This is a genomic window from Spirosoma harenae (genome assembly GCF_054776975.1).
The window spans coordinates 1-57,671 of record NZ_BAAHBD010000004.1 but is presented as its reverse complement, the minus strand read 5'-3'; the positions used below and the strand labels follow the sequence as shown (position 1 = coordinate 57,671).

Annotated in this window: 43 protein-coding genes (1 of these 43 running past the window's edge); 28 read left to right on the top strand and 15 right to left on the bottom strand. The window is 46.2% G+C overall.

Annotated features, from left to right (window positions below; all coding sequences use genetic code 11):
* From ACYVE4_RS02570 to ACYVE4_RS02475, 20 genes are all read left to right on the top strand, one after another.
* On the top strand, window positions 1–1,908 hold the 3' portion of the coding sequence (locus ACYVE4_RS02570) for a DUF1549 domain-containing protein (RefSeq protein ID WP_460995341.1). 450 nt of this gene lie to the left of the window's left edge; only the last 1,908 of its 2,358 coding nucleotides appear in the window; its start codon lies beyond the left edge, outside the window; its stop codon occupies window positions 1,906–1,908.
* Between the two features lie 17 nt (window positions 1,909–1,925).
* Entirely contained in the window at window positions 1,926–3,353 is a 1,428-nt protein-coding gene (locus ACYVE4_RS02565; protein WP_460995340.1) for a DUF1501 domain-containing protein, read from the top strand.
* An 84-nt stretch (window positions 3,354–3,437) separates the two neighbouring features.
* Window positions 3,438–5,783: a PSD1 and planctomycete cytochrome C domain-containing protein gene (locus ACYVE4_RS02560; RefSeq protein ID WP_460995339.1), complete on the top strand. Its 2,346-nt coding sequence runs from the start codon at window positions 3,438–3,440 to the stop codon at window positions 5,781–5,783.
* Between the two features lie 90 nt (window positions 5,784–5,873).
* A complete protein-coding gene (locus ACYVE4_RS02555) occupies window positions 5,874–7,328 on the top strand; it encodes a DUF1501 domain-containing protein (RefSeq protein ID WP_460995338.1) in 1,455 nt (484 codons plus the stop codon).
* A gap of 54 nt (window positions 7,329–7,382) precedes the next feature.
* Window positions 7,383–9,572, top strand: a complete 2,190-nt coding sequence (locus tag ACYVE4_RS02550; RefSeq protein ID WP_460995337.1) for a c-type cytochrome domain-containing protein — start codon at window positions 7,383–7,385, stop codon at window positions 9,570–9,572.
* A 190-nt stretch (window positions 9,573–9,762) separates the two neighbouring features.
* Window positions 9,763–12,972, top strand: coding sequence for a SusC/RagA family TonB-linked outer membrane protein (locus ACYVE4_RS02545; protein ID WP_460995336.1), 3,210 nt, complete (start codon window positions 9,763–9,765; stop codon window positions 12,970–12,972).
* A 50-nt stretch (window positions 12,973–13,022) separates the two neighbouring features.
* Window positions 13,023–14,534, top strand: a complete 1,512-nt coding sequence (locus tag ACYVE4_RS02540; RefSeq protein ID WP_460995335.1) for a RagB/SusD family nutrient uptake outer membrane protein — start codon at window positions 13,023–13,025, stop codon at window positions 14,532–14,534.
* Window positions 14,535–14,756: 222 nt separating this feature from the next.
* A complete protein-coding gene (locus tag ACYVE4_RS02535) occupies window positions 14,757–14,945 on the top strand; it encodes a hypothetical protein (protein ID WP_460995334.1) in 189 nt (62 codons plus the stop codon).
* Between the two features lie 114 nt (window positions 14,946–15,059).
* Window positions 15,060–17,738, top strand: a complete 2,679-nt coding sequence (locus ACYVE4_RS02530) for a c-type cytochrome (protein WP_460995458.1) — start codon at window positions 15,060–15,062, stop codon at window positions 17,736–17,738.
* An 89-nt stretch (window positions 17,739–17,827) separates the two neighbouring features.
* Complete coding sequence (locus ACYVE4_RS02525) at window positions 17,828–18,604, top strand: 3-keto-disaccharide hydrolase (protein WP_460995333.1); 777 nt, start codon at window positions 17,828–17,830, stop codon at window positions 18,602–18,604.
* An 81-nt stretch (window positions 18,605–18,685) separates the two neighbouring features.
* The gene (locus ACYVE4_RS02520; RefSeq protein ID WP_460995332.1) at window positions 18,686–19,759 is read left to right on the top strand and encodes an aldose 1-epimerase family protein; all 1,074 of its coding nucleotides are present in this window, start codon (window positions 18,686–18,688) and stop codon (window positions 19,757–19,759) included.
* Window positions 19,760–19,780: 21 nt separating this feature from the next.
* Window positions 19,781–21,016, top strand: a complete 1,236-nt coding sequence (locus tag ACYVE4_RS02515) for a class I mannose-6-phosphate isomerase (protein WP_460995331.1) — start codon at window positions 19,781–19,783, stop codon at window positions 21,014–21,016.
* A 139-nt stretch (window positions 21,017–21,155) separates the two neighbouring features.
* Window positions 21,156–22,187: a sugar phosphate isomerase/epimerase family protein gene (locus tag ACYVE4_RS02510; RefSeq protein WP_460995330.1), complete on the top strand. Its 1,032-nt coding sequence runs from the start codon at window positions 21,156–21,158 to the stop codon at window positions 22,185–22,187.
* Between the two features lie 82 nt (window positions 22,188–22,269).
* Window positions 22,270–23,442 carry a Gfo/Idh/MocA family protein gene (locus ACYVE4_RS02505; protein ID WP_460995329.1) on the top strand — a complete coding sequence of 391 codons (1,173 nt, stop codon included), beginning with the start codon at window positions 22,270–22,272 and terminating at the stop codon, window positions 23,440–23,442.
* A 224-nt stretch (window positions 23,443–23,666) separates the two neighbouring features.
* The gene (locus ACYVE4_RS02500; RefSeq protein WP_460995328.1) at window positions 23,667–25,175 is read left to right on the top strand and encodes a sugar ABC transporter ATP-binding protein; all 1,509 of its coding nucleotides are present in this window, start codon (window positions 23,667–23,669) and stop codon (window positions 25,173–25,175) included.
* A 21-nt stretch (window positions 25,176–25,196) separates the two neighbouring features.
* On the top strand, window positions 25,197–26,183 hold the full coding sequence (locus ACYVE4_RS02495; protein ID WP_460995327.1) for an ABC transporter permease: 987 nt from the start codon (window positions 25,197–25,199) through the stop codon (window positions 26,181–26,183).
* 20 nt (window positions 26,184–26,203) lie between these two features.
* Window positions 26,204–27,157 carry a sugar ABC transporter substrate-binding protein gene (locus tag ACYVE4_RS02490; RefSeq protein ID WP_460995326.1) on the top strand — a complete coding sequence of 318 codons (954 nt, stop codon included), beginning with the start codon at window positions 26,204–26,206 and terminating at the stop codon, window positions 27,155–27,157.
* A 434-nt stretch (window positions 27,158–27,591) separates the two neighbouring features.
* Window positions 27,592–28,428 carry a ThuA domain-containing protein gene (locus tag ACYVE4_RS02485; protein WP_460995457.1) on the top strand — a complete coding sequence of 279 codons (837 nt, stop codon included), beginning with the start codon at window positions 27,592–27,594 and terminating at the stop codon, window positions 28,426–28,428.
* 27 nt (window positions 28,429–28,455) lie between these two features.
* On the top strand, window positions 28,456–29,319 hold the full coding sequence (locus tag ACYVE4_RS02480) for a sugar phosphate isomerase/epimerase family protein (protein ID WP_460995325.1): 864 nt from the start codon (window positions 28,456–28,458) through the stop codon (window positions 29,317–29,319).
* A 242-nt stretch (window positions 29,320–29,561) separates the two neighbouring features.
* A complete protein-coding gene (locus tag ACYVE4_RS02475; protein ID WP_460995324.1) occupies window positions 29,562–32,729 on the top strand; it encodes a PVC-type heme-binding CxxCH protein in 3,168 nt (1,055 codons plus the stop codon).
* Window positions 32,730–32,873: 144 nt separating this feature from the next.
* Here the strand turns inward: ACYVE4_RS02475 and ACYVE4_RS02470 are convergent, their stop codons facing one another.
* Both ACYVE4_RS02470 and ACYVE4_RS02465 read right to left on the bottom strand, forming a co-directional pair.
* Entirely contained in the window at window positions 32,874–33,197 is a 324-nt protein-coding gene (locus tag ACYVE4_RS02470) for a hypothetical protein (RefSeq protein WP_460995323.1), read from the bottom strand.
* Between the two features lie 126 nt (window positions 33,198–33,323).
* Window positions 33,324–35,516, bottom strand: a complete 2,193-nt coding sequence (locus ACYVE4_RS02465; RefSeq protein WP_460995322.1) for an alpha-galactosidase — start codon at window positions 35,514–35,516, stop codon at window positions 33,324–33,326.
* A gap of 1,296 nt (window positions 35,517–36,812) precedes the next feature.
* On the opposite strand from ACYVE4_RS02465, the gene ACYVE4_RS02460 reads away from it, so the two are divergent.
* Entirely contained in the window at window positions 36,813–37,034 is a 222-nt protein-coding gene (locus ACYVE4_RS02460) for a DUF2795 domain-containing protein (protein ID WP_009284883.1), read from the top strand.
* 128 nt (window positions 37,035–37,162) lie between these two features.
* Here ACYVE4_RS02460 and ACYVE4_RS02455 read toward each other — a convergent pair whose 3' ends face one another.
* Window positions 37,163–37,630, bottom strand: a complete 468-nt coding sequence (locus ACYVE4_RS02455; protein ID WP_460995321.1) for a sterol desaturase family protein — start codon at window positions 37,628–37,630, stop codon at window positions 37,163–37,165.
* Between the two features lie 177 nt (window positions 37,631–37,807).
* On the opposite strand from ACYVE4_RS02455, the gene ACYVE4_RS02450 reads away from it, so the two are divergent.
* The 3 genes from ACYVE4_RS02450 (at window position 37,808) to ACYVE4_RS02440 (ending at window position 41,238) form a co-directional block, all read left to right on the top strand.
* Window positions 37,808–38,461, top strand: coding sequence for an AlbA family DNA-binding domain-containing protein (locus ACYVE4_RS02450; RefSeq protein WP_460995320.1), 654 nt, complete (start codon window positions 37,808–37,810; stop codon window positions 38,459–38,461).
* A gap of 68 nt (window positions 38,462–38,529) precedes the next feature.
* On the top strand, window positions 38,530–40,593 hold the full coding sequence (locus tag ACYVE4_RS02445) for an OPT family oligopeptide transporter (RefSeq protein WP_460995319.1): 2,064 nt from the start codon (window positions 38,530–38,532) through the stop codon (window positions 40,591–40,593).
* A gap of 78 nt (window positions 40,594–40,671) precedes the next feature.
* Window positions 40,672–41,238, top strand: a complete 567-nt coding sequence (locus ACYVE4_RS02440) for a hypothetical protein (RefSeq protein WP_460995318.1) — start codon at window positions 40,672–40,674, stop codon at window positions 41,236–41,238.
* 13 nt (window positions 41,239–41,251) lie between these two features.
* Here the strand turns inward: ACYVE4_RS02440 and ACYVE4_RS02435 are convergent, their stop codons facing one another.
* The 4 genes from ACYVE4_RS02435 to ACYVE4_RS02420 all read right to left on the bottom strand — a co-directional run bounded on the left by ACYVE4_RS02435 (window position 41,252) and on the right by ACYVE4_RS02420 (window position 44,155).
* Window positions 41,252–42,316, bottom strand: a complete 1,065-nt coding sequence (locus ACYVE4_RS02435; RefSeq protein WP_460995456.1) for a DmpA family aminopeptidase — start codon at window positions 42,314–42,316, stop codon at window positions 41,252–41,254.
* Window positions 42,317–42,434: 118 nt separating this feature from the next.
* A complete protein-coding gene (locus ACYVE4_RS02430; protein ID WP_460995317.1) occupies window positions 42,435–42,905 on the bottom strand; it encodes a hypothetical protein in 471 nt (156 codons plus the stop codon).
* A 19-nt stretch (window positions 42,906–42,924) separates the two neighbouring features.
* The gene (locus ACYVE4_RS02425; protein ID WP_460995316.1) at window positions 42,925–43,227 is read right to left on the bottom strand and encodes a chaperone modulator CbpM; all 303 of its coding nucleotides are present in this window, start codon (window positions 43,225–43,227) and stop codon (window positions 42,925–42,927) included.
* Window positions 43,228–43,246: 19 nt separating this feature from the next.
* Complete coding sequence (locus tag ACYVE4_RS02420) at window positions 43,247–44,155, bottom strand: DnaJ C-terminal domain-containing protein (protein ID WP_460995315.1); 909 nt, start codon at window positions 44,153–44,155, stop codon at window positions 43,247–43,249.
* Between the two features lie 195 nt (window positions 44,156–44,350).
* Between ACYVE4_RS02420 and ACYVE4_RS02415 the strand changes: the two genes are divergently transcribed.
* A complete protein-coding gene (locus ACYVE4_RS02415; RefSeq protein ID WP_460995314.1) occupies window positions 44,351–44,587 on the top strand; it encodes a hypothetical protein in 237 nt (78 codons plus the stop codon).
* A 22-nt stretch (window positions 44,588–44,609) separates the two neighbouring features.
* Here ACYVE4_RS02415 and ACYVE4_RS02410 read toward each other — a convergent pair whose 3' ends face one another.
* The 7 genes from ACYVE4_RS02410 to ACYVE4_RS02380 form a co-directional block, all read right to left on the bottom strand.
* Complete coding sequence (locus ACYVE4_RS02410; protein ID WP_460995313.1) at window positions 44,610–45,707, bottom strand: sensor histidine kinase; 1,098 nt, start codon at window positions 45,705–45,707, stop codon at window positions 44,610–44,612.
* 183 nt (window positions 45,708–45,890) lie between these two features.
* Window positions 45,891–47,039, bottom strand: coding sequence for an FAD-dependent monooxygenase (locus ACYVE4_RS02405; protein WP_460995312.1), 1,149 nt, complete (start codon window positions 47,037–47,039; stop codon window positions 45,891–45,893).
* Between the two features lie 101 nt (window positions 47,040–47,140).
* A complete protein-coding gene (locus ACYVE4_RS02400) occupies window positions 47,141–48,484 on the bottom strand; it encodes a sensor histidine kinase (RefSeq protein WP_460995311.1) in 1,344 nt (447 codons plus the stop codon).
* 139 nt (window positions 48,485–48,623) lie between these two features.
* A complete protein-coding gene (locus ACYVE4_RS02395; protein ID WP_460995310.1) occupies window positions 48,624–50,153 on the bottom strand; it encodes a right-handed parallel beta-helix repeat-containing protein in 1,530 nt (509 codons plus the stop codon).
* A 134-nt stretch (window positions 50,154–50,287) separates the two neighbouring features.
* Window positions 50,288–50,839, bottom strand: a complete 552-nt coding sequence (locus ACYVE4_RS02390; RefSeq protein ID WP_460995309.1) for a cupin domain-containing protein — start codon at window positions 50,837–50,839, stop codon at window positions 50,288–50,290.
* Window positions 50,840–50,919: 80 nt separating this feature from the next.
* Window positions 50,920–51,900, bottom strand: coding sequence for a c-type cytochrome (locus tag ACYVE4_RS02385; protein ID WP_460995308.1), 981 nt, complete (start codon window positions 51,898–51,900; stop codon window positions 50,920–50,922).
* 170 nt (window positions 51,901–52,070) lie between these two features.
* Window positions 52,071–52,484, bottom strand: coding sequence for a hypothetical protein (locus ACYVE4_RS02380; protein ID WP_460995307.1), 414 nt, complete (start codon window positions 52,482–52,484; stop codon window positions 52,071–52,073).
* A 462-nt stretch (window positions 52,485–52,946) separates the two neighbouring features.
* On the opposite strand from ACYVE4_RS02380, the gene ACYVE4_RS02375 reads away from it, so the two are divergent.
* A complete protein-coding gene (locus tag ACYVE4_RS02375) occupies window positions 52,947–53,753 on the top strand; it encodes a LytR/AlgR family response regulator transcription factor (RefSeq protein ID WP_460995306.1) in 807 nt (268 codons plus the stop codon).
* A 60-nt stretch (window positions 53,754–53,813) separates the two neighbouring features.
* Complete coding sequence (locus ACYVE4_RS02370) at window positions 53,814–54,305, top strand: DUF6265 family protein (RefSeq protein WP_460995305.1); 492 nt, start codon at window positions 53,814–53,816, stop codon at window positions 54,303–54,305.
* Window positions 54,306–54,530: 225 nt separating this feature from the next.
* Here the strand turns inward: ACYVE4_RS02370 and ettA are convergent, their stop codons facing one another.
* Entirely contained in the window at window positions 54,531–56,198 is a 1,668-nt protein-coding gene (gene ettA, locus ACYVE4_RS02365; RefSeq protein WP_460995304.1) for an energy-dependent translational throttle protein EttA, read from the bottom strand.
* A 73-nt stretch (window positions 56,199–56,271) separates the two neighbouring features.
* On the opposite strand from ettA, the gene ACYVE4_RS02360 reads away from it, so the two are divergent.
* The gene (locus ACYVE4_RS02360) at window positions 56,272–57,552 is read left to right on the top strand and encodes a DUF349 domain-containing protein (protein ID WP_460995303.1); all 1,281 of its coding nucleotides are present in this window, start codon (window positions 56,272–56,274) and stop codon (window positions 57,550–57,552) included.
* Window positions 57,553–57,671: the final 119 nt, after the last annotated feature.

Here is a 57,671-nt window from a genome sequence, read left to right as displayed (position 1 = left end):
GCGCCAGTTGGCAGTGAAACGAATTTTGCCTTTGCCAGCGTCAGTCCTAATCAACCGCTTACGGAGAAACAAATTCAGGATTTGAACCTGGAAGTGCGGTCGATTCTGGCGCACAATTGCTATAGCTGCCATAGTGCTTCCAAAACCAAAGGCGAACTGCGACTGGATAAGAAAGAGTTCGTGATGAAAGGCGGTGAACATGGCGAAATTCTGAAACCGGGTCATCCGGAAGATAGCGAAATGATCCGTCGCATCATGCTGCCTGCCGACGATAAGGAAGCGATGCCAACAAAAGGGAAACGACTCACCGAAAAAGAAGTCGCCTTACTTTCGTTCTGGATAAAATCTGGCGCTCCCTGGCCCGATGGCCCCGAAAAGAGCCTCTATCGAGTAGCGGCTCTGGAACCAAGACTACCCGTTTTACCCCCCGCAACAGCCGAACTGACTAATCCCGTTGACCGACTTGTTAACGCCTATTTTCAGAAGAATAAGATCAACTGGAAAGCCGTCGTCGACGATCGAACCTACATTCGTCGGGTGTATCTGGACATTATTGGCCTGTTGCCAACTCCACAACAAATTGAAACCTTTACGGCTGACCAGAATCCAACTAAGCGAGAAACGCTGGTCAAAAGCCTGTTAGCTCGCGACAACGATTACGCTCAACACTGGCTTACGTTCTGGAACGATGCCCTACGGAATGATTATTCAGGAACGGGTTATATTACCGGCGGTCGATACGACATTACGAAGTGGCTGTATGGGTCGTTGAAAAAGAACAAACCCTACAATTGGTTTGTCCGCGAGCTGATTAGCCCTACGAAAGAATCGGAAGGATTTATTAAAGGCATCAAATGGCGCGGCACGATTAACTCCAGCCAGCGAACCGAAATGCAGGCGGCTCAGAACGTTGCCCAGGTCATGCTCGGCCTGAACCTGAAATGTGCCTCCTGCCACGACAGTTTTATTAGCGACTGGAAGCTTGATGAAGCTTACGCCTTCGCCAATGTTTTTTCGGATAGTACGCTGGAAATCAATCGTTGCGATAAACCAACGGGAAAAATGGCTGGTCGACGGATTCTGTATAAAGAACTCGGTCAAATCAGTGTCGATGCGCCTACCGAAAAACGCCTTCGCGAACTGGCTGATTTTCTGGTCCAGCCGAAAGATGGTCGGTTATATCGTACGTTGGTCAACCGGATTTGGGCGCAGATGATGGGTCGTGGTATTGTCGAACCTGTCGATGCAATGGATAACGAGCCCTGGAGTCAAGATTTGCTAGACTGGCTGGCCTATGATTTCGTGCAGAACGGCTACGATATCAAGAAGTTGATTTATACCATCGCTACCTCCAAAACGTATCAGCTTCCTTCTGAAGGAATTAAAGATGCGGGTTTAATTACTGCCCCAACCTACGTTTTCAAAGGCATGGTTCGTCGACGACTGACGGCGGAGCAATTTGCCGATGCGGTGAGTCTGGCGTTTAATCCGATTTATCAGGATACGTCGCTGGTGAAAATGCTCCCCCCTACGATTCAAAAGGAGATTCCGTTCTCGCGAGCATCGCTCGTAAAAAACGATCCGTTCTTGACTGCTTTAGGTCGCCCGAATCGCGAAACGGTCAGCACTAGTCGGACTTCGCAAGCGAATTTGTTACAGGCACTGGAATTGACGAACGGCGCCAAGTTTAATCAGGCGTTGAAGTACGGTGCCGAAATCTGGAAGTCAAAATATCCGTCGTCGGATGTATTAGTGAAAGAATTGTATCGAAAATCGTTAGGGCGCGATCCGCAACCGAAGGAGTTGGCAGTGGCCGAGAAAATAGTGGGTAAAACACCAAGTGTAGAAGGAATTCAGGACTTAGTTTGGGCAATGGCGCTTCACCCTGAATTTCAATTGATTTATTAGAAAAACATCGTAACGCTATGAATACCAAATGGAATCGGCGGGAATTCCTCCAGAAGACCAGTGCAGCCACGTTAGCCGCTTTGGCCGCTGGTGCGCCAATGCCTAGTCTACTATCAAGCTGTACTGGCAAGTCGGGCCAGCGTGGTACTGCCGACACCGTCATTCTGCTCTGGATGGCGGGTGGTATGGCCCACACCGAAACCTTTGACCCCAAGCGATATACGCCTTTCGAGAAAGACATGGAAGGAAATCGGGTGCTCAGTACGTTCAAATCCATGCCAACCAAGCTTGATGGCATCCATTTTTCGGAAGGGCTTCAATCTATTGGTAACGTACTGGATCGTGGTACACTAATCCGTTCCTACGTAGCAGCCGACATGGGCCATATTTTGCACTCGCGCCATCAATATCATTGGCATACGTGCTATGAACCACCTCAAACCGTTGCGGCTCCGCATCTCGGTTCGTGGATTGCGAAGGAATTAGGTCCAAAAAATCCGGTAATTCCCGCGTTCATTGATATTGGCCAGCGATTTACGGTTGGCGAAGCGGAAGAATTGAAAGCCTTCCACACGGCTGGTTTTTTAGGCAATGAATTCGGCCCATTCTTCATTCCTGACCCGAGTCAAGGATTAGAAAGCGTTCGTCCACCCGTTGGAATGGATGCCCGTCGATTCGAGCGTCGAAATCAGTTGTATAATGAACTGATTAGTAACAGCCCAGTCGGTGAATTTGGGAGTGATTACCAGAAAGAATCCCTCCGCCGATCAATGGAGCAAGCGTACCGGCTTCTGAATTCGCCCGAAGCGAAAGCGTTTGACCTAAGCACCGAGCCTAAACATATTTACGAACGCTACAATACTGGACGTTTCGGCTTGGGTTGTCTACTCGCCCGCCGATTAACGGAGCAGGGCGCTAGGTTTATTAGTGTAACGACTGAATATGAACCCTTTAAAGGCTGGGATACGCACGAAAATGGGCATACGCGGTTGGCCGACATGAAGTGTCAGATTGACGGTCCAATAGCGCAGTTGGTTTTGGATTTAGAAAAATCCGGTCATTTAGATCGCACCATGATTATTCTGGCTAGTGAGTTTAGCCGGGATATGATGGTCGAAGGTCGACCCGACCAAAAAGTGCAGGAGCAGGTGAAACAACCCGATATTCTATCGGATCTGAAGTTTTACGGTATGCACCGTCACTTTACGGACGGCTGTTCAGTATTGATGTTTGGTGGTGGTATTAAAAAAGGATTTGTCTACGGCAAAACCGCCGACGAGCGTCCCTGTAAAACCATTGAAAATCCGATACGTATCGACGGTATTCACCAGACCATCTACCATGCGCTGGGTATCGCTCCTGACACACAGTATGAAGTCGAGAAACGGCCCTTTTACACTACACCCGATGGGAAAGGCAAAGCCGTAATGGATTTATTAGCGTAACAGAATCAATGATTAATACGACTGTTGGCCTTTCTAAAAGAACAAGCGTTTTGGCTAATACAGTTGAAACCGATTACTAATTCGATGAGACAGCTATCGTATTTTCTACTCGCTACCGTTTTTGGTGCGGCTTGCTTCATACAGGCCTGTACAAATTCGTCGGCGAATCAGGCTGATAACGAAGAGCTTCCTGATAAGATTAGCTACAACTTCGATATACGGCCTATTTTATCCGACAAATGCTCCGCCTGCCACGGCCCCGACGCCAATAAACGGGAGGCCGGTCTACGGCTTGATGACCCCGAAAGCGCGTTCAAAGCCTTGAAAGAACATCCCGGAGCCCACGCATTAGTCGCCGGAAAACCAGAACTTTCAGAAGTGTTTCTACGGATTTCAACGGAGGATACGTCGATGCTGATGCCGCCGGTTAACTCAGGGTTGAAATTGAACGAACGCGAAATCAAGCTGATTGAAAAGTGGATTAAGCAGGGGGCAAAGTATGAAAAGCACTGGGCCTTCGTAGCACCTAAAAAGTCTGAACTACCCGAAGTTGATCATGAAGATTGGCCGAAAAACGAGATCGATTATTTCATCCTTCAAAAGCAGGAACAGAAAGGCTTAGCGCCGAACGAAGAAGCCGATAAAGAACGACTGCTAAAACGGTTGAGTCTGGACCTGACGGGCCTGCCGCCGAGCATGACGCTCATGGAGCAGTTTATGGCTGATAAAAGTGATAATGCCTACGAAAAAGTTGTCGACCAACTGCTCAAGAATCCGGCTTATGGCGAAAAGATGGCCGTTCACTGGCTCGATCTGGCCCGCTACGCCGATTCGCATGGGTACCAAGATGATGGCTACCGAACCCAATGGCCCTGGCGAGATTGGGTGATTCATGCCTTCAACAAAAACATGCATTACAACGATTTCGTGACCTGGCAGTTGGCGGGCGATTTCCTGAAAAGTCCAAATGGCTGGGGAGGACCAGGAACGGCCTCGAAAGAGCAACTGCTGGCAACGGGTTTCAACCGAAATCACAAAATCACGGAGGAAGGCGGGGTTATCCCAGAAGAATACCGAATCGGCTACGTAACAGACCGAACCGATTTATTTGGTAAAGGTCTACTAGGCGTTACGATGGAATGTGCACATTGCCACGACCATAAATACGATCCCTTCTCGCAGAAAGAATATTACCGACTCTTCGCTTTTTTCAATAATGTAAAAGAAGTCGGTATGGAGTCAGTAATTGGTGGTCCTGATACGTATGCCAAAAAGCCATTAATGGAAATCTGCGACGAAGACGTGAAGAGTCTCCTCTCATTCGTGAATAAGCTGGATACAAACAAGTTAATTGTTTCAGTAATGACCGATCTGGACACGACCCGGAAGACGTTTCTACTGAAGCGGGGTGCCTACGACGCTCCCGGCGATGAAGTACAGCCCGGTACTCCCAATGCCATTCTACCCTTCAACGCAAGTTATCCGAAGAACCGATTGGGTTTAACCAAATGGTTATTCGACCCCAAAAATCCGCTGACGGCTCGCGTTTATGTGAATCAACTCTGGCAGGAGTTTTTTGGAAAAGGGCTCGTAAAAACAGCAGGCGACTTCGGTATGCAAGGCGAACTACCGTCGCATCCTGAATTGCTGGATTGGCTAGCCGTCGATTTTATGGCTCACAATTGGGACATTAAGCGGTTGGTGAAGCAAATGGTTACGTCGGCTACCTATCGTCAGTCAGCGGTTATTAGTCCCGAAAAATTGCAGGCCGATCCTGATAATAAATACCTCGCCCGTGGGCCACGCTACCGCATCGACGCCGAATTCGTACGGGATTTAGTCCTGAGTAGCAGTGGCTTGCTGAACCGACAAATCGGTGGCCCAAGCGTGAAACCATATCAGCCTCCCGGTTTATGGGAAGGTGCTACATCAGGCAGGGGATTGCTATCGATGTATGTACAAGACCACGGCTCGAAATTATATCGGCGTGGTATGTACACACTTATCAAACGAACTGTACCTCCCCCATCGATGGCGATTTTCGATGCCAGTAACCGCGATTTATGTGAGGTTAGGCGGTTGAAAACGAATACCCCTCTCCAGGCGCTGATTATGCTTAACGACCCCACTGTACTGGAAGCATCGCGGGTGCTGGCAGCTGATTTGTTACAGGAAAAATCCAGTATTGACGATAAAATTGGTAAGGCTTTCCGGCTGATTGTGAGTCGAAAACCAAAGGAAAAAGAAGTATCGCTTTTAACGACGTACTACGAAAAAGAGCTAAAAAAACTAGACAAATCGCATGCTGAAAAAGCGTTGGCAGTTGGCGAATATCCCATTCCAAAACAAGTGGATAAGATTCAACTGGCGGCTCTGATGCGAATTGTCTCGACTATTTATAATCTGGAAGAAACCATCACAAAGTCCTGAAACACCCCTAAATCCCCTGAAGGGAACTTCATTTACAAGTGAGTTAAGTCCCCTTCAGGGGATTTAGGGGTAACTAAACATCGACGACTTATGGAAAAAGAAATCTTAGAACATGGACTGAATTTCAACCGACGACGGTTCCTGTCTCGGCTAAGTCTGGGATTGGGTAGCGCAGCGTTAGGTTCGCTGTTGATTCCCGATCTTTTCGGCGGAAACAGTGCTGATGAGGAAGGTTTCAAACCAGGAATGCCACATTTCGCCCCCAAAGCCAAACGCGTCATCTACCTATTCCAAAATGGTGCTCCTTCGCAACAGGAACTGTTTGATTATAAACCCAAGCTACGCGAGTTATGGGGTCAGGAAATGCCGTCATCTATCCGGGGAACCCAGCGCCTGACGGGTATGACGGCCTTCCAGAAGCAATTCCCATTAGTCGGCTCCTTCGTTGATTTCAAGCAATACGGCGAATCGAGAGCATGGGTTAGCGATTTGATGCCTTATACGGCTAAAGTTGTGGACGATTTGTGCATTGTAAAATCGATGTACACCGAAGCCATTAATCACGATCCGGCTTTAACGTTTATCCAAACAGGTTCACAGCAGGGCAATCGACCCAGTATGGGTTCGTGGCTAAGCTATGGATTGGGCAACGAAAACAAAAACCTGCCAAACTTTACGGTATTACTTTCTCGTGGAGTCGGCAACGGGCAGGGCGTTTATTCTAAATTGTGGTCAAATGGTTTTTTAGATTCGATTCATCAGGGCGTTCAGTTCAGTAAAGGTGAAGACCCTGTTTTGTATCTCCGCGATCCCGAAGGCATGGACCGATTAGCACGTCGCGAAATGCTCGATAATCTGTCCGAATTGAACGAAATGGGTTATCAGGAGTTCGGCGATCCGGAAATCATGGCCAAAGTGAAGCAGTATGAAATGGCCTATCGGATGCAAACCGCCGTTCCTGAGGTTATGGATTTGTCGAAAGAACCCGACGACATTATCAAGTTATACGGTCCCGATTGTCTGGTGCCCGGTACGTTTGCTGCCAACTGTCTGCTGGCTCGAAAGCTATCGGAAAATGGCGTCCGGTTTGTGCAACTGTATCACCAGGGTTGGGATCAACACGGAAACCTTCCTTTTGAAATTGCCAAACAGGCAAAAGACGTTGATCAGGCGTCGGCAGCTTTAGTTACGGATCTGAAGCAACGTGGTTTACTAGACGAAACACTGGTTATTTGGGGTGGCGAATTTGGCCGGACTAGCTATACACAGGGGAAATTGACCAAAGAAAACTACGGTCGCGATCACCATCCGCGATGCTTTACTATCTGGATGGCAGGTGGAGGCATCAAACCCGGAATTGTCTACGGCGAAACCGACGAAATGGGCTACAACGTAGCCAGTAATCCCGTTCATGTCCACGATTTCCAGGCGACGGTGTTGCATCAATTGGGACTCAATCACGAAAAATTGATTTTCAAACACCTTGGCCGTCGGTATCGTCTGACCGACGTATCGGGTAAGGTGGTGCATGATATTATTGCCTGACAAAAAACAATACCAAACAAATAGCGTCCATTTTAGTCTCTGCATTTTACGTCAATGCAAAAAAAGTTAGTCAGTTTAGCGGAGCAAGCCTTGTTTGCATCGGCGGTGTTCATTCTGTTTCTGCTGGTATTTGAGAAAAAAATAGCGATCCCCGTTTGGTTGCAACCTTTCGGGCGAATGCACCCATTGATACTGCATTTTCCGATTGTTCTGCTGTTATTGGCTGTTGTTATGGAAGCATTTCGCTTTACCAAAGCCATTGCCACAAAACAGGATGCTGGCCCCGAATTCTACCGTGTTTTCTCAAGAAATCTGCTGCTTGTCGGCTCTTTGTTGGCTGCGATTACAGTAATCATGGGCCTCTTTCTAGCGCGAGAAGATGGTTATAGTGGCGTACTAGTACAGTGGCATAAATGGACAGGCGTGGCCGCTTTCTTCATCGCTCTTTTCTTGTATTGGGGACAAACCAAGCGCTGGTATTCGTCTACGATTGCTCAAACGGGGGCGGTAGTTATGGGCATAGCCCTTATTGGCGCGGGCCATTACGGTGCTACGATTACACATGGTTCCGATTTCCTGCTGGGTCCGCTCACTAAAAACCAGGAATCACAACCTGTCGATATTCAGCAGGCACTTGTTTTCAACGACGTTATCAAACCCATTTTCGAGCAGAAATGTACCAGTTGTCATAATCCTGACAAGCTAAAAGGCGAACTATCACTCACCAACCCGGAAGCAATTAAGAAGGGCGGAAAAAGTGGTGAACTGTTTGTAGCCGGCAATCCTAGCATCAGCTTATTACTTAGACGTATACATCTACCGTTAGAAGAAAAAAAGCACATGCCACCGTCGGGGAAGGCGCAACTTACACCAACCGAAATAAGATTGCTAGCACTCTGGGTTAAAGGAAAAGCTGAATTCAATAAGAAAGTGGTTGAACTGCCAGCTAATGATTCGTTGCGTCTGTTAGCCACAACCCTGTTTAAACCGAAAGAGCCGACAGAACCAACATTCGCTTTTGATGCGGCCGACGAAGAAACCGTTAAAAACCTTAACAACGACTACCGGACAGTCGCACCGCTGGCAAAGGATTCACCCGCATTAGCTGTCAATGTGTATAATAAGGCTACCTATTCGCCTGAAAAAATTCAGGAATTAAGTCCTGTTAAAAGTCAGGTTATTTACCTCAATCTGAATAAAATGCCCGTCAAGGATGCAGATTTGAAGTACATCAGTCAATTCGAAAATTTACAAAAGCTGGATATCAACTTTACTGATATTACAGGAAAAGAGCTAGATCAGCTAACGCCATTGACACATCTGGAACGTCTGGCTTTATCCGGCACGGCGGTGAAATACACGGATTTACAGAAGCAGATTGGTGCGTTTAAGAATCTGAAAACCGTAGCACTTTGGGAAACAGGCTTAACCGAGGCTGAAATTAGTCAACTCCAGAAAGCGTATCCGAAGATTCAATTTATTGCCGGATTCGATGGCGACAAGGCTGAACCCATTCGACTCAATCCACCACAGCTCAAAAACTCGCCAATCTTTGCCCAATCGACAGCTATTCAATTGAAACACCCCATCAAAGGTGTTGAGATCCGTTATACCCTTGATGGAACTGACCCCGACAGCATCCATTCGCCTATTATGGATGGTAAAGTGATCACGACTACTAGCAAGACCATTAAGGCAAAAGCCTATAAATCAGGCTGGTTGAGCAGCCCTATCGCTACGTTCGATTATTATAAAAGTGTATATAAACCCGACAGTTCCGATCTATTAATGCCTCTTACCTCAGTTCATCGGGCCGAAGGAGTGAAGTCATTTTTTGATCACAAACTCGGTGCGTTGAATGCAAACAGCCCAGCCTGGGCCAATAACTGGCTGGGCGTCAGGAAAAATGACATGGTGGTGATGTCAGAATTTAAAAAGCCCATCCATGTGACATCAGTTGATCTGCGGACGATGATTGAACCTGAGACGGGCATCTTTCCTCCGTCAACCATTGAAGTATGGGGTGGCAACAGCCGGGATCAGTTAAAACTTCTCGGCACAGTACATCCTACTATGCCTGCTGAAAAAAGTGATCCGATTTTAAAAGCCATCGGATGCCGTTTCAAACCACAAGCAATTTCTTATCTAAAGATCGTTGCAAAACCAGTTGAGCAACTCCCTGAATGGCATGGTAATAAGGGAAAGCCAGCCTTATTACTCGTCGACGAGATATTTATTAACTAATAGAAGCTTTTCATTTATAAAAAGTAGCACTCCGAAAAATTAATATTGAAAATTCCAAGAAAATTACTCAAATAATACTAAAACTAGGAAGGTATAGGAAAGTTGACGGTACAAAGCTGGTAATATTTGGCTAAGCTTTTGGCTTTTATAAAGCCACATAAAATGCCGTCCTATCTATAAATCCTAAATCATGAAAAGACTTTATCAGTTAGCAGCGCTGAGTATGATGACAGGCGTATCTCCTGCTTTTGCCCAGGAGCTGAAGCCAATCGTGCAGAAGCAGAGTACTAATAGCCAATTACTGGCTATGAACGTTACCAGACCAGAGCGGATGTTGGCGAATGTCGAAACAGCCGACATATCTGTTTCAGGTAAAGTAACGGACGAAAAAGGTTCCGGCCTGCCGGGAGTAAGCGTAGTCGTTAAAGGATCGACATCAGGTACAACAACCGATGCATCAGGGAGTTTCCGTATCACCGTACCAAATGCCAATTCAACCCTGGTTTTCAGCTTTGTCGGCTATGCCAGAAAAGAAGTTGTTGTCGGCGGCCAAACCAATGTATCCGTAGCCCTAACCCCCGACGATCAAACCCTGAACGAAGTCGTCGTCGTTGGTTATGGTAGCCAGTTGAAAAAAGAAGTAACGGGAGCCGTACAAACCGTAAGTGCACAAGAAATCAAGGATTTGCCGGTTTCTCAAATCGGTCAGAAATTGCAGGGGCGATTAGCGGGGGTTCAGATCAACCAGACAACGGGTAAGCCCGGTCAGGGGATCAACATTCGTATTCGTGGTCAGGTATCTGTTTCGGCGGGTAGCGATCCCCTCTACGTTATTGATGGTTTCCCAATTACCGGTAACATTGCCCAGCTTAACCCTGATGAAATTGAAGATCTTTCTATCCTGAAAGATGCGGCTTCAACATCTCTGTACGGTTCGCGGGCAGCCAACGGGGTTGTTCTGATTACCACCAAGAAAGGGAAACCCGGTCAGACGAACATTAGCTTCAGTGCCTATGCTGGTATTCAGCAGGTACCGATGAAAGGCCGGGTAAAAATGCTGGATGCGGTTCAATTTGCTCAATTCAAAAAGGAGTTTTACGAGGATATGAACCAACCAGTACCGGTTGAGTTTCAGAACCCAGCTCAGTATGAGGGCAAAAACAACGACTGGTATGACGCCCTGATTCGCCAGGCGCCTATCCAGAGTTATAACCTGAGTGTTTCCAACAACACCGGAAAGGCCAATACGTCGCTGGTAGCCGGTATTTTCAATCAGGATGGAGTCGTATTGAACAACAAATACAAACGTTACTCCCTTCGTTTGAACTCGAACTATAATATATCAGATCGGGTAACAGTCGGTTTTAACGTTGCTCCTTCATATGTGTATGACAATACGCCAAGAACCGATGGTGACCGGGGTACGGGTATTTTGTTTAACGCGCTGCATACCTGGCCCGTTATGCCTATTTATGATGCGAATGGCGATCTGACCAAATTCAATACGTTCCCAGGTAGCACGGGTAACATTTTCCAGTATCCAAACTGGGTGCGAGCTGCTAATGAACTGGTTAACGAGACCAAAAACACAAACCTGCTGGCGAATGCTTATGTGCAATACAAGCCGCTTGAAGGACTTACCCTCCGGTCGACGATGAATATTGAGTATCAAAACTCGAAATTCTTCTTCTTCAACCCATCCACGGCTACCAGTGCCATCAACGTACCGATTCCGACAACAGCCGTTTCGATTCGACAAGGTTTGGAAAACACGTCCTGGCTGAACGAAAACTTAGCTACTTATACCCGGAGCTTCAACGATCATAATTTTGAATTGTTAGCCGGTTTCACCAATCAGTTTTACCGTCAGGAATTTAGTCGGATTCAGGCAGATACCTATGCCGATGACCGGCTTCCAACGATTCAGGGTGCGCTCAACATCAACCGGGGTGGTACGAACAACGGTGTGAACCAATGGACACTGACCTCTTATCTGTCTCGTTTGACCTATAACTACAAAGGCAAATACCTGTTCACAGCCGCTATTCGATCGGATGGTTCGTCTCGATTCGGTGCTAACAACCAGTTCGGTACGTTCCCATCGGCTTCGGTAGGTTGGGTCGTTACGGATGAGAACTTCATGAAGACCGTTATGCCGGTTTCGTTTGCAAAAATTCGGGCTAGCTATGGCGTAATCGGTAACAACAACATCGGTAACTATACGTCTTACGCTTTGGTGAATAATACAACCAATGCTGTATTTGGTAGTACCGTAGCAACGGGTGCCGTTGTCACCTCGCTGGCTAACCCAAATCTGGGCTGGGAAACCACAAGACAGTTTGACTTAGGCCTTGATTTAGGTTTGTTTAACGACCGTATCCAGTTCATCTACGATTTCTATACAAAGCGTACTACGAACCTGCTTTACGCGGTACAGATTCCACAGGAATCAGGCTTCACCAACTTCAATGACAACATCGGTGAAATTAAGTTCTGGGGCCATGAGTTCTCGCTGACGACCAAAAACACGACCGGTAAACTGAAATGGACAACCAATGCGAACATCTCGTTCAACCGTAACCAGGTAGTTGCCCTGGCTCCCGGTATCGACCGTGTGTATGGTACGTTCCACATTACGCAGGTTGGCAAGCCGTTCGGTCAGTTCTACGGAATGGTTAAGGAAGGATATTATATGAGTGCTGAAGAACTCAAAAACTCACCCATTATTCCAGGCCGCTCTGCGATTGGTACCATCAAACTGAAAGATGTGAATGGCGACGGCGTTATTACGTATGGTGGTGATGCGGATGACCGGACCATTATTGGTAGTCCATTTCCGAAGTTCACTTACGGAATCACCAATGACCTGAAATACGGCAAATTCGATTTCTCGATTTCAGGCTCCGGTTCTTATGGCAACCAACTTTGGGTTCGTCACTTGTATAGCACAGCGAATCTAGATGCCGTGTTCAACATGGTTGAAGGCGTAAAAGACCGCTTCCGCGTTAAGAATACGACGGTCAATGGCGTTGGTGTTGCCACAACGGTTATCACTCCAGGAGCGGGACAATTTGGTGCAACAAACAACGGAGGTAACTTCACTGGTATCGAGCGCGACTGGAACAGTACGCAATTCCTGGCTGATGCATCGTTCTTCACGATTAAAAACATAACCCTGGGTTATAGCATCGGAGCGATCAACAAATTCTTCAAATCAGCTCGGGTCTATGCTTCGGCACAGCAAGTATATGTCTTTACGAAATACTGGGGTGGTCCAAACCCGGAAACCAGCGCCCAGGGCGATGGCAACGGCGATGGTGGCAACCTGAGCCAGGGCGTCGATTTCTCGAACTATCCAGTTCCACGTACGTACACCGTTGGCGTCAATTTCAACTTCTAAGCCAAACAGGTAAACTAAACTCATTTTCAACATTCTTATTTTCTAAAAGGATGAAAACAAAATATATAGCTGCCTGTCTTTTGAGCATTGCTCTGGCAAGTTGCAGTAAAGATTTTCTAACCGTAGTACCCGAAACGGCGTTGAGTTCGGCAACGTTTTTCAAAACGGAATCTGATTTCCAGCAGGCTGTCAATGGCGCTTACGTACCCTTCCGGCAGATGTACAACGAACGGGCCTGGGTTCTGGAGGAAATGCACTCCGACAATACCTATTACGCCCGAAATACGTTGTATGGAGCGGTTGACCCAACCGAAAACGTGGCTGATTTCGCCGTTCCAACGGCAAATGGTGTTACGGCCAACGATAACGTGCTGGTACAGTATCGCTTAAACTATGTGATTATCGCGAGAGCTAATCAGATTCTGGCGCTTATTGATGGAATCACGTTTGCCAATGCCGACAATAAGAATAACCTAAAAGGCCAGGCGCAATTTTTGCGAGCATTTGCCTACTTTGATCTGGTGCGTCTGTTTGGAAAAGTCCCATTGCATTTGACACCGGTAACAGGAAGAGAAGATGCTCCTGCTCCATTGGCAACGACAGAACAACTCTACGCGCAGATTGAAAAAGATGCGACTGATGCGAGTAAATTGTTGCCTAACAAAGCAAAACAGGAAGCTGGCCGGGCTACGTCGGGAGCGGCTAAAACGCTGCTTGCGAATCTGTATCTGACCCAGAAAAAATGGGCGCAGGTCGAAACGCTGATGAAAGATGTAGTTACCAACGATGGTTATATGCTGATGCCTGATTATAACAACGCTTTCTCGTTCACTAGTACGAACAAGAACAATCAGGAATCGGTATTCGAAATTCAGTATATGGAAGGTTCGGCCGGGTACAACGGTAACCAGATTTACCGCTTCATCCCGTCGCCAATTACCGCTGCTGAGATTCTGCCAATTACGGGTACATCGAATGCACAGCCTACGTCACAGGAAAGTAATAACATCCCAACACCGGATCTTATTGCGGCCTACGAAACAGGTGATAAACGGAAAGATATTTCTATTGGAACCGTTACATTAAGTGGCAGCCTGCGCGAAAACAAAACGTATCCGTATATCAAAAAATACGCTCGGACCCACTCGCAGCATAACAATACGGGTCAAAACTGGCCTGTTTATCGCTACGCTGAAGTCTTGCTGTTCCTGGCCGAATCATTGAACGAACAGGGAAAAACGGCAGAAGCGGCTACGTACCTGAATCAGGTTCGGACTCGTGCAGGTTTGGCAGCTACTACAGCAACATCGCAGGCTGATATGCGAGAAGCGATCTTCAAAGAGCGTCGGGTTGAACTGGCTTTCGAAAATAAGCGCTGGTTTGATCTAACCCGAACGGGTCGTGTGAAGGAAATTATTGGTGCGTATGGTGCTAAAGTGAAAGCGAATCCGGCTGCCTATTACTTCCCAGCAGGTGCCGTTCCACCACCAAACGCCTTTACAGTACTTGATGACTACTATGGTCTACCAGCTGTTGAAGCCGCTCTGACACCTAATTTCTAACGTCACTTTCAGGCCTATCAGGTTTTCGATAGGCCTGACTAAATCAAATTGGTTTGAATAAGAGAAGTAAAGGGGGAGCGTTTCGCTCTCCCTATTTACTTACCAGTTTCATCGTTATGAAAAATAGTACACTGATTTTGCTTATCAATGTTTGATTCAGCCAAACGTTATAGAATAGATTTAGAAACGATAGCCTACGGTAACGTAGCCACCAACAGAAAGATGATCTGCAAACAGCTGTTTGCATTCGATCAACTAGGTAGTAAACAGATGCTTAAGACGGATGATAACCAACAGACTACCCGCGCTAATCCGCCGTATGGGCATTATTCCAAGAAAGAAATTTCACGTCTCCCCTCGGGTTTGATGAGTCATATACACATTCTGAGTATTCAACCGCTTAATCAGTAGAATATGTCAGCCTTTCATCTCTTATTTACCGAATACAACCGAAAAACAGATACGGGCTAGTACGATCTAGACACGCATCGGTAATCTATTTTAAACCTTATCTATGAAATGACTATGTTTTCTAAATTCAACAAGGCTAAACTTGGACTAGCAGTCTCGGCGCTTATTCTGCTTGGTGCTTCCTGGGTTAGCTTACGTTACCCGGAAACCAACAAACAGGGCGCCGAGAACCCTAAAGTCGACAAACTAAAGTTACAACCCGGCTTTAAAGCCGAACACCTTTACAGCCCATCCGAAAACAAACAGGGTTCATGGGTGTCAATGACCTTCGATGATAAAGGTCGCATGATTGCATCGGACCAATACGGAGGTCTTTTTCGATTGACGATTCCAGCAGTCGGTGCTGCGTCAACTACACCAAAGGTTGAAAAGCTCGTCATTGCTAAAGATACCAGCGTAGGGATGGGCTATGCGCAAGGGTTGTTATATGCGTTCAACAGCCTATACGTAATGGTAAATAACCGCCCGAATAAGCAATTTGCGAAAGGTAGCGGCCTGTACCGACTACAGGATACCGATGGCGACGACCAGTTCGATAAGGTAACCATGATGAAAGAATTTAAAGGTGAAGGTGAACACGGTCCACACAGCGTCGTATTATCTCCAGATAAGAAGTCGCTTTACGTGATCTGTGGTAACCATACCGACGTACCTCAGATGGATGCGTATCGCCTTCCTTCGAACTGGAAAGAAGATAACCTGTTCCCACTCATTAAAGACCCCCGTGGGCATGCTAACGACCGATATGCTCCCGGCGGCTGGGTGGCTAATGTAGATCCTGATGGCAAAAAATGGGAACTCATCGGGGCAGGTTTCCGCAATGCCTTCGATATAGCATTTAATGAAGCCGGTGATATGTTCACCTATGATTCGGATATGGAATGGGATTTCGGCTTACCCTGGTACCGTCCTACTCGTATCTGTCATGTTACCAGCGGTGCAGAATTTGGCTGGCGGACGGGCGATAGCAAATGGCTTCCCGGAAATCCAGATAATCTACCGGCCATTGTAAATATCGGTCAGGGCTCACCAACCAACGTGCTTTACGGCATGAATGCGAAATTCCCACAACGGTATCGTCAATCACTTTTCGCATTTGACTGGAGTTTTGGAATTATCTACGCTATTCACCTCAAACCAAAAGGAGCTTCGTACGAAGGTGAGCGGGAAGAGTTTATTTCTGGCTCTCCCCTACCCGTAACGGACGGAGCTATCGGTCCTGATGGAGCGCTCTATTTCCTGGCCGGCGGCCGTCGTCTGGAATCGGATTTATATCGGGTTTATTACGCCGGTACTGAACCTACAACATCGCAGGTTCCTGCGGTAACAGCCGAGCACAATCTCCGAACCAATCTGGAGAAATTCCATGGCGCTCCGGATGCCAGCGCCCTAGCAGCTGCCTGGCCAAACCTCAATCACACAGATCGTTTTATTCGCTATGCCGCTCGTATTGCGGTCGAACATCAGCCGGTAGCTCAATGGCATGAAAAAGCGCTGGCTGAAACCGATCCCGTTCGTGCTACACAGGCCATTGTCGCTCTGGCTCGTCAGGGCAGCGCCGATCTGAAAAGTAAGGCTCTCAATTCGCTCTTAAAAATCAATTACGACAAGTTATCTGAGTCGCAGCAGTTTGATTTACTACGTGCTTATGAGTTGGTTTTCTTACGGATGGGCGCGCCGGATGCCGCCGATAAAGATAAAATTATCGCATCCCTGAATCCGAAATTCCCAGCAAAATCAGCGCTTCTTAATCGCGGCCTGAGCAAAGTACTCATCTACTTGGAGGCACCGGGTATTGTCAACAAAACGTTGGCGCAGATGGATCAGAAGGAAGAACCGGGCATGAAAAATCTGGATCTTGATCCAACAACAGCCTCTAGTGACTTGATCTTGCGGAACCCACAGTACGGTATGGATATCGCTAAAATGCTGGCGAAAGTACCACCCCTTCAGCAGACCTATTACGCTGTGATGTTGAGTCGCGAAGATGCTGGCTGGACACCCGAAATGCGAACAAAGTATTTCTCCTGGTTCGGCAATGCGATTAAAGCCTATGAAGGAGGTCGCAGCTACGTTGGCTTCATCGACAGAGCCCGTAAACTTGCGCTCGCTCACGTTCCGAAAGAGCAATTCGACCAGTATAACAAATTATCGGGAGCCGATCTGCTAACCAGCTCAGGTAACGACATCGTTAAGACGGATTATACACCAAAAGGACCCGGTCGCCGATGGACGTTGGAGAACGCGGTGGCTGTAGTTGATAGCGGCAAAGGCATGCCCAACTTCGAAACGGGTAAGAAAATTTATTCAGCCGTTTTGTGCAGCAGTTGCCATAGTATGCAGGGTTCAGGCGGTGATATTGGTCCTGATCTGACCCAACTCGGTACTCGTTTCTCGAATAAGGATATTCTGGATGCGATTATCAACCCCAGCAAAGCCGTTTCGGATCAATACGCATCGACTATTTTCTACTTGAAAAACGGTCAGTCGGTCGTTGGTCGATTAATTACTGAGGACAACGCCAATTATTCGATTTCGCAGAACCCATTTGCTCAGAACGAGCTTCGGAAAGTGCCGAAGAAAGATGTAACGTCGAAACGGTATTCTTACGAATCGATTATGTATCCCGGCCTGATAAATGCCCTGAATGCGGATGAACTCAGAGACTTAATGGCGTTCCTCAAATCGGGTGGCAATCAGAATAACGAAGTATACAAATCGGGCGGAAAATAAGGTTATGAAATAGCCCTTAGGTAACTATTTAGCGTAAGTGCCTGAATAGCTATCTGAGGGCAAAACTTAAAATGAAGATGCTGACACACATGAAGAGTCAATTTCTGCCCAAAGCGCTCGTTGTAGCAGCCGTATTGACAGGGCTTGCCGGCACAACCAGTCTGGCCCAATCTAAAGCTAAAAAAGACAAAGAAGGCTACGTTGCTATTTTTGACGGCAAAACGCTGAACGGCTGGGATGGCGACCCAAATTATTGGCGTGTAGAAGATGGCTGTCTAACAGGCGAAATCACACCAGATAAATTGTTAAAAACCAATTCATTCATCATCTGGAAAGGTGGCGAACCCGCCGACTTCGAACTGAAAGGCGAGTTTAAAATTGCCGAAGCGGGTAACTCAGGCATCAACTACCGCAGTGACCAGCTAACCGATGTTCCGTTTGCATTACGTGGTTATCAGGCTGACATCGACGGTAAAAATCGCTACACCGGCCAAAACTACGAAGAGCGGAAACGGACCACGTTGGCGTATCGTGGACAGAAAACGACAATTCCTGCCTATACCGGTGAAAATACACCCGAAGCTGTTCGGGCAAATACAAAAGGCAATGCCTGGAGCGGTTTAACAGTCACAGGATCACTAGGTAGCTCCGATTCGCTAAAGACTTTTATTAAAAGCGAAGACTGGAACACATTTCATCTGGTCATCAAAGGAAATCATTTACAGCACTACATTAATGACGTACTCATGAGCGATGTGACTGACAATGACACCGTTAATGGCAAATCAAAAGGATTGCTGGGCGTACAGGTGCACGTTGGTCCGCCGATGAAAGTCCAATACCGAAATCTGAGAATAAAACAGTAAGAGTTAAAATACCCCTAAACTCCCTAAAGGGTACTTAGCTTACACGCAGACAAAGTCCCCTTTAGGGAATTTAGGGGTGAAATGAATTTGATTTTGACATCACAATCCTGGCATAATAAAATCTCGAATACAGCGCAACTCGGCGGCATTGAAACGTCTGTGCTGGATAATGGCAGCGGACGAGGAACGCGCATTGCGTGGATCAATACGGGCACTGGGCTTCGGTATAAACTGGTTCTCGACCGGGCTATGGACATTGCCGATGCTTTCTACAATCAGCATAGTCTGGCTTGGCTAAGTCATACGGGCATAACTCCGCCCGAGCCTTTTTCCGATAAAGGAATTGATTGGCTTCGTACGTTTGGCGGTGGCTTACTGACAACCTGTGGCCTTTCGCACGTGGGTGGTCCCGAAGAAGATGAGTACGGTTCACGCGGATTGCATGGCAAAATCAGCAACAGTCCAGCCGAAATTGAGTCGATAATTCAGCCCGATCCAGTTATGGGAAAACTGGATATGAGTATTACAGGACGGATTAAAGAAACAACCATTTTCGGTCCAAGGCTCGAATTAAAACGAACGATTTCCGGTACGCTTGGTCAGCCCGTTATCCGCATCCGCGACGAAGTCATAAATCGAGGGAATACGCCAGCACCGCACATGCTGTTGTATCATTTCAATTGTGGCTGGCCATTGGTCGATGAGGGAACCGATATTGTTTGGAAAGGCGATTGGAAGACTCGTGAAGGAGGGATCAACGACAGAATCTTTTACGAAGGAGGCAATTTCAAAAAATGCCCTGCTCCGTTGGAAGATCACAGCGGTACGGGTGAAGCGGTGGCTTCTGTCGATGTTACACCCGATAGTTCAGGTCTGTGTACCGTCGGACTACACAATGCCAATCTGGGTATAGCGCTGGCGTTACGCTTTCAAAAATCGCAATTACCGTGGTTTATTAACTGGCAGCATTGGGGCAAAGGCGAATACGTAACCGGACTTGAACCAGCGACCAATCCCTTAATCGGACAAGCCAAAGCCCGCGAACAAAACGAATTGCTATTTTTAGAGCCGGGCGAATCTCGGACGTATAACCTGGAACTGGAAATTCTGAACACGGAATCAGCCATTCACGATTTTTTAACGAATAATAGTTAGTTGAAGCAATAAAAGTACCTCATGGAAACAACCTCAGCAGTAAGCCTGGCAAAAAAGGCATTAGAACAGGGCAAAGGAATTTTACGGCTCACACCAACCTGGGTACCACGGTCGTTCTGCGTACCTGGCCGACGCATTAAGCTCCACCCCGATGATTATTATGTATTGGGTGGTGAACGGGGCGGTATCGACGAACGCTGGTTCTCATCGACGACCCCCGCTAAAAACGGTCCATTGACGGGAGAAAATGAAGGGTTGAGCCATATTGTTTTCACAGATGAAGACGGTACTGAATCGCAGTTTCTGCTGAAAGACGCCGTCGAAGAACTAAAAGGCGAGCTTATTGGTGATCGCTTGTGGGATGAATATCAAAGCTGGCCGATGTATTCGAAGTTTTTCGATAACATGGGTCCGCTACCACACCACTTACACCACAATGATGAGCAAGCGGCTCTGATTGGTCAGCTGGGCAAACCCGAAGCCTATTATTTTCCACCTCAAGTCAATAACCACGGTGGCGATTTCCCATACACCTTTATCGGTATCGCCCCCGGCACGACGAAAGAGGAAATCAAAGAATGTCTGAAAAACTTCACCAAAGGTGATAACAAAATCACGAATTACTCGTCAGCTTACCGGCTCGAACCCGGCACTGGCTGGGACGTTCCACCAGGATTGCTTCACGCACCGGGCAGTATGTGTACGTACGAACCGCAAAAAGCGTCGGACGTATTCGCTATGTACCAGTCGCTGGTAAACGAAGCGATTATTCCGGAAGAATTGCTGTGGAACGGTACACCGAAAGATCGCATCGGTGATTACGACCAACTAATGGAAGCCATCGACTGGGATTTGAACACTGATCCACAAATGATGGCGAACCGATTCATGCGGCCAAAACCCGTTCATGACGAGGAAGAAATGAAAGCTGCGGGTTATCGCGAAGTATGGGTTTGCTATAAAAACGAAGCCTTCAGCGCCAAAGAATTAACCGTTTTTCCCGGCCAAACTGTCACCATTAAAGACAATGCCGCTTATGGCCTTATCATGATGCAGGGACACGGTAAAATGGGCGATTGGGCTATCGAAACCCCAACCATGATCCGGTATGGCCAACTAACGAACGATGAGTTCTTCGTCAGCGAAAAAGCAGCGAAAGAAGGCGTCGTGATCACAAATCAATCGACTACCGATCCAATCGTGATGCTAAAGCACTTCGGCCCAGCGAATCCTGATTTAGATATCAACAGTCTATAATTTGTAAGTTGAAGTCTGAGGTTTGAGGTCTGAAGTTAGCTAACATGCGTTAATACCATAGTATTTGCGTCAGCCAACTTCAGACCTCAAACCTCAGAATCAAACTCTCCCTAATAAAACCTTAAAACCATAAAACGTGATGAACGAGAATAACTATCCCAAGCTCCACAACGCAATGTGGCCGGGGGTTGTGGGAAAAGGCCCCGACTCCGAGCCTGTTATTGGCTTCGATACCATGCTGGAACTAACAGCAAACGCCGAGGTCGATGGTGTCAAATTCGATGGTGTCGACCTTGCTCTTTTTGAACATATCGACGTCAATCTATCGGATGATGGCATCAAAAAATTAGCTGATAAGTTAAATGGCTATAATTTGAAAGTTGGTTCCTTAGTCGCGCCGATCTGGGGTGGCCCAGCGATGGGAAGCAAGGAAGATCGCGCCAATTTTGTCGAAATGGTCCGTAAGTCATGCCACATTGGTCAAAAACTGACTGAACTGGGTATTCGTCCAAGTGGCGTTGTCCGGATCGACTCGGCTAGTTCTCCTCACGATTGGGATGCCGATCCAACGGGTAATTCAAAATTAATCGTTCAGACATTCCAGGAAGCTTGCGACGTAGCCGCCGATTACGGTGAAAAACTAGCCGCTGAAGGCGAAATCTGCTGGGGCGCTATGCATAGCTGGAAAGTAATGCTCGAAACCCTCGAAGCCGTCAACCGACCAAACATGGGTTTTCAGGCCGACATGGCGCATACGTTGCTTTATACGCTGGGGTACAACCGTGAACAGGATCGGATTCTGCCACCAGATTTCGACTGGAGCGACCGCGCAACCTTGTCAGAAGCATTGAAAAAAGTAACCAACGCACTACGTCCCTGGACGATTGACTTCCACGTAGCTCAGAACGACGGTACGGTATTCGGCTCTGGTTCACACGATAAAACCGGTCGTCACTGCCAGGCGCTCGATCCGAACGGCAAACTCGATATCGTACATGATGCGGGTTACTGGTTGCGCAACGAAAACGGCGAACTAACCAAAGCGTTCAAACATATTTGCTGGGATGGTTGCATGTTCCCGAATGCTGTAATGACCAATCAGCAAACCTGGAACGATATTCTGGCAACGATGATCAAAGTCCGCCAGGCTCACGGCTGGTACGAAGCGTAATAATAGTTAACCGTTTGGAGTTTGAAGTTGCTATACAAGCTAGTTACCCTCAGACTCCGAACTTCAAACCTACCTTTTGAAAATGGCAGCAAAAAAAGAATTACGAATTGGCTTGATTGGTACTGGATTTATGGGTCGTACACACTCGAACGGCTATAATCGCGTACCTAATTTTTTTCCTGATCTTGAATATACGCCCGTCTTAAAAGCAGTTTGCTCTCGTAACGCTCAAAAAGTACAGGCATTTGCCGATCAATGGGGTTACGAATCCATCGAAACCGACTGGAAAGCAATTATCGCACGAGACGATATTGACGCTGTCGATATTTGTACACCAAACGATTCGCACGCAGAGATCGCGATTGCAGCAGCCAAAGCGGGCAAAATGATTCTCTGCGAAAAGCCGCTGGCTCGTACAGTTGCCGAAGCACAGGAAATGGTGGATGCAGCTAACGCAGCGGGCGTAAATACAACCGTTTGGTATAATTATCGTCGTATTCCAGCCGTTTCGCTAGCCAAGCAGATTGTCGATTCGGGCAAGCTGGGTAAAATTTTCCATTACCGCGCCAACTTCCTGCAAGACTGGACCATTAGCGCCGACGTACCACAAGGCGGAACAGGCACCTGGCGGATGGACGTAGACGCTGCTGGTTCCGGCGTTACGGGCGACTTGCTAGCGCATTGCATTGACACAGCTATGTGGATCAACGGAGCGATCACTGATGTATCGGCCGTTACTGAAACCTTCGTAAAAGAACGGATGCACGCACTGACCGGAAAAGTTCAGCCTGTTGGCATTGACGACGCCTGTATTTTCCACTGCCATTTCCAGAATGGTTCGCTGGGCCTGTTCGAATCGACTCGTTACGCACGTGGACACAAAGCGTTGTACACGTTTGAAATCAACGGTGAAAATGCATCTATCCGTTGGGATCTGCACGACCTGAACCGACTCGAATATTTCGATCATTCCGACGAAGGCATTGTGCGTGGCTGGCGGTCAATTCACGTAACCGATGGCGATCAGCCTTACATGGATAAATGGTGGGTGCCTGGACTAGGCATAGGCTACGAACATAGCTTTATTCACCAGGTAGCTGATTTCCTGAAAAGCCTGGAAACGGGTGAGCCTTGTTCGCCAAACTTCCAGGATGCGCTGGAAACGCAAAAAGTCTGCGAAGCTGTCCTGGATTCTGCGGCCTCGAAAAGCTGGAAAGATACCGGTGTTGAGTCGTTCAGCGGCTTTAAAGCTTAATTAGTATTTTGTCGTGCTGACGCAGGAAGCATCTTAACGTATCCTTACGAATTAGATAAGAAACTTTAAGATGCTTCCTGCGTCAGCATGACAAAAACGCTCTTCTATTAAAGGACTATTCAACAACTAGATTGCTTCTCGTATCTATCCAACTAGACACAGAAGTAATCTAGTTGCTGGTTTATATCGTCTACGCTATATCTTCGTTGAATTCTCCTGAATCAATGTCTTCTCACGCAAACGGCTATATTCTTCAGGTGCGCGGCCTAACGAAGTCGTTTGCTGGTGTTCGGGCGCTGGATAACGTCCAGTTGAACGTCCGGCGGGGAGAAGTACATGCGCTGATGGGTGAAAATGGAGCCGGAAAATCAACGCTGATGAAGACGTTGATCGGTCTTCTGACACCTGACTCCGGCGAAATCCTTTTAGATGGACAACCAATAAAGACAGGAAGAGTTAGCGGTGCAGGCAAGCGCGGTATTTCCATGATTCACCAGGAAATGCTGATCGTTCCCGAATTAACCGTTGCTCAAAATATCTTCCTGGGTCGCGAAAAGCGACGAACATTGCTCGGCTGGATTGACGAAAAAGCCTTAAATCAGCAAGCCAGCCATTTGCTGACACAAATGGGAGTCTCCATTCGTCCTCATGTTCAGATGAAATACCTGAGCGTTGCCGAGATGCAGATGGTCGAGATTGCCAAAGCGATTTCTGAGGATGCCAACGTGATCATTATGGATGAACCTACGTCGGCGTTATCAGATCGGGAAGTGAGTACGCTTTTTAGCCTAATTCGAGATCTGACGAAAAAGGGCGTTGCCATTATTTATATCTCGCATCGGATGGAGGAAATTTTTACTCTTGCCGATACGATTACTGTACTACGTGACGGGCAATACATCGCCACTCATCCAGCTTCAGAATTAAATGAGCCGACCTTAATTAGCCTGATGGTCGGTCGAACTATTGATAGCTTATTCCCCGAATCAAAGTCCCAAAATGCTGACGCAAAAGAAGTGCTGTCAGTGCAAAATCTAGGTCAGACAGGTAAATTTTCAGGAATTACATTTTCCGTTCGAGCAGGTGAAGTATTAGGCATTGCGGGTTTGATGGGTGCCGGACGAACCGAAGTCGCGCGAGCCATTTATGGGCTGGACTCTATTGATCAGGGAACTATATATTTAAACGGAACTGAAATTTTGATACGATCTCCCAAAGAAGCGATTCATCAAGGAATTGGCTACGTCAGTGAAGATCGAAAAGGATGGGGATTCATTTCTAGTCTTTCCGTTCAGCAAAATCTCACTCTGGCTAGCCTGAATAGTCACGTCAATGGTATATTCATTAAGAACCAGAGCGAATCAGAAACAACGGCCGCTATTATCAGTGAACTTCGCATTAAAGCGGCTAGTCCAGATCAGGCTGTAATGTATCTTAGTGGAGGGAATCAGCAGAAAGTTATTTTGGGAAAAGTGCTGTTAGCATCGCCTTCCCTGGTAATTCTTGATGAACCCACCCGAGGCATCGACATAGGGGCAAAATCCGAGATTTACCGACTCATTCGCGAACTCACCCAAAAAGGAATAGCAGTAATTATGATTTCTTCTGAACTTCCTGAGTTAATCGGCATGAGCGACCGGATTCTAGTTCTGGCAAAAGGAGTCCAAACGGCCATACTTCCCAAAGCTGAAGCCACTCAGGAAACGATTATGCGGTATGCTATGCAGCCATAACGACGACTTTTACGACTATTCATGAAACTCGGGAACCCATCTTCATTCAGTCAACTTAGTGATTCCTACAGAACACGCGTCCGTCGTATTGGGCAATATGGCCTCTTCGTTGCCTTTATTTTGGTCTGCGTCATTCTTTCCATTACCACTCCGAAATTCCTGACCGTTCAAAACCTGATGATTATTGTCACACAGGTTTCGATCAATGCATTGCTGGCGTTTGGCGTTACATTTATCATCATCACCGGCGGCATCGACTTATCGATTGGGTCGATGGTAGCCGTAACAGGTGTCGTAGCCGCATCGTTCGCGCGTGCTGATGCTTACCCTGTTATTGTTCCCGTTCTCATGGGTTTGTTAGCTGGAATTGGATTTGGTGCATTCAATGGCTTTGTGATTACTCGAAGTAAAGTGCCGCCTTTTATTGTCACCTTGGGAACGATGACTATCGGTCGGGGGCTAGCCCTGATTCTGAGTAAAGGACGCCCTATCTCTAACCTTTCTGACTCGTTTAACTTTATCGGCGGAGGGAAGATTTTAGGTATTCCGACACTTATCCTATTCCTGATAATCGCCTTTATTCTCTGCGCGACTGTACTCCGAAAAACCGTTTTGGGACGTTATATATATGCTGTAGGCGGTAACGAACAGGCAGCACGAGCGTCGGGTATTCAGCCCAACCAAATAAAAATGGTCGTTTACACGCTATGTGGAGGACTTTCGGCATTGGCAGGTATTTTACTAACGGCACGTATTACAACTGGCCAGCCCAACGCTGGGGCAGGGTTTGAGCTAGATGCCATTGCTGCGGCTATTATCGGAGGAACCAGTACATCGGGCGGTAGCGGTACGATGACAGGTACATTAATCGGCGCATTACTGATTGGTGTCATCAGCAACGGTCTGGACTTGCTCAACGTGACTTCATATTACCAGCAGGTCGTTATGGGGGCCATCATTATCGGAGCCGTCGTGCTCGATAGTTTCAATAGGAATAACAACGGATAACGTCATTCACCACTGAATTTATGAGATATATACCTTCTATAGCTTTCGTTTCAGCTTTACTCATCGGCCTGCTAACTGCTTGCAACCAGAGCAGTGAAAAGAGCGGAGATAGTACCGACAAAAAACTTGTTATCGGCGCTACCATGCTCAGTATGCAGAATGAATTTATCGTTAATGTCAACGATGAGATGACCAAAAAGGCAGAGCAGGCTGGTGTTGAATTAATTACCGTCGATGCGGAACGGTCGGCGCTGAAGCAGGTCGAGCAGGTCGAAAGCTTTATTGCGCAGAAGGTCGATGCGATTATTATGAATCCCTGCGAAGTAGAAGCCAGTTCGCCAGCCGTTACGAAGGCGTTAGCCGCCAAGATTCCGATTATCAATGTCAATTCCGAAACGAGCCAGAAACCGTCCGCTTTTGTCGGTTCCGACGATGTTGAATCGGCGCGAATTGCGATGAAATATATTGCTGAGAAGCTCGGTGGCAAAGGAAATATTGTGATGATGCACGGCTACATGGGTCAAGCCGCTCAAATTAAACGGGAACAGGGAGCGCGGGAAATTTTAAAGCAATACCCGAATCTTAAACTTCTCGCTCATCAAACGGGTGAGTGGGATCGGGCTAAAGCGATGGCGTTGATGGAAAATTGGATTCAATCGTTTGGTCCGCAGATCAATGCCGTTTTCGCCCAAAACGACGAAATGGGTTTAGGAGCCGTAAAAGCACTGGAAGATGCCGGCATGAAGGGCAAAGTCATCGTAGTTAGTATCGATGCCATTCCCGACGCGCTACAAGCTGTCAAAAAAGGTACACTGGATGCTACTGTTTTTCAGAATGCTCAACAACAAGGATCAAAAGCCGTTGAAATTGCAGTCAGTGCCGCTACGGGAAAAGACTATCCGAAAGAAACGCTTATTCCCTTTCAATTAGTCACCCAAAGCAATTTGAGCCAATTTCTGAAACCAAATCCGTAAAGGTATAGCCCAATACGAATTGATTTGAAACGATCACCGAATTCCCGTGTCTGTGTTTTCACAGACACCCGTGCGTCAGCCAACGCTGCCATCCGGTAAGGGGTCTGTGAGGACACAGACCAAGGAAGCAGGAAACAGATTTATTTTTTTGTGGTTAGTTGATGCAAATTAATCAGCGGTGAGTTCCTAGGTACTAAAGCATAAGAGAATACTTGTTTCAACGAATTAAAACGCATTGAAACCGTATTAGATCGCTTGCAATTTTGGCAAAACCCACAGCTAAAGCAGTGGGCTGATATGTGTTCTGTTAGGCGGTTAATTTCTTCGGGAGAATCAACCGTAGGACTAAGAAAACAAAGTAGGCGACGTAAAACTTTATCTTTCTCTGTAAACGACGAAACGTGAAAACACAACGCAGAACATTCCTCCAAACGCTGGTCGGAGCCGCTACTATAAGTGCTCTATCTGGCTGGAAAGCCGCGAAAAGCCCTTTAGTGGTGTTCGTTACGGGCGATCATGAATATAGTGGCGAATTGACAATGCCTCTCTTTGCGGCTGAATTGGAGAAAAATTACGGGATGCGAACAAAAGTTCTGAAAGCATACCCAGATTATAATGCGGAAAAAGATATACCCGGTCTTGAAGCGCTTAAGGAGGCTGATTTAGCCGTTTTTTTCCTACGCTGGCGTCTGCTCCCGAAAGAGCAACTTCAATATATCGACGACTACCTGAAATCGGGAAAACCCGTCATGGGATTCCGGACGACAACTCACGCGTTCAATTATCCCGATGGCGATGATCGGAAATCCTGGAATGCCTTTGGCGAATTCGCGTTTGGCGCTCCTCCGGGTTGGGGCGGAAAAGCGCAGCATACGCACTACGGCCATAAGAGTACGACCGATGTATCCATCATTCCCGATGCCGCCAAAAATCCGTTGCTGACTGGCGTAGCGCCATCATTTCATGTAGCTTCCTGGCTCTACCGCGTTCAACCCGATTATCCCGCTAAAGGATCAACCTGGTTACTAATGGGAAAATCGGTCAATCCCGATAAAGAGGCTACCGAAAATCCAGTTGCCTGGACCTGGAAAAATAGTTGGGGGGGAAAAGTTTTCTTTACGACGATGGGCCATCCTGAAGATTTTCAGGTAGAATCTGTACAGCGATTGGTCATCAATGCCATTCACTGGGAATTGGGGTTACCAATTCCTAAAAAATGGAAAGGCAAAATCGCTATGGATGTCCCTTACGGTCATCCGAAAAAATCCTGAGTTTCTCATTTACTTATTTATTGCCCTATGCCCCAAAGTAAAATTGGCTTCAACCTGCTGGCTTGGTCGGCACCAATATCCGAAAAGATGCACCCGATTGCGGAACGCTTAAAAACAATCGGATACGACGGTATTGAATGTTTCATCGACGACCAGCCCGTGAATGCCTATAGTCAGTTTGGCGATCATTTACGTCAGCTCGGCCTGGAAAGTACCTGTGTAATGGTCTGCGGTCCTGATACGAATCCCGCTAGTGAATCGGCTACAGTTCGGGAACAGACTGTCGATTATCTGAAAGGAGCCATCGATCGGGCGCACGCAATGGGCGCCACTGTCATTTGTGGACCTATGCACTCGGCGTTTGCCACGTTCAGCCGTCGGGAGCCACAACCAGAGGAGTATGCCTATAGCGCTGAGGTATTGCGGGCTGCGGGTGAACATGCTCGTCAAGCCAATATCGTGCTAGCTGTAGAAGCGCTGAATCGTTTTGAATGCTACCTCTGCAACACGATGGCTCAGTTAGCTTTATTAATCAACAAGGCCGACCATCCGAATGTACGCGCCATGTTCGATACGCACCATGCGAATATGGAAGAGAAGCGTTTTCCAGCGGCCATTCAAACCATTGCACCGGTATTAGCGCATGTTCACATTAGCGAAAATGACAGGGGAACGCCCGGTGATGGACACATTCCCTGGGATGATACGTTTAAAACGCTATCGGAAATCAACTATAATGGCTGGATGACTATTGAAGCGTTTACGCGAAATGACATTGATTTTGCTAATTCCATCAACGTCTGGCGGGAATACAATGACCCTTGGGATATTGCCGAAAATGGCCTGAAATTCATTAAGCAGATGCAGGGTAAATACGGGTTTTCTGCCTAACAGAGGTTATATAAGAATAAAAAAATGGATCTTTTGTCATCCTGACGACAGTCGGGCCGCCGGAGCGGAAGGATCTCATGATTCCCCAGCGCTCATGGAGGATACTTTGAGATTCTTCACTTCGTTCAGAATGACAAAAAACTCCAAATGTTGCCTCAAGACAAAGGATAAATAACCTCGTTAATTCAGCTAATACGTTAATCTTAGTACGTCATTCGGAAATTTCTTGACCTAATTGCTTTATGATTAATTCCAGCAAAATCAGTCTTCTCTCTCTAGTCGTCGCAGCGGGATTAGCCTTAATTCCAATTACTGCTTTTCAGACGAGTCAATCGGCTCTGCTGCCCATAAAAAAAGGCGAGCGAATTATTTTGCTGGGTAACAATCTGGGGTCGCGAATGATGAATTACGACAACTTCGAGACTGAATTACAAGTGCGTTACCCGGATAGTCAGTTGTATATCCGGAATATGTGTGATGGTGGCGACACACCTGGTTTCCGACCGCACGCATCTCGTTTTTCACCCTGGGCGTTTCCTGGTGCCGAAAAATTCCAAACTGAATTAGCAACGAATTCAGGCAGCGAAGGCCATTTTGAAACGCCTGACCAGTGGCTCACCCGACTCAAAACCGACGTTATTATCGCGTTCTTCGGTTATAATGAGTCGTTTCAAGGCAAAGCTGGTCTGGAAAATTACAAAGCTGAGCTGGACGCGTTTATTAAATGGACGCTGAACCAGAAATACAATGGCGTCAATGCTCCGCAACTGGCGATCGTCTCCCCAATTGCTTTCGAGGACTTATCGGACCGATTCGATCTGCCGAATGGTAAAAAGGAAAATGAGAATATCTGGCTTTACGCGAAAGGCATGCAGGATGTCTGTGCTAAAAACAACGTACTCTTTGTTGATGCGTTCACGCCTTCCAAAGAATGGTACGATGCCACACCAGAACCCCTGACGATCGACGGCTCCCAATTGACTGAAGAAGGCTATAAAAAATTGGGCGTTTTCTTAGTCGATCAGGTTTTCGGAAAAGCCGCTGCGAAAGCTGAAGCGAATCGCAAGTTGATTCACGATGCGGTGATGGAGAAAAACTGGATGTGGCACAACGATTATAAAATTCCTAACGGCGTGCACGTCTATGGTCGTCGCTACAATCCGTTCGGCCCAGACAACTATCCCGCTGAAATCGAAAAAATCCGCCAGATGACCGCGATTCGAGATACCGCCGTTTGGCAAGCTGCGCAGGGAAAAACCTTTGATGTAGCTACCGCCGATCAGCGAACCAGAATTCTTCCCACTGTAAAGACGAATTTCAATCCTGAAAAAAATGGAAGCCTGACGTATCTAACTGGACAAGAGGCTCTGGCAAAATTGAAAGTACCGACAGGTTATAAAATCGAACTATTTGCCTCGGAAACGGAATTCCCAGACCTGGCAAAACCCATGCAAATGTCGTTCGATGGTAAGGGACGCCTTTGGGTTGCCTGTATGCCCAGCTATCCGCACTACAAGCCGGGCGATACCAAGCCAAACGATAAAATCATTATTCTGGAAGATACTAACAACGACGGCAAAGCTGATAAGCAAACGATTTTCGCCGACAAACTCCATCTTCCGCTAGGTTTTGAAATTGCGAAAGAAGGCGTGTACGTTTCACAAGGCACAAACCTGAAATTATTCACCGATACCAATGGCGACGACCGCGCTGATAAAGTAGAGATTCTGCTAAGCGGCTACGACGATCACGATACACACCACAACAGCCATGCGTTTACAGTCGATCCATCGGGCGCTATTTATTCGGGTGAGGGCGTGTTTCTGCATACGAATGTTGAAACGTCGTATGGTCCTGTTCGGGCTACGAATGGTGGATTCTATCGCTATTCTCCTCAGCTTAAAAAACTGGAACGTACGGCTCAGCTTTCCATCCCAAATCCGTGGGGCATTGCCTTTGACGACTGGGGACAACCATTTTTTGCCGAAACTTCCAGCCCAGATGTGCGCTGGATGATGCCTGGAAGCGTATTGCCGCGCTACGGTGAAGCAACGCCTAAGTCGTTCCAGTTGATCGAGAAAGATCACATGGTTCGGCCTACATCGGGTCTGGAGTTTGTTTCTAGTCGTCATTTTCCGGATGACATTCAGGGGGATTTGTTGATAAACAATACCATCGGTTTTCTGGGGATGAAAGAGCACACGCTAGTAGACGATGGCACCGGCTACAAAAGCAAGCACCGAGTCGATTTGGTTGTCAGCGAAGACCGCAACTTCCGGCCTGTCGATATGGAATTTGCCCCCGATGGTTCGCTGTATCTGATCGACTGGCATAATATCCTGATTGGTCACATGCAGCACAATGCCCGCGATCCCTTGCGAGATCATTCACACGGACGAGTTTATCGGATTACGTACCCATCAAGACCATTAGTGAAACCCGCTAAGATCGACGGCGCATCAATCGAAGAATTACTGGATAACCTGAAACTGCCCGAATACCGTACCCGCTACCGCACCCGACGCGAACTTCGGGGACGTGATGTAGCGCAGGTGCTTCCTAAATTGAATACGTGGTTAGCGAGTCTGGATAAAAAAGATCCGCGCTACGAACATCACATGCTGGAAGGACTTTGGGTAAGCTGGGGAATGGATCGCGTCGATCAAACCTTATTGCGGCAATTATTGAAAGCAGCCGACTATCACGTCCGGGCCGCTGCTGTACAGGTGGTTCGTTATACAGGTCATCAGGTAGCCGATCAGGCGAATTTGCTGATGCAAGCCGTCAAGGATGATAATAGCCGAGTGCGGTTAGATGCCATTGTTGCCGCTTCCTGGATCGGGCCAGAAAAGGGATTACCCATTTTAGCCGAAGCAGCGAAAAAGCCACTTGATGAATGGATGATCCATGCCCACGAAGCGGCCGTTGCTCACCTGAAAGGCGAACCTGTTAAACAGAAAAAAGAAATCACCCAAACTTCATCGTTAAAGGGTGCTGACCTTGATCTGTATACCCGTGGCCGGGAAATTTTTGCAAAAGAAGGCTATTGCATTACCTGTCACCAACCCGACGGACAAGGACTTGCCGCATCTGGATTCCCTTCTCTTTCCAAAAACAAATGGGTATTGGGTAACACAGATCGGCTTATCAAGCTGACCTTAAAAGGTCTCCTCGGCCCGATCGAAGTCGATGGCAAAAACTACCCCGGCCAGGTGCCGATGACGCCTTTCGGTGGCCTCTTGAAAGACGATGAAGTAGCCGCTGTGCTAACCTACGTCCGCAATTCGTTCGGGAACCAGGCGTCAGCCATCCTACCCGATCAAGTTAAGAAAGTCCGAGCAGCGACCCAAGCGAAAAAGGATTTCTATTCGCCAACACAACTCTTGAAAGAACATCCATTAGAGCCATAAAGCGACTAGAGAATCAGAATATTTTCATACAAAACGGCGGGCTATAATAAGTATGGTCCGCCGTTGCAGTAAATTGAGATTACATATAATTGCTAGTCCAGGCATATAGTTTTAGTTCAAGACTTCTTATATAATTAGCCAGCTTCATTTGGATTTATAATATTGTAGTATGGGGCTATGAAAGTCATCCCCTTCAATAATATCTTTAATATTTTGAGGTAAGATTTTATCAAATTCCTCGTAATATATTCTGCTTAGCAATAAATACATGCCAGTTTCTTTATTGCCTAAATACTGTTTCAGATCACCAACATTATTGTAATGATCAGGTTGATGAAAGAAGCTTATCAATTCTTCCACTGTCTTATATATAAGTAAAAGCTTTTTCAAACTCACTTCAACAGTCAATTTTTCATCAATCGAATCGAGTCCATACAACACCTGATTTTCAATTGGATTCGTTTTCACGATTATAAAAATTTTGGAGAAAATGCAGTTATGAAATTGACAATAAACTTTAGTTATTACCCTCTCGCATAAAACTTGTTCAAGAAAATACAAGTCAACGGAAACGGCTTAAATACATCTAAACGGCTAGTCAGCTTTTGTAATCTGCAAGACAACGCTGGCTCGACGAGCATTGACATCGGGGTTAATACCTACATTCATCAGAAAGGAGCCGCTGTAAACTTTTCCATCTTCCAGCGTCGATTTTCTTCCTGGATAGAGATTGGTTTCGCTAACCCGATAATTCTTAGTAGGGTCCAGACCAACTAACCGAATCGGCCGATCTGTACCGGCCTGTACGCGATTGGAATGCAGGTACGTAAACATCACCGCGCTTGACTTATCCTCACTGACGTAAGCTATTGACGCATACGGATTTTCGTACGGACTTGCCAGACGATACTGGTCACCATGCCAAACGATACTTTTAAAGCCGTCGTAGTTTTTTAGCGCCTGCTGGCAAAATGCCAAATCGTTTTGGTTTAAATGGCTAACGACAATATCGAACCCAAGTTTACCCATACTAGCAACATCGACTCGGAATTTAATCGGCTGTTTCCCCCAGTCCGTTACGTGGCAATCGGTGGTAATAGATGGGAAGAAATAGGAGTAATCCCACTGCATAAAAATCCGTTCGACGGGCTCCGTATCATCACTCGGCCAGAACTCGGTGAAGTATTTTAGCATCTCATAATCACCACGGCCACCTCCACCCGAACACAGCATCATCGGCACTTTGGGGTATTTAGCCCGGATGCGCTGGAGTACGTTGTATAACCCATGTACATACTCGACATATAGATGCGATTGCGGGATTTTGCTCTTATTTAGCCAGGCCGAATAGGCATTGTAAATCACAGCATTACAATCCCACTTAAGAAACGCCAGTTCTGGATTTTTGGTAAATAATCCATCGACAACACCAAATACAAAATCCTGTACCTGCGGATTCGATAAGTCAAGCACCAACTGATTCCGATAATATTTCTCCGGACGCTCCGGCTGACGAATCACCCAATCGAGGTGCTTTTCATATAATTCACTTTTCGGATTTACCATTTCCGGCTCAATCCAGACGCCGAATTTTACGCCTGTATTCTTCGCTTCTTTGACCAGATACCCAAGTCCATGCGGTAATTTCTTGACGTTCTCCTGCCAATCACCCAGACCCGCGTGATCGTCGTTACGCGGGTATTTATTGCCGAACCAGCCATCGTCGAGCAGAAACATGTCAGCGCCTAATTTCTTGGTATCGGTAATTAATCCCGACAGTTTTGTTTCGTCGAAGTCAAAATACGTTGCTTCCCAGTTGTTCAGCAGCGTGAGTCGGTCACCTTCGCCATCGAGCACGCGGTATTTTCGAGCCCAGCTATGCAATTGTCGACTCGCCTGACCAGTTCCATTATCCGACAAGGTATAAAGCAAAGCGGGCGTTTTAAATGATTTTCCGGCGGCTAATGTATAGGCCGATGCATATGGATTAATTCCAGCTACCAACCGAAGATTTTTATAAGAATCTACTTCGAAATCAAGTTTATAATTACCACTCCAGGCCAGCTGCCCTAGCAAAACTGTTCCGCTATTTTCCTGAGCGGGTTGACCAAACGAAACCATGAAATTAGGTGAACCCAACAGCATTGCCCGCGTGCCTAATTTTGAATCAATCGAGCGCAACCCCTGCAACAATTTTTCTTGCTGTGGCTGCATCTCTTTCAGGTACTGTCCCTGAAACGTGGTCAGATAAAAATCTTTACCGGGAAAAAATAAATTCGCCGAAGCGTATTTCTGTAAGACAATCGGGCCTTTTTCCTGATTCGTAATTTCAGCCCATTGTTCAATTACATTTTGCGTTGGCCAAACTTTATAAAATAAGTTGACGGTTAATTTATAAACTGGATCAGCTAACTGAATGGTAGTCAGTGTTGTATTGGCATCAGATTTGACGATCTGGTGCGTTTGGTATTTTAAATCCAAGGACATATTTCCATCCGCATGGGTAACCTGAATAGCGGGTTCGGAAAAATTCCAGGTACCCGCTGGCGTATACGCATTGTTGTAAATACCGCTGTTATCATCCGAGAATTTGGAAACGCTGACGATGTCTTTATAATCAGTTGTCTGGGCTAGTTTTTTCCCGCAATAAACCGTGGTGAGATAATTATTTTTATCGGCCTGAAGTACGATCGCAAAATTGGCCGTTTCAATCGGAATTGTCGTTTGGGCGTAACTACGCAGGCCCATCAAGCAGAGAGCAGTAATTAACAGGAAAATTTTTTTCATGGCAACAAACTAGTACGGGATCGAGAATTGGTAGCAATCTACAGCTTTTGCCTAATAGCGTATATAAATAATAGTAAGCCGCTCGCTAACTAACTGCTAAAGCCTGTAGGCCGAAATCCACAGGCTTTAGCAGTTAATAAGTGCAGAGAGAAGCCCTTTAATTCGTATTAATCGAGAAAATTTGATAGTGCGAGTAATTAAGCGTTACGAGCTATTTATTGAGCTATAAAGCCAGCTTAAAAATAGATAAAACAAAGATCCTGCTATAATAAACACAAGTGTCCATGGCCCAGGTATAAACGGGCTTCTTTTACTAATCATTATTAAGTACTTTACGGTGAATGGTAACCTAAATGTAAGTCATTATATCGATCATTAAAATGGGCAGCAAGAGTCAATAGAGTTAACGATTTAATTTATAGCCTAATACCACTACGAACCAATTATATTTTAACACCTTCTCTAGGTAGAGAAGAAAATATAAGGTAAAAAATGACCCAAAAAAGTAGTTTTGGAATTCCGGTTTTAGATCGAGTTAGTTATTGATTTCTAAAGTAAAGTTTAGCGATCGTAGGAAAATATTCAATATAAAATAATCTGTTGAATTGTGATTTTTCAGTTCTATCAGCTCTCAGATTTTCACATAAATATGGCATGTTGACAGTCCAAACAATATTGGATTTTTTCATGATTCACCATAGCTAAGATCAGCAAAATAGCGATTTAAATTGTATCGGTCTTTTTGGCACACACTCATGACAATCAGCCATGCAAAATGAATATGTTACCATCTGGTGCAGTTTTTGCATAAAACTTCAACGATTGCAGGTTTACTCAACCTGCAAGCTCTTATGGGTTAGATTAATAAACGCTGTTTCTTTTAGAGACAGCGTTTTTTGTGACTTCTGAATACCTTTCAAGGTCTTAAGTGTACTGTCTAACCCATAGGAGCTGTATAGCACTAAAAGGCCCTGTCATTATTTGATAGGGCTTTATAGTTATTAATTGTGATCTCTGAAATGTTGTATTGTTAGTTTATGATTCAACGTACCCAATTTAACTCTCTGGTTAAGAGAACCATGCACAAAGTTAATTCTCTACGCTTTTATGAAAGTTTCTTTGTATGTAAGAATTGTACCCATAAGCTGAAACAAAAAAAATATATTCGCGTTAATGGCCTACATCCTAGTTACGCAACGTCAAATAACATTTTTACGTAAAATAGCTTGGATATTAACGGTTTTTTTACTTTTGCACCCTTATTGAAAAAAACAGCCATAAAATACGAATCACACTATGTACTGGACTCTCGAACTGGCATCCTATCTGGAAGATGCCCCCTGGCCTGCCACCAAAGATGAATTGATTGATTATTCAATTCGTTCTGGTGCCCCCCTTGAAGTAGTTGAAAACTTACAGGAACTGGAAGATGATGGTCAGCCTTACGAAAGCATCGAAGAAATCTGGCCAGACTATCCAACCAAAGACGACTTCTTCTTCAATGAAGACGAATACTGAGTCTTCTTGCTGATTCCACATAAAAAAAGCGTAATCCATTTGATCAGGATTACGCTTTTTTTATGACCATTTTTTGTCATGCTAAGGAACACGTTAAGATGCTTGGTTCCTTAGCATGACAAAAACTTTTACGCAGACGCTTTTTTCCCTTTTACGGGTCGATCATATTTTTTCGGCGCATAGAGAAAGCCGAACGCTTCAGCGCCTTCTTTTGTATGCACTTTATGGTGGATGTAATGCGCTCGCATAATCCGCTGCATGTACCGCCCGCTGGTATCAATTTTCCATTTTACACGTCGGTGTACAATAATGTCGTGGAAGATAAAATAGAAGATACCATAAAGGGTAACACCTGCACCTATCCAGGCTAAAAACTCCCATTCTGGATACGTCACCCCTGTAAAAATTAGTCCGATAGCCGTCAGACTGAATACGACCGCAAACAGGTCATTCACTTCAAAAAAACCTGTATGGTGATTGTGATGATCATGATGCCAGCTCCATAAAAAACCATGCATCACGTACTTATGCGTAAACCACGCAACCCCTTCCATAAATAAGAAAGTCCCTAAAACCAACGCAACGTTTACCAGCATTTTTATGTTATTATAGCGTACGGAGTTAACTAAGTAACGGTTTGTTCCGTCGAAAAGTTGACCTAGTGTCAATCAGTTTTTCACGAAAAATAGAGATTATGGCTGAACACTTGCAAGTATTCGCAAAAGCCGTATCTTTATCCCAAGTCAGTGCTCAACCAGCTGAACCCATCGGTTATGGACTATCAAGCACTCAAGAACCTGGTCAAACGGGGAGAGGGTAGCAATTTAGAGTTCAAGCTGAAAACAAATCATCCCGAGAAAATCATCCGGGGCGTGGTAGCCTTCGCTAATACAAACGGCGGAATCATGCTCATCGGCGTCGGTGACGACAAATCCATTCCGGGACTGAAATATGCCGACGAGGACGAATATCTGCTTGTCCGGGCTATTAACAAGTATTGTTTTCCGCGCATTTCCTACACGATCGAGCGAGTACAACTCTACGACGAACGCGAAGTTCTCGTGATCCGGGTTCCCCGCAGCCCCACTCGCCCCCACTACATCATTCCGGACCCGGCCAATCCTGACGACAAGAAGGCTTACGTTCGCGTAGGCGATAAGTCGGTGCAGGCCAGTCGCGAAGTTCGGGAAATCCTAAAAGGCGAACAAGCCGAACGGAATATCCGGTTTAGCTATGGCGACAAAGAGCGGATGCTAATGCAGCACTTGGGCGAGCATAATAGCATCACGGTCGATTTGTTTGCCTCGATAGCCGGAATTTCTCGCCGAATTGCCTCCCGAACGCTGGTGCTACTCGTATTAGCCAATGTGCTGGAGATTCATCCCAGCGACATTGTCGATCGGTACACCACGCGGGTATTGCAATAAAGCAGTAAAATCGGGGGAATTGCTTACTTTGTGATGCGTTCATACGATGCGTCACAAATTATAAGACTATGGCCAAAAATTCCCCCGCTCATAAACCCTTCGTTCCTGCTGCTGAATCTCCCGCCGAATTTACCCTCAAAGCCGTTATTACCGGAGCGGTATTCGGGGTATTATTCGGAGCAGCAACGGTTTATCTGTCGCTTAAAGCGGGGCTATCCGTATCGGCTTCTATACCGATAGCCGTATTGGCAATTTCACTGGGGCGGAAGTTTCTCAACACGACTATCCTCGAAAACAACATCATTCAAACGACAGGTTCGGCAGGGGAAAGTATTGCTTCTGGCGTGGTCTTTACAATGCCCGGATTTCTGTTTCTGACAAACGGAAGCGGAGCTGATTTTTTCAATTACTGGACGATTCTAACCTTAGCTATTCTGGGCGGACTCATTGGTACGCTGATGATGATTCCCCTCCGCCGGTCATTGATTGTACAGGAACACGGCACACTACCCTATCCGGAAGGCACGGCCTGCGCATCAGTATTAATTGCTGGTGAAAAAGGGGGCGATTTTGCTAAAACAGCGTATCAGGGTTTGGGCGTAGCATTACTCTACGCTTTTTTACAGAAAGTCTTACACGTGGTTGCCGAAGTTCCCGTCTGGGCAACGAAACAAGCAAATCGGTATTTTCCATCAGCTCAAATAGCGGGTGAGATTACGCCGGAATATTTAGGGGTAGGCTACATTATTGGCTTCCGTATTTCAGCAGTATTGGTCGGCGGTGGCATTCTCGCCTGGCTAGGTTTGATTCCTCTACTGGCCTCCGTCGTACCCGGCGATACGATTGCGCTTCAACTGCAAAAACTTGGCTATCTAGATAATCTACAAACGGCCGGTGGACCCGGCGGGTGGAATCCAACGACGCATACGTTCAATGATACCGCTGTAGCGATTTATCGGGCGTATATTCGTCAAATCGGTGCAGGGGCCGTTACAGCCGGTGGTTTTATGACCTTGATTAAGACCATCCCAACGATTGTATCGTCTTTCAAGCAAAGCTTTAGCCGATCTTCGATTTCTGCTATCGAAAAAGAAGAAGCGCTAAGTCATGGGAACCGGACACCTCGGACGGAACAGGATTTAAGTGTTCGTATCGTTATCATCGGCAGTATTGCCTTAGCGGCCTTAATGGTCGTTCTCCCTCAAATTCCCGGCGATTCGATTGTAACGAAGTTACTGATTGCGATACTGGTCATTGTCTTTGGCTTCTTTTTCGTAACCGTTGCCAGCCGGATTGTGGGCCTGATCGGGTCAAGTTCATCACCTGTGTCAGGTATGACGATTGCCACCATTATGGGCACGTCGCTGGTTTTTATTGGATTTGGTCTGACGGGAAAAGTGTATGAGCCTGCCGTACTGGTGGTAGGAAGTATGATCTGTGTAGCGGCTGCCAACGCGGGTGGAACCTCACAAGATCTTAAAACAGGATATCTGGTCGGTGCTACGCCAAAATACCAACAGATGGCCTTATTTGTTGGCGTTATCGTCTCATCGTTGGTCGTTGGCGCAACCGTAAAAATTCTGGACACCCCTACTCCTGATTTACTGGCGCAGGGAATCACCCACGCAATCGGCTCCGACAAATTTCCAGCTCCGCAGGGAACATTAATGGCTACGCTGATTAAAGGTTTGCTCTCGTTCAACCTCGATTGGCAGTTTGTACTGGTTGGTGCTTTTACGGCATTGGTATTTGAATTATGCGGAGTTAGCGCTCTGGCGTTTGCTGTAGGACTGTATCTCCCTTTATCAACTACCCTTCCCATTTTTACCGGTGGCCTCGTCAAATCAATTGTCGATTGGAATGCCAAGCGGAAAGGAATTGTCGAAGAAGATGCAGATCTAGGGAAAGGCAATTTATTTGCAACAGGTTTGGTAGCGGGTGGTGCATTAGCTGGCGTCGCTGTAGCTTTATTATCCGTCAATGAATCTATCTATAATGGCTTAGCGTCGCTGACGCTTGAACCTGCGCTAGCAGGAGCTTTAGGCGAAGGAGGTTATGAATTATTAGGAGCTTTATTCTTCGTAGCTCTTGCCAGTATTTTATGGCGCATAGCGGAAAGCAGACGGCAGTAGCATGGCATTCGTTAATGAGTAAGTAGTTGTTAGTTAGCCCTTTACTGAGCTAATCCTCTTTTAACTACACTACTTGTTATGTTGACTACTTTATCGGCTTTCTTTTACCGGATTGCGTCCTGGAAAACGCTTTTGCTGGCTCTTGTTCTCTATATTCCATTTCCAGCATATGTATTCAAAAACCTGGAAGCAGAAATGAATGCATTGGCTGGAAAGGAAATCGGCCCAATTGATTTATTAGTTGGTTATAAACCTGCTAAAATCATCCAGATGGTAGGGGATTATGGTCCCGATGCCCGAGCCCTTTATGCAACAGGAGAACTGACCGACGATATTGCCTATCCGCTGATCTATACGTTTCTGTTCTGTATTATCCTTTCATTACTATTTCGAAATCGGACGTTTACTCCGTTTCAATTGGTCAATATACTTCCTTTGGCTGTTTGGGGATTTGACCTGCTGGAAAATATCAGCATTGTTTATCTACTCAAAAGCTATCCGCAATTGTCGGAAGGTATTGCCTCTCTTTGTTCTATACTTACGAATCTGAAATGGGCAAGTTTTGCGGTTGTCGTAGGACTAGTGCTTTATGGGCTAGTGCGCTTAGCTGTTGCTAGACAACGCACCCGGCTGGAGCAGGCTTAGTAAAACGCTTTAATTACTTTGCCTGCCCGGCCTTCTTTAGCAAATCAACTACTTTGTCTATAGGCAGCTGCTCAATGGTATGTCCCTGATCACCAGTGAGCGTTTGGGCAGCAAAGAGTGAATTGATAATGGCCTCTTCGGTTGCTTCAATCGCGGCCAAAAATAAGGGCGATACGTTATCGTTTCGCAATACTTTCACCTCGTCGAATGGGTTGGTCGTTTCGTGCGGAATACGGTAAGCAGTCGAAACGGCGATTACGTAATCGCCACTACCATTTGAAGCAATGCCACCCGTTTGAGCGAGGCCCATGAATGCGCGTTTCGCTAATCGTTTCAAATTACGCGCATCTAGTGGTGCGTCAGTCAGCACGACCATCATACACGAACCGTCAAGGTTTTCTTTAAATGAGTATTTGCCTAACGCTACGCCAATAGGTACGCCAGCAATTTGCAGTACACCACCGAAATTGGTTTGTACCAATACGCCAACGGTATAACCGCCCAGCGACGCCGGTAATTTGCGCGACGAGGTACCGATTCCGCCTTTAAAACCAAAACAAACCGTTCCGGTACCAGCACCCACATTCCCTTCTTCGACAGGCCCGCTTTTAGCTTGCTGAAGCGCATCCAATACGTGTTGCTTTTTTACATATCGTCCGCGTATATCATTCAGAAAACCGTCGTTGGTTTCACCGACAACCGCATTTACTGAACGAACCTGTTCATTACCGGGCTGACTCAATGTATAGTCAATTACTGCATCGGCAGCGGTCGGAACGCTGAGCGTATTGGTCAGCACGATAGGCGTTTCAAGCGTACCAAGTTCTTCAACCTGACTAATGCCGGTCAACTTTCCGAAACCATTGCCAATGTAAATAGCCGCCGGACTCTTCTGCTGAAACTGATTTCCATCGTGTGGCAAAATTGCCGTAACCCCCGTACGAATAGTCTGGCCTTCTTTCAACGTAACCTGCCCCACCCGAACGCCAGGAACATCCGTAATCGCATTGAGCGGACCGGTAGACATTACACCAAACTTAATTCCGTACGACCGTGGACGTTTCGGTGATTGAGCCATTATCGTGAAGGTAGCCAGGAAAAATAGTGTGGCAGTGTATAAATAAAGACGGACAGATAATGTCATTCCATGGTCAGTTTTGACATATTATTTCGCCGTAAGGTAGCCGGAAATACGGTTACTGACAAGCCGTCTTCGTCAGTACATATTCGTAACCCTTATCTGGATTTGCCAAAACCCACTTACCCTGTTTCTCGATCCGTTCGCCTTCGCGCCAGGTAATGGCATCTCCTTTGAGCGTAAAAACCACTTCATACGACTGCGTAACGCCTTCGCCCGATCGTTGCCAGTCAGCAATAATTTGAGTTCCTTTTTGCCTGCCCTGAATTAGTCCCCGCGCCCGATCTTTTTCAAATGGAAGCACTGCCAATTCGCCAATAACTACTGAGTCATTGGTTATTAATGTCAACTTAGTCGAATCACGGCCGGTAACCTGTAGAAAACACAGCGTATCTGGGTGATCAGTTGTTTCTATTGTTTCTGCAATAGTTGTGTCGCCGGCGGCTGTTGTTTCTGTTTTTTCAGAACGTTGACTACAACTGACTACTATGAAGAACAGTCCGATTAGAAAAAGTGGAATACGTATCATTCAGGTTCGTTTTTGCGGGTCAATTACCCCGTGATTCGTAAAAAATCAGCCGATTCTGCGCTTGTCTTAGCTCCTGCTGAAGGTTTTCCAAACGATCCAGTAGATCACTAACGATGTCTATATCTTCTACATGAATCGCCAGGTCCTGATGTAGACGAACGTATTTTTCTAGCTGATTCAGTTGTTCTGGCTGAACATAAATCGCTTGTTCTACTACTGTTGTCTCAATTAGTCCATTATCGGCTAATGTTTCAACAAACGTGATTTCTATATGATGGTACGTACAGAATTCGCGAACGGAAATTAAGTGCTGGGTCTGCATAAAAGATCGGTTTAGGGCATTATGAGAGTGTCGATAGTTGACGTACTAATTCTTTTTGCTGATCGGTCAGATTGGTCGGGAGTTTCACTTGCCATGTAATGTAGAGATCGCCAAATGAGCCTTCCTGCCTGTAAATCGGAAAGCCCTTTCCTTTCAACCGAACTTTGGTTCCGTTCTGCGTTTCGGGTTTTACCGTTAGTTTAACTTTTCCGCCCATTGTCTCAACTACACGCTCTCCACCCAATAAGGCCGTATAGAGGTCGATTTCTTCATCCACATACAAATCGTTGCCTTTGCGTCTATAGCGACTATCCTCGGCAATGACAAAGGTGATATAAAGATCTCCGTTAGGACCGCCATTTACACCCGGTGCGCCATAACCCGCCAGTTTGATTTTCTGCCCATTTTCGATCCCCGCTTGTACCGTAATCCGAATACTCTTTCCATTGACGGTCATCGTTTGCTTATGGGTCGTATAAGCATCCTGTAGGGTAAGCTGGAGATCGGCCTGATAATCCTGCCCTCGGAACTGGCTTTGGCGACCACCTCGCGCACGACCTTCCTGCCCAAATAGCGACGAGAAGAAATCAGAGAAACCTGCCCCACCAAAACCATCCGAAAAATCGTAATCACCATTATCACCCTGCGCGTACGACTGTCGATATTGCTGTTGTTGCTGCCGGGCTTGTTCAAATTGTTCGGCGTGTTGCCAATCTTTGCCGTATTGATCGTATTTCTTTCGCTTTTCAGGATCGCTCAATACTTCGTTGGCTTCGTTGATTTGCTGAAATTTTTTGTTAGCCTCGGCATCGTTCGGATTTAGATCCGGATGGTGTTTACGAGCCAGTTTGCGATAGGCTTTCTTTATATCGTCGTCCGATGCTGTTTTCGGTACGCCCAGAACGCTGTAATAATCGATAAAGTCCATGGTTGGGTGGGAATCAATTAGCTAATTTTCACCCCTATAAACACAAAATCGCGAGGGAAGGTTGTGGGGATATAGTTCATGTACTTAGTTCTGCATCCGTGTTGCTGAACGGAATTGCACTATTTTCCTACTACTTTTATACTTGTACCTCTTAACGTAACCACGCATATGCTTTTCAGTAAAGACTACTCTACAATGACACTTGACGAATTAGTGTCAGAAGAGATAAAAATGAAATCAAAAGCCACTACAGTTACAATTGCTTTGTTAATAGGCTGTTTCGTTGGCTTTGCGATTTGGTCAGCTACCCATAGCGGGAAATTTATCTTTACTGTTGGTTTGCTACTTTTTGCTGTGTTTATTGGTTCCAGATATTCAAAAATCCTGAAGAACATTCAAGCTGAAATAAGCCGTAGAGATTCTGTTCGTTAATTGGCTCCTATGCTTTATCTGGCTAATTGTCTTTTCCGATGAGGGGTATCGTTACCACAAACTGCCCTTCGTTTTCCCGAATAATGGGTTTAGGCTGATTGAGCATCTGGTACTTTGCCAGAATATTGGTTAACCCAACTCCGTTAGAAGCCACTCGTACCGTTTTTCGCTGGATATTGTTCCGAACCTGCAAACGAGATTGATTATCAGTCAGGATATCGATGTTTAACGGTTGATCGGGTAACACAATATTGTGCTTTACGGCGTTTTCAACCAGGAGTTGGAGCGTCAGGGGTGGTATTCGGTAGGTTTGGAAGCGATGGTCGATATCAACGTTCATAATCAACCCCGATCCGTGACGTGTTTTGAGCAAGTGATAGTAGGAATGAATAAAATCCAGTTCGGTACCCAGATCTGTCAGATGCTGGTCGTTGGCGCGAAGCAGATAGCGGTAAACGGTACTTAATTCTTCCAGAAATACCCGCGCCTGTTTTGGATCATCTTCTATGAGTGAGTCCAATACGTTCAGACTGTTGAATAGAAAATGTGGATTTACCTGTTGTTTAAGCGCATCCAGCTGACTTTGTAGATTGGCAGTTCGTAGTTTCTCCTGTTCCTGTTCCGAAAGCCGGAGTCGCTTTTGATATAGTGCTGAATCGCGGGCGAAAAACAGGATTTCGTAAATAGCCTGGAAGAAGAGGAAATTAAAGGTCGCCTGCAAAAAATCGAACCCGTAGACATTGAGGGAAAGCGTCATTTTGTTCAATGTGATACTGGCGGTCTGGCCCGACGATCGGAAATTAGCCAGTGTGCCGTAGGTGAACCAGTATCGAACAGCGCCGGAAATCCAGATACTTATCGTTGTAACGATACTTCCGGTCACGAACGTCAATAGTAGCCTTTTTACGATGTCTCGTTTCGAATAATACTTCCGTCGGAAATAAAAGACCAGCGCCCGGATTGCATGCCAGGTGGCGGTAATAGAAACAAAACTAATTAGTATTCGGATTAGGATTTTTCCGGTAAGCGGCTGATCCAGAAAACCATTGCCCAGAATGGTGAGCGCCAGCAGCAATGAAATACCAATGATCCGCAGCCATCTGTCCTTTATCGTATCCAAAGCAAAGCGGTTCGGCGTTTTCAGTAAATATAGTGTAAGTTTTAAGATGAAAAAACAAACATCCCTGTGCCAGTTTACCAACCTTTTACAACTTGAGTAAACCAGACATAAAAAGCGATAAAAGTAAAGGATAACTATTCCCTCACTCTTATCGCCTTCTGTTTAATTCTGTATACAGAGCCCCTAAAAATCAACCTGATATAAAGTCGCTAATTGCCGCTGATTCAAACTTGCGGGTAGACTACGAAATAGGCCATTGCGAAGGAATGAGAGAATAGGGCTCGTCGTCTGAGCCAACTGACCGATTCGCCACGATGTATTTGTAATGTAATGCGTACGCTGGAGTCTACGATGATCGAACGCAGCAAACGCAGCTTCTGGTGATGTATTTCTCGCCAGCTCATCGGCTAGAATAACCGCATCTTCAATAGCCTGGCAAGCTCCCTGGCCCATATTTGGCGTTGTAGCATGAGCCGCATCACCTAGCAAAATAGCCCGCCCGAACACATAGCTAGATAACGGCTTCAAATCGATTATATCGTTCCAGAGCAAATCTTCCGTTGGTGTATTGGCGACTATTGATGGAATAGGATCATGATAATGAGCAAAGCGATCAGCCAATTGCTGGCTCGTCATCTGGCGCATTGCCTCCGACTTCGCGGGCGCATTGACGCAGGCAAACCAGTATATCTGATCGTTCGCCAATGGTACAATACCTACCCGGCCTTGTTTACCCCAGGTTTCGGTAGCTTCGTGTAGCTTGTTACCGGGAAGATTTATGACCCCTCGCCAACAGGTATATCCGGCATAGCGCGGCATGGAACCGGGTATCAACTGCTGACGAATCGGCGAACGAATACCATCAGCTACCAACAGATAATCGGTTTTATGGCTCGTTCCGTCGTCGAAATAAACCGTAATCCCATCGTTTTTTTGGATAATATGAATCGTGCGTTTGCCGAGTTTAATGCTGTCTGGTGGAAGTTGCGCCAACAATACTTTATGTAATTCGGCCCGGTGAATCGTAAAATTATTGATGCTATACCGTTGACTAAGTGCCCGGCTATCAGTCCGGGTAATTACGTCGCCCTGTTCGTCCAGAATGTTAAGCGCATCGAGCTGACGCCCTGCCCGAATTACTTCATCCGCAATTCCCAATCGGCGAAAAGCCTGCATAGCATTAGCCGCTAGCGATAGTCCAGCGCCTAATGGCTGAATAATGGGAGCGGCCTCAAAAACGGTGGCTTGTATATTTTGTCGTTTCAGGGCAATCGCGGTCGTTAGGCCTGCGATACCTCCTCCTATGATAGCAAATGATGGGCTTTGTTTCATACGTTCTTGTTGTTACTGCTCAGGCAATCTAGTCTATTCAGTAGTGAGTTAATCAAACTGTGTGATAAAAGGTCAGTCATCTAACTCATAAAACCAGGAGTTTATACTTTACAGTCTTTATCGAGTAATGGCAGCGTCACTACAAATAGACCCTTATCTTCATATATAGTTGGAACCGGCTGATTAAGAATTTGGTATTTCGACCAAATATTGGTTAAGCCGACTCCATTCGATGCCACTCGTACTGTTTTCCGCTGCACATTATTTCGAACCTGAAGTTGCGCCTGTTCATTGGTTGTAATAGCAATCGTTAGCGGATAGTCGGCCAAAATCATATTATGTTTCACTGCATTCTCGACCAGCATCTGTAGCGTAAGCGGAGGTAGCTGACGATTCATAAAGGAATGAGCGACATCGCATTCAACACGCAATGCCTTCCCATGTCGGGTTTGCAACAAATGACAATACGATCGGATAAAGGCCAATTCAGCGGCTAACGAAATCAGAATCTGATCATTAGCGCGCAACATATATCGATAGACGGAACTGAGTTCGTCCAGAAAAACACCGGCTTTTTGCGTATCGTCCTCGATGAGTGCACTTAGTGAGTTCAGACTATTGAACAGAAAATGCGGATTTACCTGAGCTTGTAACGCCCGAATATGCACTTCTGTTTTTTCCTGTTCCAACCGCTGCATCACGAGTTCGGCTTCCAGTTGATCGCGGTGGTGTTTTTCTCGCTCATGTGCGAGTTCCTGTTCAACCACTGCATTTCGAATTGCTGCCCGCCGTTGCCGATAGCTCAGCCCCATAGTAAAACAAATAAGTTCGGCAATTATACCCACCTGCATATACGTTAATGATACCTGCCAGAATGGACCAGACCAATCTTCGTCCGGCCGAATGGTTGACAGGAACATAGATGTTAGTCCACCTACCAGCAGAAACCATGTCCCGATGGCAAAAAGGCGCGATACTGCATCGCTTAAGGATAACATCTGTTGAATACCATAAACGCCCAATACAGCCATAGCCAGCCGCATGGCTACAAAGGTGGTTTCGTAGAGCATCGGATTCCACATCGATGGTACGTAACAAAGCATAGCATGCACACCAACGTAGCCTAAAATACCTACTTTGACATACTGTAGATGCCGATAAAAACGAGGTAATCGCCGACGTAAATCCAGAATAGCATCGATAAAGTCGAAATAAACATAGTAGGCTCCCATAGGCGCAATAGCCCGCACGAAGAAGTTCGTTTCCTGCGAAAACCAATCCCGAAATGCGTAGACCCGTAAGCCAAAATAGAAAAGCCAGGCCAGCATGTATAGGGTATAGAAGCCGTAGCTACGGTCCCGATAGGTTGTCCATTGCACCACATTGAGCAGCATAATAGACAGGACCATGCCGGTGAAAACCGCCCCCCAAATCTGAAAGGTCATACAGGTTTCGTGGTTACGGAGTGTAGGATCGATCGCCAGTCATAACCATTTGACTTCGCTGTCTTTCAAGGTCATTCTGGTAATCAGCCTATTAATGACGTTGAAAGACAGCGAAGCCAAATGATCCGAATCGATTGATCTATTTTTCTAGGAACACATTCGTCTGAGAATTCGAATCGAAGGTGTTAGCCGTTGTGATATCTGTATTGGCCGATGCACCATAGGCAACAAACACACCGTATCCACCGCTACCCGTAATCCGCGTATTTTTGATCGACATAGCTGCTTTGGTGCCGTAGATCGCAATGTTTGCTTTCTTACCCGATACGATTACATTGCTGCCGGCATTACTCACCTCAGCATTTTCCAGGGCATTTTTAGCATCCTGTGAGTAGCAGATAATGCCTCTCCAATAAGCCGCTGTACGCTCAGCCCCCGTAAACACAACCTTGCTCGTAGTTGTCCCTTTGGCAATGATGTATCCTGCTGTGTTAATCCGTATAACCCCATCGCGATTTAGTTCGACGGTTACGCCAGGATTCAGTTTCCAGCCTGCGTCGACCGTAAATTCGCCATTCAATCGGTACGGGGTTTTATCCGTAAACCCTGTCCAGATGATTTCGCCAGTTCCTTTAATATTCGACGCCGTTACCTCAACCACGTTGCGGCCGTTATTTCCGGTGAATACCGAAGCCGGGTCCAGTTTAGCTACGTTTTCGCCATCCAGCAGAATACCCGCTTCGGTATGATTGGTAAAGGTGTTCTGCGAAAACTCCCGAAGAATACCACCATCATATACGTATACGCCATAGCTATCATTTTGCGAGAACAGACAGTTTTTCAGGGCAATCTGGGCACGGCTTCCACCCGACAGAAACAGCGCAGCTTTGGTTGTACTGAAGATAGGGCGGCTTCCAGCGTGCATTACCTCAACGTATTCCAGCGTATTGGCGTTACTACCCGAATAGAGCGCAATACCTACCCAATAGCCTTTGGTTTTTTGTACACCAACAAATTTGATTTTATTCTCGGCCGTACCTTTAGCGATAATCAAACCACCACCGTCGTTAACGTTCATCCGAACATCGCGCTCAAACGCAATGACTACACCGGGATTGATTGTCAATTCGTTATTCACGTCGATGCCTTTGGTAACGATGTAGTCAGGCAGATCAGGATTTGCGACTCGGTCAATCAGCGTCGTTTTCACGGTGATATTGGCATTGATTGCTAGTGGTTCGGCTACCGAAGCTGCAATTATTACTTTGTCGGTGCTTTTGCCATTAGTGCTGGTAACAGCCAATTCCAGTTCATATTCGCCTACTTCGTCGGGTTTGAAGGTTGGCTTGAACGAGGTTGGATCAGATAACGTAACGGTACTTTTAGCGGGCTTACGTACAATTGTCCATTGATACGATAGTGGTTTACCCTGGCTGTCTTTTGAAGCGGATCCGTCGAGCGTAACTTGTTGACCAACCTGCACGGATTGGTCGGGGCCAGCGTTGGCTGATAGAGAACCTGAAGGATCAATCTCTGTTTCTTTTTTACAGCTTGTCAGCAAAAAAAGACTCGCCATCAGGAAAGTCATGATTATTCTTACCGCAACGAGTGTTGGGGTGATAGCCCTGCGCACCGGCAAGACTAGGGCAAAGTAGGTTATTGGTTTCATAAAAGAGGCCGCTTTGGCGGTATTTGTTGTTTAACTGGTTCAAAAGTATTCGCGCCAGCTACGGCCTGAAATAAGGAAAGGGATGAAACGGAATAAGTAGCGGATGAACTGACGTAAGTGGCAGCTTTCTTACCTCAATCCAGGTATTTCTTATATGTTGCCCGATAACCTAATAGGTAGGCAATTGGCGATAAAAGCCCAAAAACGACTTGCTGAACGGCTTTAGGAGGTTTCGCCAACCGAAAAACATCAGCAAAGTGACGCATCAGTAAGGCGGCTTGCAGAATGGACGGTTTTCCGGTTGAATCACTTTTACCATCGCTGGCTAAACCAAAAGTAGTTTCAAGTAGGTATTCCGTTTCCAAAGCTGGTTTCACCTGCCAGTTTACAACCGTTTCAGCCTCAGACGCATTCCACATCGAATGCACCAAGTTGGGTGGAATGTGTAATGTATCGCCGGATCGGAGCATATGCACTTGCCCCTTGAGTTTCACGGTTAATTCACCAGAAATAACCGTGAAATATTCGTCTTGATACGGATGATAATGCGCCACAGGCTCGGTACTATGGGTCAGATATGTTGACTCCATTTCCAGCATCTGACCGCTTGTATCGCGCGTAGTCTTAAGAAACCGAATTTGCTGACCTGTTTGGGGACTCGTTATGATTTTGTTAGAAAAAGCCATGATCGATTGTATGAATGCATTACGGCGTATGATTTGTACCAGCACAAATCATACGCCGTAACAGGTTATCTGTGAATGGTTTACTTCTCAGCTAGTTGTAATTCGGCGTTCTTTTGGGCAATATTATTGTGGATTTTAGGAACGGTTTTGAGGTATTCATAAATAGCCCCAACTTCCCGGTCTGATAAAACCATCTTAGGCTCCATTGGGTATTTAAGAATAGAGCCATCGGGTCGCACACCCGCTTTTACAGCCCGGATAAATTGCTCTTTGGTGTATGTTTTGGCAATTCCCGTTTGTTCGTCAAAGGTCAAATTGGCTGTAACCACTTTTTTACCGCCTTCACCCGTCATTTCAATACCACCACCATAGTAGCCTTTTGTTTTCTCCGGGTGAATTTTATCCTGATCGATCAGATCGCCCGAGTGGCAGGCAAAGCAATCACCAATCGCATCAGCCGTGTATTTACCCAGCGCAACCTGATCGGCTGTATCAGGAAAAGCAATAGCCTTTTCTGGATACGGCAGCGGCTTCATCAACGTATGCGTTAATAGCTTCGAAACAAAACTTAGTTCAGAAGCTGGAGCTTCCTTCGATGTAGGTTGCACAGGGAAGCGATCCGAACGAAGCCAGGCAATAACCGACTTCAAATCTTCATCAGCCATATTCGGATACTGTGGCATGACAGGTGCATAAGAGCCATCGTGCCGAACGCCCGTTCGTAGAAAATGCATCAACTCACCATCTGTCCACTTGCCAATACCCTTTTCTTTATCCTGCGTGATATTTTTGGAATAAAGTTTACCAAATATGGCGGGCACTTCACCTAAATACTTACCTGTCAACCGATTGTCTTTATCGGCATGACACGACATACACTGAATCTGGGCAATCACTTCGCCACGGGCTACCCGGGCAGGTGTGCGCTCCACCGTAATTTTAGGAATTGCTGGTGGATTGTAAGTTGGAACATCGGCGACGGCGACATACGCGCAGAAGCCGGCTATTAGCAGGACGATACCGCCTACTAAAAGGCCGGTAATCTTGAGGGCTTTTTTCATAGTATTTGTTGTTAAAAAGAGGAAGTGGATCGTCAGGAACCAGGACAAAACTGCAGTACATTCCTCTGTAAACCAGCCTAGTATTGGCTGAAACGACATTCTTAAGGGATGGAATGAAAAAAGGCCGCTATGAAGCGGCCTTCTCGAGGAGGGTAAACCTAAAACAAAAACTACTTCAACGAAACTGTGCGAGCTGGTTGTATGGCCTTGGTTAACAGCGTCATAACGTGAACTGTTTTATCGGTCCCTGATACGACTTCAATGCTGTAGGTACCGTCGATTAATTCAGCCAGATCAAATTTTATATGGACGTTTCCTTCCTTTTTGCCAATATATTTGGTAGCCAGCAAAGAGCCTTCCGAATCTTTCAGCAAAACTTCCATCGTTTGGCCAGGCTGACGCTCAACGATTACGTTTAATTTAGACGTCGCTGAACCCGATGGATAGATAGCAACTTTGTACGAATCCGTAATAGCCGTAGGGCCTGCCGATACGCCCAACTTGGGCAAATGAGGCATGTGCGATGCAAACGTAGAGGTGCTTAGCATCAAAGCAGCAATGAGTGTTTTGGCAATTGTTTTCATGACTTTCAAGAGTTATTTGTTGTTTGCGCCGTAGCGGTTAAAAAAGAACACTGCAAAAGTAATTGAGTGCAAAAGTCTGGTAAACAGACTACTATACGAAACATCAAAAAACGGGAGTGAACTGTAGGAAATGCAGAGTCAACTGATTTCCAGACCTTTTGGTAAAATGCTTATACATTTAATATAGTTTGCCCTTATCGGGGTCATATATTGTAGCGGAGTATCTATAAATAGGTGACTCAGCGCATTCATAGTCATGACGATTCATCCCTCATTCGTACCGTTTCGTACGGCAATTTGCGGGGTTAGTCAATGTTTGACTTGAGAGTTTTTCAGCGTACTCATTATTTTGGCTTCGGATCGCTATCCCCTTTGGGGAGTCGATGCGAATCAAAACGTACAAGAGTGATTATTTTTGACTACATTTCTTAACACGCAATCATTTTTTAATCTGTTTCAACAATGAACGTACTGCTGATCGAAGACGAGGAATTAGCCGTTCGCAAGCTGACCAAATTATTGCAGGACGTAGACCCGACCATTCAGATCGTTGGGACAGAACCCAGTGTTCGCGCTTCGGTAGCCTGGCTCAATGCGCATGGCCCCGGACAAGCGCTGGCCCCCGACCTGATTTTGATGGATATCGAACTTGCTGATGGACAAAGCTTCGAAATATTCGAGCAAACAACCGTTAGCGCGCCTGTTATTTTCACCACATCGTACGATGAGTACGCGCTTAAAGCCTTCAAAGTCAACAGTATCGACTATTTACTAAAACCCATCAAACGGCATGAGCTGGAAGCGAGTCTGGCAAAATACCGGCGAACTAAAGTTGGCGAGAACAGTGAACCAACGGAGACGAAAGGTTTAGGTACGGTCGATATTGATGCATTGGTTCAGCAACTTCGCCAGCAAATTCAGCCCAGCGATTATCGGCGTCGTTTTCTGGTCAAACACTTACAACAATGGGTGCCCGTTGAAGTAAGTGACATTGCTTATTTCTACTCCGAAGAGGGCGTTAGTTTATTTCGGACGACTACCAATCAGAAATTTTCGCTCGATTATCCGCTCGACGAGCTGGAAAATATGCTCGATCCGTCGCTGTTCTTCCGAGCCAATCGACAGTTTATTGTACATATCAACACCGTACAGCAGATTCACCCGTATTTCAACAACAAACTGAAACTCACGCTCAAACCGGCCACAGAAGAAGAAGTATTGGTAAGCCGCGAGCGAGCTACAGACTTTAAAAAATGGATGGGAAAATAGAGGGCATTGGGTAGATTTTTAGTAGATACGCACTTCTCCTACCCATATACCTACATTCTCATGAAAAAACTCTATTTCCTATTCTGTCTACTAATAGCCTTTACCGCTCAAGCCCAAACGAAAAAAACGGGGTCGCTTGCTGATGTCGCCTTTATGGAAGGCCGTTGGCTTGGAACGTTTAACGGAGGGCCAATTGAAGCCGCCTGGATTGCTCCCGTTGGCGATAACCTCACGGGTTTTATGCGGATGATGAAAGACAACAAAGTTACGATGTACGAAATGTTGATCTTTGAACAAACTGAGCAAGGGCCAATCGTACTGGTAAAACATTTCAAACCCGGTCTGATTGGACAGGAAGAAAAAGATAAATCCGATCGCTATAAATTTATTGAAGCCAGTACTAATCGGGCTTTGTTTGAAAAAGAAGACGGCTCAATCCGAATTATTTACGAAAAAAAATCACCCGACCAACTTGTTATCCAACGCGGCCAACCCAACGGGGGAGACTGGAAATTTGCCGATTTATTTGTGTTTAATCGGGTCAAGAAATAAAGTACATCTACTCAGTTAAAAAGATAGGGCTTGGTCTAACCAAGCCCTATCTTTTTATTTATACACTTGTGGTCTTTCAATTTAATCTTTTATTGAACCAATTCCCGTGTCTGTGTCCTCACAGATACCTGTGCGTCAGCAACATTCACCATTCGGAAGGGCGTCTGTGAGGACCGGGACGCCGGCCGCACAGACACGGGAGATTTAGCGCAAATTAAAGCAGTATCAACCAAGTTTTTTATACTTAATCCGAGTCGGTGTTGCGTCGCTTCCCAAGCGTTTGCGCCGGTTTTCTTCATATTCAGAGAAATTCCCTTCAAACCAGTATACCTGCGAATCGCCTTCAAAAGCCAGAATATGTGTGGCAATCCTGTCTAAAAACCAGCGATCGTGACTGATGATTACGGCACAACCGGCAAAGTTTTCCAAACCTTCTTCCAACGCCCGTAACGTATTCACATCCAGATCGTTGGTCGGCTCATCAAGCAATAGCAGGTTGGCGCCTTCTTTGAGCGTCATGGCTAAGTGAACTCGGTTGCGCTCTCCACCTGATAGCGTACCAATTTTCTTTTCCTGATCCGCTCCGGCGAAATTAAATCGGCTTACGTACGCGCGGGCGTTCGATTGTTTCCCGCCCATCATAATCCACTCATTTCCGCCCGAAATCGTTTCAAACACGGTTTTATTCGGGTCAAGCCCATCATGTTCCTGATCGACGTAGGCGATTTTTACCGTATCACCCACATCGAACGTTCCCGAATCGGGTTTATCGCGTCCGGTAATTAGCTTAAATAGTGTTGTTTTCCCAGCACCGTTCGGCCCGATAATACCAACGATACCGCCCTGTGGCAATCGAAAACCCAAATGTTCAAACAGAAGTCGATCACCGAAGGCTTTAGCAACCTCCTCGGCTTCAATCACTTTTGCACCTAGTCTAGGACCGGCTGGGATGAAGATTTCGAGTTTTTCGTCGCGCTGCTTCGCGTCTTCATTCAGGAGTTTTTCGTAAGCGCCTAAACGTGCTTTCGATTTTGCCTGACGCGCTTTAGGAGCCATCTTCACCCATTCTAGCTCGCGTTGAAGGGTTTTCTGACGCTTTGATTCCGTTTTTTCTTCTTTAGCTAGTCGATTCTGCTTCTGCTCTAACCACGATGAGTAATTTCCTTTCCAGGGAATACCCTCTCCCCGATCCAATTCAAGAATCCAGCCAGCGACGTTATCCAGAAAATAGCGATCGTGCGTTACGGCAATAACTGTGCCGGTGTATTGACGAAGGTGTTCCTCCAGCCAAAGAACGGACTCAGCATCAAGGTGGTTGGTTGGCTCATCAAGCAGCAGTACATCAGGCTGTTGAAGCAACAACCGACACAAAGCAACCCGGCGTTTTTCCCCTCCTGATAGATTATCAATCAGCGCATCAGAAGGTGGGCAGCGCAGAGCGTCCATAGCCCGTTCGAGCTTCTGATCAAGCTCCCAGGCGTTATAATGATCGAGTTTTTCCTGAACTTCTCCCTGACGATTGATGAGTTTATCAAAATCCGCATCGGGATCACCAAACGCTTCATTAATCTCGTCAAATTCTTTGAGTAGATTTACTACCTCTTGTACTCCTTCCTCTACAACCTCACGAACGGTCTTGCCAGGCTCGAACTTTGGTTCCTGTTCCAGCATGCCGACAGAATATCCTGGAGAGAAAACTACTTCTCCGGTATAATTTTTGTCTGTACCTGCAATGATGCGTAGTAAGGTTGATTTTCCAGAACCATTTAAGCCTAATACGCCAATTTTTGCACCATAAAAAAAGGAAAGGTAAATGTTCTTTAGGATTTGTCGGTTAGGCGGAATATTTTTACTCACGCCAGCCATAGAGAAAATTATGGTTTCCTGACTCATTAATTTCTGATAGATTTGTGGTTGGTAATAATCCTCAAATTTAACCCACAGCGCAGCCTTAACCAAGCATAGAATGGAAAACGCTTCACTGGTAGATGAATACGGTTACGTCAAAGACGGAAAGGTATTTTTAAAAGGCTACCTGAATTACGAAGACCGCCAGATTGGCGAAGTCAAACGCACCGAGCAGGAAGCGCTCGATTATTTTAAAAATCGCTTCATTATTGCTGAGAACAAAGTCAGCCAGTTAGAAAAGGACATTGAGGAAGCTCAAAACAAAGGTTCGTATCTGACGAAATTGGTTCAACTCCGCAAGAAACTTCTCGGTTTCGACGCACTTGGCGATTTCCCGCCCTTACTTGATAGGCTGGAAACGCAGGAAAATTTGTTGGCCGATTTAATTACGGTCAATCAACGCAAAAATTACGACATCAAGCGAGCCTTGATTGCCGAAGCGGAAGCCATTGTCGATAGTAACGACTGGCGCCCAGTAGCGGATGCTTTGCAGGAAATCAAGACAAAATGGATCAAAACGGGTCCTGTCGACAAATCTGTTGAAGCGGAAGTTGAAGGTCGTTTTCAGGAGTTGTTAGACGGTTTCTTCCAGCGTCGGCGCGAGTTCTTCAATGAACAGAACAAAGTTATTCAGGAGCGTCTGGACAAATACGACGAATTGATTCGACTGGCTTTCCGTGCGAATCGACTCGGCGATCTGGATGCAGCTTTCCAGGAAGTTCGACGGCTGAATAATGCCTGGAAAGCGGTTGGCGAGGTGCCTATCAAAAAAAGTGGCAAACTGTATAAGCAGTTTAAGAAAGCCACCACCATGTTCTACACGAAGTACAACGACGCGAAAGGCATTGTCATCGTACCGAAAATTGATCCGCGAATCGAGGCTCAAATGAAAATGGTCGATGAAGCCGAAAAACTGTCGAGGCAATCTGACATTTTCGCGGCTGCTGAACGGGCTAAAGTACTACTGAATAGCTGGAAAGAAATCCGGGTACCGTTCAAGCTACAGGACAAAAACCTGAACGAGCGTTTCCGATCTGCCTGCGACAAAATTTTCGAGTTGAGCTATCTTGGTCGGGTGTTAACCCGTAAGTACCCTGCTTTTGAATTAAAAAGTCAGGCGGAGCAGATACGGACAAAAATTCGGGAGATGGAATATCTGGTTCGGCGTGAGAAAAATGATTTGCAATTTGCCCTACAGGACGCCGAAGGTCTCGATCCAAACAACGATGCCGACAAGCAGATTCTGAATAAAATCAATACGCAGAAGCGCAAAATCGCGATGAAAGAAACCATTCTGCGTGAATTCCAGAAGCAATTGGAGTCATCGGGAGGATATTAGTTTTTCTATAATAGCTGACAAACATGAGTCATCCCGAATTTTGATTCCATAAGTGGGTGAAAGCAATTCGGATACGATAAAGCGGTGCTGAGGCTTCTCGGCACCGCTTTCCCGTTCGG

What these genes read in the sequence shown, in the direction of transcription:
- ACYVE4_RS02430 (WP_460995317.1), bottom strand. Translation starts at nt 42,905, where the DNA reads ATGATACGTATTCCACTTTTTCTAATCGGACTGTTCTTCATAGTAGTC.
- ACYVE4_RS02440 (WP_460995318.1), top strand. Translation starts at nt 40,672, where the DNA reads ATGTTGACTACTTTATCGGCTTTCTTTTACCGGATTGCGTCCTGGAAA.
- ACYVE4_RS02465 (WP_460995322.1), bottom strand. Translation starts at nt 35,516, where the DNA reads ATGAAAAAAATTTTCCTGTTAATTACTGCTCTCTGCTTGATGGGCCTG.
- ACYVE4_RS02450 (WP_460995320.1), top strand. Translation starts at nt 37,808, where the DNA reads ATGGACTATCAAGCACTCAAGAACCTGGTCAAACGGGGAGAGGGTAGC.
- ettA (WP_460995304.1), bottom strand. Translation starts at nt 56,198, where the DNA reads ATGAGTCAGGAAACCATAATTTTCTCTATGGCTGGCGTGAGTAAAAAT.
- ACYVE4_RS02375 (WP_460995306.1), top strand. Translation starts at nt 52,947, where the DNA reads ATGAACGTACTGCTGATCGAAGACGAGGAATTAGCCGTTCGCAAGCTG.
- ACYVE4_RS02535 (WP_460995334.1), top strand. Translation starts at nt 14,757, where the DNA reads ATGATCTGCAAACAGCTGTTTGCATTCGATCAACTAGGTAGTAAACAG.
- ACYVE4_RS02500 (WP_460995328.1), top strand. Translation starts at nt 23,667, where the DNA reads ATGTCTTCTCACGCAAACGGCTATATTCTTCAGGTGCGCGGCCTAACG.
- ACYVE4_RS02380 (WP_460995307.1), bottom strand. Translation starts at nt 52,484, where the DNA reads ATGAAAACAATTGCCAAAACACTCATTGCTGCTTTGATGCTAAGCACC.
- ACYVE4_RS02390 (WP_460995309.1), bottom strand. Translation starts at nt 50,839, where the DNA reads ATGGCTTTTTCTAACAAAATCATAACGAGTCCCCAAACAGGTCAGCAA.
- ACYVE4_RS02555 (WP_460995338.1), top strand. Translation starts at nt 5,874, where the DNA reads ATGGAAAAAGAAATCTTAGAACATGGACTGAATTTCAACCGACGACGG.
- ACYVE4_RS02385 (WP_460995308.1), bottom strand. Translation starts at nt 51,900, where the DNA reads ATGAAAAAAGCCCTCAAGATTACCGGCCTTTTAGTAGGCGGTATCGTC.
- ACYVE4_RS02455 (WP_460995321.1), bottom strand. Translation starts at nt 37,630, where the DNA reads ATGCTGGTAAACGTTGCGTTGGTTTTAGGGACTTTCTTATTTATGGAA.
- ACYVE4_RS02425 (WP_460995316.1), bottom strand. Translation starts at nt 43,227, where the DNA reads ATGCAGACCCAGCACTTAATTTCCGTTCGCGAATTCTGTACGTACCAT.
- ACYVE4_RS02395 (WP_460995310.1), bottom strand. Translation starts at nt 50,153, where the DNA reads ATGAAACCAATAACCTACTTTGCCCTAGTCTTGCCGGTGCGCAGGGCT.
- ACYVE4_RS02480 (WP_460995325.1), top strand. Translation starts at nt 28,456, where the DNA reads ATGCCCCAAAGTAAAATTGGCTTCAACCTGCTGGCTTGGTCGGCACCA.
- ACYVE4_RS02415 (WP_460995314.1), top strand. Translation starts at nt 44,351, where the DNA reads ATGACACTTGACGAATTAGTGTCAGAAGAGATAAAAATGAAATCAAAA.
- ACYVE4_RS02530 (WP_460995458.1), top strand. Translation starts at nt 15,060, where the DNA reads ATGTTTTCTAAATTCAACAAGGCTAAACTTGGACTAGCAGTCTCGGCG.
- ACYVE4_RS02420 (WP_460995315.1), bottom strand. Translation starts at nt 44,155, where the DNA reads ATGGACTTTATCGATTATTACAGCGTTCTGGGCGTACCGAAAACAGCA.
- ACYVE4_RS02360 (WP_460995303.1), top strand. Translation starts at nt 56,272, where the DNA reads ATGGAAAACGCTTCACTGGTAGATGAATACGGTTACGTCAAAGACGGA.
- ACYVE4_RS02490 (WP_460995326.1), top strand. Translation starts at nt 26,204, where the DNA reads ATGAGATATATACCTTCTATAGCTTTCGTTTCAGCTTTACTCATCGGC.
- ACYVE4_RS02405 (WP_460995312.1), bottom strand. Translation starts at nt 47,039, where the DNA reads ATGAAACAAAGCCCATCATTTGCTATCATAGGAGGAGGTATCGCAGGC.
- ACYVE4_RS02540 (WP_460995335.1), top strand. Translation starts at nt 13,023, where the DNA reads ATGAAAACAAAATATATAGCTGCCTGTCTTTTGAGCATTGCTCTGGCA.
- ACYVE4_RS02525 (WP_460995333.1), top strand. Translation starts at nt 17,828, where the DNA reads ATGAAGAGTCAATTTCTGCCCAAAGCGCTCGTTGTAGCAGCCGTATTG.
- ACYVE4_RS02550 (WP_460995337.1), top strand. Translation starts at nt 7,383, where the DNA reads ATGCAAAAAAAGTTAGTCAGTTTAGCGGAGCAAGCCTTGTTTGCATCG.
- ACYVE4_RS02400 (WP_460995311.1), bottom strand. Translation starts at nt 48,484, where the DNA reads ATGACCTTTCAGATTTGGGGGGCGGTTTTCACCGGCATGGTCCTGTCT.
- ACYVE4_RS02445 (WP_460995319.1), top strand. Translation starts at nt 38,530, where the DNA reads ATGGCCAAAAATTCCCCCGCTCATAAACCCTTCGTTCCTGCTGCTGAA.
- ACYVE4_RS02435 (WP_460995456.1), bottom strand. Translation starts at nt 42,316, where the DNA reads ATGGCTCAATCACCGAAACGTCCACGGTCGTACGGAATTAAGTTTGGT.
- ACYVE4_RS02505 (WP_460995329.1), top strand. Translation starts at nt 22,270, where the DNA reads ATGGCAGCAAAAAAAGAATTACGAATTGGCTTGATTGGTACTGGATTT.
- ACYVE4_RS02370 (WP_460995305.1), top strand. Translation starts at nt 53,814, where the DNA reads ATGAAAAAACTCTATTTCCTATTCTGTCTACTAATAGCCTTTACCGCT.
- ACYVE4_RS02545 (WP_460995336.1), top strand. Translation starts at nt 9,763, where the DNA reads ATGAAAAGACTTTATCAGTTAGCAGCGCTGAGTATGATGACAGGCGTA.
- ACYVE4_RS02495 (WP_460995327.1), top strand. Translation starts at nt 25,197, where the DNA reads ATGAAACTCGGGAACCCATCTTCATTCAGTCAACTTAGTGATTCCTAC.
- ACYVE4_RS02520 (WP_460995332.1), top strand. Translation starts at nt 18,686, where the DNA reads ATGAATTTGATTTTGACATCACAATCCTGGCATAATAAAATCTCGAAT.
- ACYVE4_RS02515 (WP_460995331.1), top strand. Translation starts at nt 19,781, where the DNA reads ATGGAAACAACCTCAGCAGTAAGCCTGGCAAAAAAGGCATTAGAACAG.
- ACYVE4_RS02565 (WP_460995340.1), top strand. Translation starts at nt 1,926, where the DNA reads ATGAATACCAAATGGAATCGGCGGGAATTCCTCCAGAAGACCAGTGCA.
- ACYVE4_RS02560 (WP_460995339.1), top strand. Translation starts at nt 3,438, where the DNA reads ATGAGACAGCTATCGTATTTTCTACTCGCTACCGTTTTTGGTGCGGCT.
- ACYVE4_RS02475 (WP_460995324.1), top strand. Translation starts at nt 29,562, where the DNA reads ATGATTAATTCCAGCAAAATCAGTCTTCTCTCTCTAGTCGTCGCAGCG.
- ACYVE4_RS02460 (WP_009284883.1), top strand. Translation starts at nt 36,813, where the DNA reads ATGTACTGGACTCTCGAACTGGCATCCTATCTGGAAGATGCCCCCTGG.
- ACYVE4_RS02510 (WP_460995330.1), top strand. Translation starts at nt 21,156, where the DNA reads ATGAACGAGAATAACTATCCCAAGCTCCACAACGCAATGTGGCCGGGG.